Annotated in this window: 60 protein-coding genes and 1 pseudogene (1 of these 61 only partly in view); 26 read left to right on the forward strand and 35 right to left on the reverse strand. The window is 71.6% G+C overall.

What is annotated here, in order from left to right; genetic code table 11:
* Positions 1–852: the 5' portion of a LysR family transcriptional regulator gene (locus tag AB0C59_RS24885; RefSeq protein WP_363008161.1), read on the reverse strand. Its footprint begins 24 nt before the window's first position; 852 of the gene's 876 nt are visible here — the first part of the coding sequence; the start codon lies at positions 850–852; its stop codon lies beyond the left edge, outside the window.
* Positions 853–977: 125 nt separating this feature from the next.
* On the opposite strand from AB0C59_RS24885, the gene AB0C59_RS24890 reads away from it, so the two are divergent.
* Positions 978–1976 (forward strand): NADP-dependent oxidoreductase, encoded by a 999-nt coding sequence (locus AB0C59_RS24890; RefSeq protein WP_363008163.1) that lies wholly within the window; start codon positions 978–980, stop codon positions 1974–1976.
* 361 nt (positions 1977–2337) lie between these two features.
* Positions 2338–3678, forward strand: coding sequence for a fused response regulator/phosphatase (locus AB0C59_RS24895; protein WP_363008165.1), 1341 nt, complete (start codon positions 2338–2340; stop codon positions 3676–3678).
* A 170-nt stretch (positions 3679–3848) separates the two neighbouring features.
* On the opposite strand, the gene AB0C59_RS24900 is transcribed toward AB0C59_RS24895, so the two are convergent.
* The 4 genes from AB0C59_RS24900 to AB0C59_RS24915 form a co-directional block, all read right to left on the reverse strand.
* Positions 3849–4190 (reverse strand): DUF2516 family protein, encoded by a 342-nt coding sequence (locus AB0C59_RS24900; RefSeq protein ID WP_363008167.1) that lies wholly within the window; start codon positions 4188–4190, stop codon positions 3849–3851.
* 131 nt (positions 4191–4321) lie between these two features.
* Positions 4322–4969: a hypothetical protein gene (locus AB0C59_RS24905; protein ID WP_363008169.1), complete on the reverse strand. Its 648-nt coding sequence runs from the start codon at positions 4967–4969 to the stop codon at positions 4322–4324.
* Positions 4970–5085: 116 nt separating this feature from the next.
* Entirely contained in the window at positions 5086–5544 is a 459-nt protein-coding gene (locus AB0C59_RS24910) for a helix-turn-helix transcriptional regulator (protein WP_363008171.1), read from the reverse strand.
* A 240-nt stretch (positions 5545–5784) separates the two neighbouring features.
* Entirely contained in the window at positions 5785–6903 is a 1119-nt protein-coding gene (locus tag AB0C59_RS24915; RefSeq protein WP_363008173.1) for an NAD(P)/FAD-dependent oxidoreductase, read from the reverse strand.
* Between the two features lie 53 nt (positions 6904–6956).
* On the opposite strand from AB0C59_RS24915, the gene AB0C59_RS24920 reads away from it, so the two are divergent.
* A complete protein-coding gene (locus AB0C59_RS24920) occupies positions 6957–7649 on the forward strand; it encodes a TetR/AcrR family transcriptional regulator C-terminal domain-containing protein (RefSeq protein WP_363008175.1) in 693 nt (230 codons plus the stop codon).
* Between the two features lie 407 nt (positions 7650–8056).
* Here AB0C59_RS24920 and AB0C59_RS24925 read toward each other — a convergent pair whose 3' ends face one another.
* On the reverse strand, positions 8057–9355 hold the full coding sequence (locus AB0C59_RS24925) for an MFS transporter (RefSeq protein WP_363008177.1): 1299 nt from the start codon (positions 9353–9355) through the stop codon (positions 8057–8059).
* A 152-nt stretch (positions 9356–9507) separates the two neighbouring features.
* Here AB0C59_RS24925 and AB0C59_RS24930 point away from each other — a divergent pair, with 152 nt between their 5' ends.
* A complete protein-coding gene (locus AB0C59_RS24930) occupies positions 9508–10137 on the forward strand; it encodes a histidine phosphatase family protein (protein WP_363008179.1) in 630 nt (209 codons plus the stop codon).
* A gap of 72 nt (positions 10138–10209) precedes the next feature.
* Here AB0C59_RS24930 and AB0C59_RS24935 read toward each other — a convergent pair whose 3' ends face one another.
* Positions 10210–10947 carry a class I SAM-dependent methyltransferase gene (locus tag AB0C59_RS24935; RefSeq protein WP_363008181.1) on the reverse strand — a complete coding sequence of 246 codons (738 nt, stop codon included), beginning with the start codon at positions 10945–10947 and terminating at the stop codon, positions 10210–10212.
* A 292-nt stretch (positions 10948–11239) separates the two neighbouring features.
* Here AB0C59_RS24935 and AB0C59_RS24940 point away from each other — a divergent pair, with 292 nt between their 5' ends.
* The gene (locus AB0C59_RS24940; protein WP_363008183.1) at positions 11240–11479 is read left to right on the forward strand and encodes a hypothetical protein; all 240 of its coding nucleotides are present in this window, start codon (positions 11240–11242) and stop codon (positions 11477–11479) included.
* 98 nt (positions 11480–11577) lie between these two features.
* Complete coding sequence (locus AB0C59_RS24945) at positions 11578–12612, forward strand: hypothetical protein (protein WP_363008185.1); 1035 nt, start codon at positions 11578–11580, stop codon at positions 12610–12612.
* A 147-nt stretch (positions 12613–12759) separates the two neighbouring features.
* Here AB0C59_RS24945 and AB0C59_RS24950 read toward each other — a convergent pair whose 3' ends face one another.
* Positions 12760–14025 (reverse strand): GNAT family N-acetyltransferase, encoded by a 1266-nt coding sequence (locus AB0C59_RS24950; RefSeq protein WP_363008187.1) that lies wholly within the window; start codon positions 14023–14025, stop codon positions 12760–12762.
* A 166-nt stretch (positions 14026–14191) separates the two neighbouring features.
* Entirely contained in the window at positions 14192–14776 is a 585-nt protein-coding gene (locus tag AB0C59_RS24955; RefSeq protein WP_363008189.1) for an AmfC protein, read from the reverse strand.
* A 226-nt stretch (positions 14777–15002) separates the two neighbouring features.
* Here AB0C59_RS24955 and dtd point away from each other — a divergent pair, with 226 nt between their 5' ends.
* A complete protein-coding gene (gene dtd, locus AB0C59_RS24960) occupies positions 15003–15428 on the forward strand; it encodes a D-aminoacyl-tRNA deacylase (protein WP_363008191.1) in 426 nt (141 codons plus the stop codon).
* 23 nt (positions 15429–15451) lie between these two features.
* On the opposite strand, the gene AB0C59_RS24965 is transcribed toward dtd, so the two are convergent.
* The 7 genes and pseudogenes from AB0C59_RS24965 to AB0C59_RS24995 all read right to left on the reverse strand — a co-directional run bounded on the left by AB0C59_RS24965 (position 15452) and on the right by AB0C59_RS24995 (position 19011).
* Positions 15452–16417, reverse strand: a complete 966-nt coding sequence (locus AB0C59_RS24965; protein WP_363008193.1) for a folate-binding protein — start codon at positions 16415–16417, stop codon at positions 15452–15454.
* 10 nt (positions 16418–16427) lie between these two features.
* Entirely contained in the window at positions 16428–16865 is a 438-nt protein-coding gene (locus AB0C59_RS24970; protein WP_363008195.1) for a Fur family transcriptional regulator, read from the reverse strand.
* A gap of 138 nt (positions 16866–17003) precedes the next feature.
* A complete protein-coding gene (locus AB0C59_RS24975) occupies positions 17004–17579 on the reverse strand; it encodes an FABP family protein (RefSeq protein WP_363008197.1) in 576 nt (191 codons plus the stop codon).
* 29 nt (positions 17580–17608) lie between these two features.
* A complete protein-coding gene (locus tag AB0C59_RS24980; protein ID WP_363008296.1) occupies positions 17609–17740 on the reverse strand; it encodes a hypothetical protein in 132 nt (43 codons plus the stop codon).
* Between the two features lie 81 nt (positions 17741–17821).
* On the reverse strand, positions 17822–18085 hold the full coding sequence (locus tag AB0C59_RS24985) for a DUF397 domain-containing protein (protein WP_363008288.1): 264 nt from the start codon (positions 18083–18085) through the stop codon (positions 17822–17824).
* 21 nt (positions 18086–18106) lie between these two features.
* Positions 18107–18187, reverse strand: a pseudogene (locus tag AB0C59_RS24990) (DUF397 domain-containing protein); the annotation flags it as partial.
* Positions 18169–19011: a helix-turn-helix transcriptional regulator gene (locus AB0C59_RS24995; protein ID WP_363008199.1), complete on the reverse strand. Its 843-nt coding sequence runs from the start codon at positions 19009–19011 to the stop codon at positions 18169–18171. The gene AB0C59_RS24995 and the pseudogene AB0C59_RS24990, both read right to left, overlap by 19 nt.
* Positions 19012–19167: 156 nt before the next feature.
* Here AB0C59_RS24995 and AB0C59_RS25000 point away from each other — a divergent pair, with 156 nt between their 5' ends.
* Positions 19168–19557: a hypothetical protein gene (locus AB0C59_RS25000; RefSeq protein WP_363008201.1), complete on the forward strand. Its 390-nt coding sequence runs from the start codon at positions 19168–19170 to the stop codon at positions 19555–19557.
* Positions 19554–19787, forward strand: a complete 234-nt coding sequence (locus tag AB0C59_RS25005) for a hypothetical protein (RefSeq protein ID WP_363008203.1) — start codon at positions 19554–19556, stop codon at positions 19785–19787. Before AB0C59_RS25000 ends, AB0C59_RS25005 begins: the two co-directional genes overlap by 4 nt.
* An 84-nt stretch (positions 19788–19871) precedes the next feature.
* Here the strand turns inward: AB0C59_RS25005 and AB0C59_RS25010 are convergent, their stop codons facing one another.
* Genes AB0C59_RS25010 through AB0C59_RS25020 form a run of 3 tightly spaced genes read right to left on the reverse strand, consistent with a single transcriptional unit; the run spans position 19872 to position 22332 of the window.
* Positions 19872–20729: a hypothetical protein gene (locus tag AB0C59_RS25010; RefSeq protein ID WP_363008205.1), complete on the reverse strand. Its 858-nt coding sequence runs from the start codon at positions 20727–20729 to the stop codon at positions 19872–19874.
* On the reverse strand, positions 20726–21571 hold the full coding sequence (locus AB0C59_RS25015) for a hypothetical protein (protein WP_363008290.1): 846 nt from the start codon (positions 21569–21571) through the stop codon (positions 20726–20728). The genes AB0C59_RS25010 and AB0C59_RS25015 overlap by 4 nt, the downstream gene beginning before the upstream one ends.
* A gap of 5 nt (positions 21572–21576) precedes the next feature.
* Positions 21577–22332 (reverse strand): hypothetical protein, encoded by a 756-nt coding sequence (locus AB0C59_RS25020; RefSeq protein ID WP_363008207.1) that lies wholly within the window; start codon positions 22330–22332, stop codon positions 21577–21579.
* Positions 22333–22448: 116 nt separating this feature from the next.
* On the opposite strand from AB0C59_RS25020, the gene AB0C59_RS25025 reads away from it, so the two are divergent.
* Positions 22449–22811, forward strand: a complete 363-nt coding sequence (locus AB0C59_RS25025; protein ID WP_363008209.1) for a DsrE family protein — start codon at positions 22449–22451, stop codon at positions 22809–22811.
* Between the two features lie 22 nt (positions 22812–22833).
* Here the strand turns inward: AB0C59_RS25025 and AB0C59_RS25030 are convergent, their stop codons facing one another.
* The 7 genes from AB0C59_RS25030 to AB0C59_RS25060 form a co-directional block, all read right to left on the reverse strand.
* Positions 22834–23091 carry a DUF3099 domain-containing protein gene (locus tag AB0C59_RS25030; protein ID WP_363008211.1) on the reverse strand — a complete coding sequence of 86 codons (258 nt, stop codon included), beginning with the start codon at positions 23089–23091 and terminating at the stop codon, positions 22834–22836.
* Positions 23092–23228: 137 nt separating this feature from the next.
* A complete protein-coding gene (locus AB0C59_RS25035) occupies positions 23229–23516 on the reverse strand; it encodes a DUF1416 domain-containing protein (protein ID WP_363008213.1) in 288 nt (95 codons plus the stop codon).
* 44 nt (positions 23517–23560) lie between these two features.
* Entirely contained in the window at positions 23561–24400 is an 840-nt protein-coding gene (locus AB0C59_RS25040) for a sulfurtransferase (protein ID WP_363008215.1), read from the reverse strand.
* Between the two features lie 476 nt (positions 24401–24876).
* Entirely contained in the window at positions 24877–25614 is a 738-nt protein-coding gene (locus tag AB0C59_RS25045; protein ID WP_363008217.1) for a DUF2993 domain-containing protein, read from the reverse strand.
* A 110-nt stretch (positions 25615–25724) separates the two neighbouring features.
* Positions 25725–26816 (reverse strand): hypothetical protein, encoded by a 1092-nt coding sequence (locus tag AB0C59_RS25050; RefSeq protein ID WP_363008219.1) that lies wholly within the window; start codon positions 26814–26816, stop codon positions 25725–25727.
* Between the two features lie 8 nt (positions 26817–26824).
* On the reverse strand, positions 26825–27079 hold the full coding sequence (locus AB0C59_RS25055; RefSeq protein WP_363008221.1) for a MoaD/ThiS family protein: 255 nt from the start codon (positions 27077–27079) through the stop codon (positions 26825–26827).
* A gap of 48 nt (positions 27080–27127) precedes the next feature.
* Entirely contained in the window at positions 27128–28096 is a 969-nt protein-coding gene (locus tag AB0C59_RS25060) for an alpha/beta fold hydrolase (RefSeq protein ID WP_363008223.1), read from the reverse strand.
* 246 nt (positions 28097–28342) lie between these two features.
* Between AB0C59_RS25060 and AB0C59_RS25065 the strand changes: the two genes are divergently transcribed.
* The 14 genes from AB0C59_RS25065 (at position 28343) to pstB (ending at position 43884) form a co-directional block, all read left to right on the forward strand.
* Complete coding sequence (locus tag AB0C59_RS25065) at positions 28343–29131, forward strand: response regulator transcription factor (protein WP_363008225.1); 789 nt, start codon at positions 28343–28345, stop codon at positions 29129–29131.
* 89 nt (positions 29132–29220) lie between these two features.
* Entirely contained in the window at positions 29221–30243 is a 1023-nt protein-coding gene (locus AB0C59_RS25070; RefSeq protein ID WP_363008227.1) for a LacI family DNA-binding transcriptional regulator, read from the forward strand.
* Between the two features lie 356 nt (positions 30244–30599).
* Positions 30600–31607: a trypsin-like peptidase domain-containing protein gene (locus AB0C59_RS25075; RefSeq protein WP_363008229.1), complete on the forward strand. Its 1008-nt coding sequence runs from the start codon at positions 30600–30602 to the stop codon at positions 31605–31607.
* Positions 31608–31648: 41 nt separating this feature from the next.
* The gene (locus AB0C59_RS25080; protein WP_363008231.1) at positions 31649–32029 is read left to right on the forward strand and encodes a hypothetical protein; all 381 of its coding nucleotides are present in this window, start codon (positions 31649–31651) and stop codon (positions 32027–32029) included.
* A gap of 96 nt (positions 32030–32125) precedes the next feature.
* Entirely contained in the window at positions 32126–32857 is a 732-nt protein-coding gene (locus AB0C59_RS25085; RefSeq protein WP_363008233.1) for a response regulator transcription factor, read from the forward strand.
* Entirely contained in the window at positions 32857–34323 is a 1467-nt protein-coding gene (locus tag AB0C59_RS25090; RefSeq protein WP_363008292.1) for a HAMP domain-containing sensor histidine kinase, read from the forward strand. Before AB0C59_RS25085 ends, AB0C59_RS25090 begins: the two co-directional genes overlap by 1 nt.
* A 99-nt stretch (positions 34324–34422) precedes the next feature.
* Positions 34423–35370: a mycothiol synthase gene (mshD, locus tag AB0C59_RS25095; RefSeq protein WP_363008235.1), complete on the forward strand. Its 948-nt coding sequence runs from the start codon at positions 34423–34425 to the stop codon at positions 35368–35370.
* A gap of 99 nt (positions 35371–35469) precedes the next feature.
* Entirely contained in the window at positions 35470–37893 is a 2424-nt protein-coding gene (locus tag AB0C59_RS25100) for an RNA degradosome polyphosphate kinase (RefSeq protein ID WP_363008237.1), read from the forward strand.
* The gene (locus tag AB0C59_RS25105; protein WP_363008239.1) at positions 37874–39046 is read left to right on the forward strand and encodes a CHAD domain-containing protein; all 1173 of its coding nucleotides are present in this window, start codon (positions 37874–37876) and stop codon (positions 39044–39046) included. The genes AB0C59_RS25100 and AB0C59_RS25105 overlap by 20 nt, the downstream gene beginning before the upstream one ends.
* A 37-nt stretch (positions 39047–39083) precedes the next feature.
* The gene (locus AB0C59_RS25110; protein ID WP_363008244.1) at positions 39084–39500 is read left to right on the forward strand and encodes an NUDIX hydrolase; all 417 of its coding nucleotides are present in this window, start codon (positions 39084–39086) and stop codon (positions 39498–39500) included.
* 262 nt (positions 39501–39762) lie between these two features.
* Entirely contained in the window at positions 39763–40899 is a 1137-nt protein-coding gene (gene pstS / locus AB0C59_RS25115; RefSeq protein ID WP_363008246.1) for a phosphate ABC transporter substrate-binding protein PstS, read from the forward strand.
* Between the two features lie 103 nt (positions 40900–41002).
* Positions 41003–42010, forward strand: coding sequence for a phosphate ABC transporter permease subunit PstC (gene pstC / locus AB0C59_RS25120; protein WP_363008248.1), 1008 nt, complete (start codon positions 41003–41005; stop codon positions 42008–42010).
* Positions 42007–43068 carry a phosphate ABC transporter permease PstA gene (pstA, locus tag AB0C59_RS25125; RefSeq protein WP_363008250.1) on the forward strand — a complete coding sequence of 354 codons (1062 nt, stop codon included), beginning with the start codon at positions 42007–42009 and terminating at the stop codon, positions 43066–43068. Before pstC ends, pstA begins: the two co-directional genes overlap by 4 nt.
* Positions 43069–43107: 39 nt before the next feature.
* Positions 43108–43884 (forward strand): phosphate ABC transporter ATP-binding protein PstB, encoded by a 777-nt coding sequence (pstB, locus tag AB0C59_RS25130; protein ID WP_363008252.1) that lies wholly within the window; start codon positions 43108–43110, stop codon positions 43882–43884.
* Positions 43885–44104: 220 nt separating this feature from the next.
* On the opposite strand, the gene AB0C59_RS25135 is transcribed toward pstB, so the two are convergent.
* Both AB0C59_RS25135 and AB0C59_RS25140 read right to left on the reverse strand, forming a co-directional pair.
* Entirely contained in the window at positions 44105–45103 is a 999-nt protein-coding gene (locus AB0C59_RS25135) for an inorganic phosphate transporter (RefSeq protein WP_363008254.1), read from the reverse strand.
* Between the two features lie 7 nt (positions 45104–45110).
* Positions 45111–45731: a DUF47 family protein gene (locus AB0C59_RS25140; protein ID WP_363008256.1), complete on the reverse strand. Its 621-nt coding sequence runs from the start codon at positions 45729–45731 to the stop codon at positions 45111–45113.
* 282 nt (positions 45732–46013) lie between these two features.
* Between AB0C59_RS25140 and AB0C59_RS25145 the strand changes: the two genes are divergently transcribed.
* Positions 46014–46367 carry a metal-sensitive transcriptional regulator gene (locus AB0C59_RS25145; RefSeq protein ID WP_363008258.1) on the forward strand — a complete coding sequence of 118 codons (354 nt, stop codon included), beginning with the start codon at positions 46014–46016 and terminating at the stop codon, positions 46365–46367.
* A 65-nt stretch (positions 46368–46432) separates the two neighbouring features.
* Here the strand turns inward: AB0C59_RS25145 and AB0C59_RS25150 are convergent, their stop codons facing one another.
* A complete protein-coding gene (locus AB0C59_RS25150; RefSeq protein ID WP_363008260.1) occupies positions 46433–46609 on the reverse strand; it encodes a hypothetical protein in 177 nt (58 codons plus the stop codon).
* 150 nt (positions 46610–46759) lie between these two features.
* On the reverse strand, positions 46760–47599 hold the full coding sequence (locus AB0C59_RS25155) for a hypothetical protein (protein ID WP_363008262.1): 840 nt from the start codon (positions 47597–47599) through the stop codon (positions 46760–46762).
* Positions 47600–48028: 429 nt separating this feature from the next.
* Here AB0C59_RS25155 and AB0C59_RS25160 point away from each other — a divergent pair, with 429 nt between their 5' ends.
* Positions 48029–49597 (forward strand): FAD-binding oxidoreductase, encoded by a 1569-nt coding sequence (locus AB0C59_RS25160; protein ID WP_363008264.1) that lies wholly within the window; start codon positions 48029–48031, stop codon positions 49595–49597.
* A gap of 37 nt (positions 49598–49634) precedes the next feature.
* Here the strand turns inward: AB0C59_RS25160 and AB0C59_RS25165 are convergent, their stop codons facing one another.
* From AB0C59_RS25165 to AB0C59_RS25185, 5 genes are all read right to left on the reverse strand, one after another.
* Positions 49635–50333, reverse strand: coding sequence for a phosphatase PAP2 family protein (locus AB0C59_RS25165; protein WP_363008293.1), 699 nt, complete (start codon positions 50331–50333; stop codon positions 49635–49637).
* A gap of 231 nt (positions 50334–50564) precedes the next feature.
* Positions 50565–51566, reverse strand: a complete 1002-nt coding sequence (locus tag AB0C59_RS25170) for a bifunctional lytic transglycosylase/C40 family peptidase (protein ID WP_363008266.1) — start codon at positions 51564–51566, stop codon at positions 50565–50567.
* A gap of 134 nt (positions 51567–51700) precedes the next feature.
* Positions 51701–52456, reverse strand: coding sequence for a trypsin-like peptidase domain-containing protein (locus AB0C59_RS25175; protein ID WP_363008268.1), 756 nt, complete (start codon positions 52454–52456; stop codon positions 51701–51703).
* A gap of 134 nt (positions 52457–52590) precedes the next feature.
* On the reverse strand, positions 52591–52974 hold the full coding sequence (locus AB0C59_RS25180) for a hypothetical protein (RefSeq protein ID WP_363008270.1): 384 nt from the start codon (positions 52972–52974) through the stop codon (positions 52591–52593).
* Positions 52971–53279 carry an SRPBCC domain-containing protein gene (locus tag AB0C59_RS25185; RefSeq protein ID WP_363008272.1) on the reverse strand — a complete coding sequence of 103 codons (309 nt, stop codon included), beginning with the start codon at positions 53277–53279 and terminating at the stop codon, positions 52971–52973. The genes AB0C59_RS25180 and AB0C59_RS25185 overlap by 4 nt, the downstream gene beginning before the upstream one ends.
* Between the last annotated feature and the right edge of the window lie 738 nt (positions 53280–54017).

A 54017-nucleotide genomic window follows, 5' to 3' on the forward strand; every position in this document is an offset into this window, starting at 1 on the left:
GGCCTCGGCCGCCCGCCGGAGGTTCCTGATCATCGGATTCGGGTCGCCCTTGCGGCTGACCAGGACGACCTGGCTGGGGGGAGCACCCTCGATCGGGACGGTGACGAGGTGGGGACGCAGTGAGCTACGCCGATCACCGACCGGTAGCACGGCGATCGCCTCGCCACTCGCGACGAGTTCGAGCTTGTCGTCGTAGCTCTCGATCGGCGGCAGGCCGGTACCGAGGAACCGGTAGGACGTCCAGTCCGCGGTCTCGAACGCGCACGGCGCCGCCTCCTCGCCGGCCAGTTCTTCCGCGGTCACCGACGCGCGGTCGGCCAGGGGATGGTCGCGTGGGACCACGAGCATCCGGGGCTCCTCGTACAGCGGGGTGGTGAACACGTCGTCGCCGACGAGCGGCAGCGGGGCCCGCGCGATCAGGGCGTCGACGCGCTTGTCGGACAGTTCCCCGACGTCGCGGCAGCTCAGATGCCGGGTGGTGATCTCGGCGTCCGGGTGACGGCGGCGCAGTTCCCGTACGGCGGCAGTGATCACCAGGTCTTCCACGTAGCCGATGGTGATGCGTTCGGTCTCGACCGTCTCCCGCACGACCAGCTCGGCCTGCCGGGCGGCCTCCAGCAGGGCCTGGGCCCGGGGGAGGAACATCTGGCCGGCCGGAGTGAGCCGGGTGCCCCGGGGTGTGCGGTCCAGCAAACGTGCGCCGAGATACTTCTCGAGACGTTGGATCTGGCGGCTCAGCGCCGGCTGGGCCACGTGCAGGTCGGCGGCTGCCCGGCCGAAGTGCTGGTGCGCCGCCACCACGGTGAAGTAGCGCACCAGCCGCAGTTCCAGGTCCTGTCCGAGATCGTTCACCCTTCGAGCGTACGCATCGTCATGCCGTTTCAGCATGATCGGGTTGTCGAACCGGTCTTGGACGGCCCTGCGGTCCCGGGCCTTGACTGAAGGAGCAACGTTTCCCCGAGAAAGCGACAGGCGCGATGAAGGCGATCCAGTTCCACGAAACGGGCGGGCCCGACGTTCTGCGGTACGACGAGGTGCCGGTTCCCGAGATCGGCCCGGGCGAGGTGCTCGTCCGGGTGCACGCGGCGGGCGTCAACCCGCCGGACTGGTACCTGCGTGAGGGGATGAAGGTCATGCCGGCCGAGATGAGGCCGGTGCTGGAGTTCCCCCTGGTCCCCGGAACGGACATGTCGGGCGTGGTCCAGGCCGTCGCACCGGACGTGCCGGGGTTCGCCGTCGGTGACGAGGTCTTCGGCATGCTGCGGTTCCCCGGATTCGACGGCCGGACGTACGCCGAGTACGTGGCCGCACCGGCTTCCGACCTGGCGCACAAGCCGGCCGGTATCGACCACGTGCAGGCGGCCGGGGCGCCGATGGCCGTGCTCACGGCCTGGCAGTTCCTGGTCGATCTCGGCCACGACGTGCCGTCTCCTTTCACGGGCCAGGTGCACCAGCCGGTGCCGATCACGCCGGGGATGACCGTGCTGGTCAACGGGGCGGCCGGTGGGGTGGGCCACTTCGCGGTGCAGCTGGCGAAGTGGAAGGGGGCACATGTCATCGCGGTGGCCTCGGGTCGGCACGAGCGGTTCCTGCGCAAGCTCGGCGCCGACGAGTTCATCGACTACACCACGACGCGGGCCGCGGACGTGGTCAGCGGCGTCGACCTGGTGATCGACACCGTCGGTGGACCGGACAGCTCACGCTTCCTGACCGTGCTCAAGCGCGGAGGCACCATGCTTCCGGTGTTCTTCGCCCAGTACGACCCGGAGGAGACGGCGCGTCTGGGCGTCACGGTCTCGAACATCCAGGTGCGTTCCAACGGCACCCAGCTCGCCGAGATCGGGCGCCTGTTCGATGAGGGCACGCTCCAGGTCGGGGTGGACAGCACCTACCCGCTGCCCGAAGCGGTCAGCGCACACACGCGGGCCGCGCAGGGCCACATCCAGGGCAAGATCGTGCTGACGGTGGTCTCGTGATCGCCGAGTTCACCGGGACGCTGGACGACGCCTCATAGGCACCAGGCCAGAACCCGTGCCAGGCCCGGGCGGGGCGGCGCGGGCCCGGGTGGCGCAGGGCGCGACGCTCGCGTGACCGGTGCCACGTGACGGTGCGCACGCGGGACGGGGCGGCGGTCCGGGGGCCCACGTGACGTTCGTCATCCCGGGCGGAGTCCGCCCCGCCCAACTGCGTTACGGATGCGGCATATGACATCGGCAGGTTGCCCCGTACCGCCGCACAGGCATTCCGCTGCCCCCGCGCCACCCGCTATGGTCCCCGTCGGTGGGTCGAGGTCCCTTGCCCCGCCATGCCCTCGGGGGGAGGGAAGGAACGAAGACGATGCCCGTACCCGTACCGCGGCCGAGGGCGATCCCGGCTGCGGAGTGTGGTCAGGCTCGAACCGAGTCCCCGCCCGCACCGCAGACCGCCCTGACACAGTCCGCCCGCAACAAGACGAACAAGACCCCGTCGGACACGCTCACCCTGCTGGTGATCGAGGACGACCCGACGGCCTCGCCGATCGTGCCCGAGCTGCTCGACGCGGCGGGTCGCCCCATCAGGCTGCGCACCGCACGCAACCTGACGGAGGCCGAGCGGCTGCTCACCGACGACGTCCACTGCATCCTGCTGGACCTCGCGCTGCCCGCCCCCGGCCGGGCCACCGCGCAGGACGACGAGCTCGCCGTGCTGCGGCACGTGCTGCGGATCGCGCCCCGCCACGCCGTTCTCGCGCTCACCGCCTCCGGTGACGCCGAGCGCGGCACCGAGGCCGTACGCGTCGGCGCCCAGGACTACCTCTTCCGTGAGGAGCTGGACGGACGACTGCTGAGCCGCGCGATCCGGTACGCGGTCGAGCGCAAGCGTTCCGACACGGCCGAGCGACGGCTGACCGAGTCCCGGCTGCGCGCCCAGGAGAACGCCCGGCTGGAACGGGGCCTGCTGCCCAACCCGCTGCTGGACGGCTCCTCGCTGCGCTTCGCGGCCCAGTACCGCCCGGGGCGCTCCCGCGCACTGCTCGGCGGAGACTTCTACGACACGGTCCGCACCCCCGACGGCACCGTGCACGCGATGATCGGCGACGTCTGCGGCCATGGCCCGGACGAGGCCGCGCTCGGCGTGGAGCTGCGCATCGCCTGGCGCGCCCTGACCCTGGCGGGCCTGTGCGGTGACGAGCTGCTCTCCACGCTGCAGCAGGTCCTGGAGCACGAGCGGGCCAACGACGAGATCTTCGCGACGCTGTGCACCGTGGACATCGCGGCGGACGGACGGCGGGCCGGGCTGTGCCTGGCCGGCCATCCGGCCCCGCTGGTAGCCCGCCGCGGACTCCCCCGCTCCCCCGGGCTCGCCCGCACGGCGGGGGCCCCGCCCCTGGCGGAACTGCTGCCGCACGACAACAACGGCCCGGCGCTGGGTCTGCTGCCGAACGCCCGCTGGCCGCGCACCCAGGTGGAGCTGGGCCCCGCGTGGAGCCTGATGCTCTACACGGACGGCCTCATCGAGGGCCACATCGGCGAGGGCCGGGAGCGTCTGGGTCAGGACGGCATGGTGCAGCTGGTCCGGCGCCGGCTGGCCGAAGGCCTGACCGGCGAGGAACTGCTGCGCGCGACGGTCAGCGAGGTGCGCGACCTCAACGGCGGTGAGCTGGCGGACGACGTCGCGGTCGTCCTCCTGGACCGCTGAGGCACGCGCTCCGGGACCCCTGAGCCGCGCGTCCGGAGCGGGACGCGCGGTCCGCCGCCCCAGTGCGCGGCCGCGTTTCCCGCGGGGCCGCCCGGCTCACCCGCAGTCGCCCGTCGCCGTCGCCGTCGTCATCGCCCGGCGCGGTGGTCGTGGTGCGCCGGGCGCGACCGTCATCGGCCGCCGTTGTAGGGGCCGTACGGCCCGTCGCTGCTGCTGCCCCGGCGGCGACGGCCGAAGCCGCCACCCGACACCTGCTTGAGGGCGGGCCTGACGTCCACGAAGAAGACGATGCTGGCGACCAGGCCCGCGAGCTGCAGGAAGAGCATCGGCACCAGCAGGTTCACCGCGACCGCGATGCCCAGGATGATCAGCCAGAACCCCTTGTTCTGCTTGTCCGCCGCCCGGTACGCGTCGTCCCGGTACAGCACGGCCATGGCCAGCGCCACCACGGCCAGCACCAGCATGGCCAGGTAGAGCAGCGACATGACGCCGCCGAATGCCGTCATCAGCACGAAGCCCACCACCTGGATCTAGTCCTCTGTACGGTCACCGTACCCGCCCGTGGTCACCGTCTATCCGTAACAACGGGCCGGACACCCCAAGAGTGCCCGGCCCGTCCCCTTCGTGCGCCGTCAGGCGTTTCTCACTTGGCCGGCGGCGTGGTGCGCTTGGCCGCGGGCTTCTTGGGAGCCGGGGCCTTCTTCGCCACGGGCTTCCTGGCCGGGGCCGACTCGGCCCTGGCCTCGGACGGCTTCGGCTCGTCGCTGACCACGACGGGCTCGGCCTTGCCCTCGACGGCGACGGCGAACTCCTCGATCTCCTCCGCGGCCTCGCCGCGCCAGGTCTTCACGGCCTGCTCGCCGTGCTCGGCGACCTTCTCGTAGGTCTCGCGGGCCTTGACCACGTACTCGGCGGCGACACCCACGCCCCGCAGGGCCAGGTCCTGAGCGCTCTCACCGAACTTCTTGATGTCGGCGTCGAGGTTGCTGCCGAACTTCTTCAGGTCCGAGTCGAGTCCGTTGATGAACTCGTTGACCTTCGTCTGAAGAGTCACCTGCGTCTCCTTGACGCGGGCCCCGGCCTCCTTGGCGCGGGCGGTGGCCTTCTCCTGGACGGCCTTCGGGTCGGTGTTGCGCACGGCGTCGATACGGGCCGGGGCCTCGGCGCGCAGCTGCTCCACCAGACCGGGCACCTTCCGGGCCTGCTGAAGGGCCAGGTCAGCCGTGCCGGCGGCGAAGTAGAGCGGGGTCGGGTCGCTGAGGGTCTTGCGCAGATCGTCGGTCATGGCCATGGGAAACGGTCCTCCCGGTTCGGCTTTCGGGTGAGGGTTTTGGTTGGTGCGCCTGCTCTTGTCGGTCACGCCGCGCGGTGCGCTCGGCCCGGTCGTCCGGTCATCCCGGCTCCCGGTCAGCCGGCGCTCCGCCGCGGACCGGCATCGCCGTCGCCGTCTCCGGCCGTGCGGGGGCCGGGGTTCGCGGTGTCCTGCACGTCATCCGCCTGCTGAGCCCCTGCGATCTCGAAGCCGTTCTCCTTGCGGAACGACTCGTAGACCTGGAGCAGGACCTGCTTCTGACCCTCGTTGAGCGTGGGATCGGCGAGGATGACGGCACGCGTCTCCACCTCGTCCCGGTCCCGCTCGGCGTCGAGGATGCCGGCACGCACGTACAGCGTCTCGGCGGAGATGCGCAGCGCCTTGGCGACCTGCTGCAGCACCTCCGCGCTCGGCTTGCGCAGCCCGCGCTCGATCTGGCTCAGATACGGATTGGACACCCCGGCGGCGTCGGCGAGCTGCCTGAGCGAGAGCTGGGCGTTGCGCCGCTGCTCGCGCAGGTACTCACCGAGATTGCCGACGTTGAGCGATGCCATGGCTCCACCGTGCCACCCTTCGCTAACTTTTGCAAGCACCTCGCTTGCAAAAGTGCGTCTCCGTGGAGTTCGACGGCGACCCCGGGCTCTTCGGAGGATCGGACCAGTGGCGGTAGCGATTGAGGGTCGCGTTCGGTGCTGACGTCCGTGCGTTCGCCTGACGGTGGTTCCGCCGGAAGGGACGGCGGCCCCCGTGAAGCAGTGGCGAGCCGTTGGTGCCGGCGTCCTCGCGCTCGGCGGTCAGGACGGCTGGACCTGGTCGAAGAGTGCGAGGGCTTCGGCGGGGTCCGGGCTCACGAGGCGTTCCAGACCGGCCGTCGTGATCTTCGCCCACCTGCCGGCCCGTGCCCACATCTGCTCCTCGAAGGCGCGGACGACCTCGTCCAGATCCTCAGGGCCGGTGGCGATGGACTCGGCGAGTTCGGCGCCTTCCAACATCGCGAGGTTCGCGCCCGCCCCCAAGGGGGGCATCAGGTGGGCGGCGTCGCCGAGCAGCGTCACCCCGGGGACGTGGGTCCAGGTGTGGGACACGGGCAGTACGTAAAGCGGGCGGTGGACGAAGGCGGTGCCGTGGCGGAGGAGTTCGAGGACGGGAGCGGCCCAGCCGTCGAACAGGGCCAGCAGGCTCGATCGCACGGCCTCGACGTCGGCCAGGTCCAGCTTCGTGTGCCAGTCCAGCGGCGCGCGGAACTGGGCGTACACCTTGACGTGGCCGCCGCTGTTGCGCTGGGCGACGAGAGCTCGGTTCTCGCCGTACACAGCCATGGAACCGTCGCCGACCAGTCGGGCGAGGTCGGGGTGGCGGGTGTCGACGTCGTCAAGGGAGGTCTCGACATGGGTGACGCCGGTGTAGTGCGGTGTCACCGACGAGACTGCCGGGCGGGTCCGGGACCAGGCACCATCCGCGCCGACCACGAGGTCGAACGCCTCCTGCCGCCCGTCCGCGAAGTGGACCAGTACGCCGTCCCGGGTCCCCGGCACCACCTGCGTTACGCCCTGACCCCACTGGACGTCGAGAGGGCCGAGCAGCAGGTCGCGGAGTTGTCCGCGGTCGATCTCGGGATTGGCCCGGTCATCCGGACGGGGTTGCCAGTCGCGCAGGACGGTCCCTGCCGTGTCCAGGATGCGCATGGCCTGCCCCTCCGGACGGGACAGCGCCTGGAACTCCGCCAGCAGCCCCGCCTTGTCCAGAGCGAGCTGGCCCAGCCCTTCCTGCAGGTCCAGCGTGCCGCCCGGGGGGCGGGTGTCGGGGGCGGGATCGCGTTCGAGGACGGTGACGGGGTGGTCATGGCGGTGCAGGACGCGGGCGAAGGTGAGGCCGGCAGGACCGCTCCCGACCACTGCGATGCGATGTCTCATGTCGATACACTGTATTGCTCGCATACAGTGTATCGCAACGGTACGGTGAGAGCATGACTGTCTGGGACCGGCCGGAGCCGCCGACTCGCCCCGTGCCGCTCGACCGGGAGCGGATTGTCGCCGCCGCCATCGCGCTGGCCGACGAGGGCGGGCTGGAGGCGGTGTCGGTGCGCAAGGTCGCGGCTCGTCTGGACGCCGGCCCGATGCGGCTGTACAGGTACATCTCCACCAAGGAGGAGCTGTTCGACCTGATGGTGGATGAGGTCCAGGCCGAGATCCTCCCCGAGGAGCAGCCCGGTGACTGGCGGGAGGCGCTGCGCGTCCTCGCCCAGCGCACCAGGCAAGCCGCCCTCCGTCACGAATGGCTGGCCGACCTGCTCGGCGGTCGCCCGACCCTGGGCCCGAACGGCCTCGCCGTGACCGAGACCACGCTGGCCGCGTTCGACGGCCTCGCCGACGTCGACACCGTCATGCGCGCCGTGGAGACCGTCAGCGCCTACTTCATCGGCGCGATCAGGCGCGAGATCGCAAACCTGCGGGCTGAGCGCACCACGGGCCTGTCCAAGTACGACTGGCAGCGCGTCCACGGCCCGCATGTGACGCGCATGTTGGCCACGGGCCGCTTCCCGGCACTGTCCAAGGCCGTGTACGACGGCACGGACGTGGACGCCCACACATCCTTCGCAATCGGCCTGGACTGGGTCCTCGACGCCGTGGCCGCCAAACTCACCGGGCCGTCGGCGTGACGCTCAGCTCTCGCAGAAGGTGAGCGAGGGGGCAGCAAGGGAACCGAGATCTGGTCGGGTCAGCTCGGCATCCACGAACTCGCTCGCGCCGTGATCCGCTGCTTCGACGAGGTCGCACAGGCCTACGGCGGGAGCGGCTACCGAGGCAAGTGGGGTGAACACTTCCCCCGAACCGAACGCGAAGCCCTCAGACGTCTCTGGCACGGTCGACGGTGGTGAGGGTCCGCCGGTGGGGCGGCTGGGAAGATCGCTGTCCGATGGGCGGAGCGCGGTGAAGAGGAGTTCCTGTCCACCTGCGTCGCGACAACAAGTGCCTGGCCGCACAAGCCCGCCGCCATCGTCTTCCACGCCTCCGAGGGCCGCTCCTGGCGCCTTTCGCTCTCCGCCGACGGCACCCTTCGATCGGCTCAGCGCCTGGGACCCGGGTGCGTAGGACGTGGCGACGCGGCGCGTCGTCGTGGCGGGCTCAGGCGACGAAGGGTCGGTGAGGCCAGTGCGGTGAGCGCGGCGGCGCAGCCGAGGGCGGCGCACAGGGCGAGTGCGGTTCTGGCGCCGGCCGTGTTCGTGAGTCGGCCCAGCACGTTGTTCGCCACCACCAGGGCCGCGCTCTGGACGAGTGTCAGCAGCGACTGGACTCGGGCCAGGTGGGTGTCGGGGGCACCGGCCAGGATCAGCGGGCCCAGGTGGCACGCGAACATGCCCGACCCCGCGCCGGTGACCGCCGCGGCGGCGACGGCCGCCATGGCGGTCGGGGACGTCGCGAGTCCGGCGAGTCCCGCCGCCGCGAGCGCCAGGCCCAGGCTCGCGCCCACGCCGATCCGGCGCAGGGGCCCCCGGCGGGCGGCGAGCAGCGTCGCCAGGAGGATCCCGGCCCCTTGCCCCGCGGCGACCAGGCCCGCCGTCCCCGGCCCCCAGCCGGCCGCTCGGGCCAGCAGCGGGCCGAGCAGGGAGGCCGCGGGCAGCAGCCCCGCCGCGGCCGCCGCCGTCAGCAGCAGCGCGGCGCGCAGGACGGGATCCGTCGCCGCGAGCCGCACCCCGCCCGCGATGCCGGCGAACAGGCTCTCCCGGTGAGCGGCGGCGGGAGGCCGCCGTGCCGTCGCGGTCGTCGGGCGCACCCGCAGCAGGACGGCCAGGACGACGGCGAAGCTCCCCGCGTCCACCAGGGCCGCTCCGCTCAGGCCCGCCGTCGCGACCAGCACCGCTCCCAACGGGGCGCCGAGCAGGCCGGCGATCTGGCCGCCGGCCTGCCCCAGTGCCAGGGCCCGGGGCAGCTGGTCCTCGGGCACCAGACGGCGCGGCATGGATCCGATCGCCGGCAGGTAGAAGGCGTCGACGGTCCCGACCACGGCCGCGCACCCGAGCAGCAGCCATGGCGGTGTCCCCCAGTGCCGAGCCGCCACGGCCAGGGCGAGGACGGCCACGAGCATCGTGAGGTCGCCGGTGATCATCACGCGCCAGGCGCCGACGCGGTCACCCACGGCCCCGCCCAGCAGCAGGAGCACGGTGCGCGGCAGGGTGATCGCGGTCAGGACCAGCGCCGCCGCCTGACCGCCGTGGGCGCCGGCCGCCCAGCCCAGGGCGAAGGAGAGGGCCGCGTCCCCGGCCGCGGAGGCCCGGGTCCCCGCGAGCCAGTACAGGTAGGGGCGGGGGAGGACGGGGCGTGAGGAGGGGAGGGTCGTGGACTCGGTGGTGCCCGGTGATGCCATGGCCGCCGACCGTAGGGCCCTCACGTTGGTGGAAGGCCAGTGACGGACCGTCAGCGACCGGCCGCGCGCTCGTCCCGGGGAACCGGGGCGAGGAGCACGGCGTCATCCGTCGTGTACACGCTCAGGGATCACATCGACGGAAGTCGGGGGACATGACGGACACCGCCGCTCGCTACCTCTATCTCGCCCGCCATGCCGAGGCCTCGGCGGACGAGACGACCCTGACCGACAGGGGGCGGCGTCAGGCCGAGCTGCTCGGCGAGCGGCTCCGGGACGTCCCGCTGTCGGCGATCCACCACGGCCCGCTGCCCCGGGCGGAGCAGACGGCCCGGCTGATCGGCGCGCGACGCGGTGCCGCCGACGTCCCCCTGCGCCGGTCGGAGGCGGCCGGCGACTACGTCCCGTACGTCCCGGCGAGGGAGGAACTACCGGCGGACGCAGCCGACTCGCTACTCGCCTTCCTCGCCCAGGCCTCGCCGGAGGAGCGCGCACGCGGTCCGGTGCTGGCCCGTCAGGCACTCGCCCTGTTCACGGGCCCGGTCGAGGGCGACGAGCCTCGCCACGAACTGGTCGTCACCCACAACTTCCTCGTCGGCTGGCTGGTCCGCGCCGCGCTCGACGCGCCCGACTGGCGCTGGATGGGCCTCAACCACGGCAACGCGGCGCTGACGGTCATCCGGTACGCACCCGGGAGGCCGTCCTGCGTGCTCTGCTTCAACGACGTGCGCCACCTGCCCCCGGAACTGCGCTGGACCGGCTTCCCGCCCGAGCTCCACATCTGATCGGCAGGGGCCGGCCGGGTCGGCGGGCGACGCCCGGACCCCGAGCGGCGAGGGGCCTTCGCGCACCGGGATTCAGGGGCGCCTGGCGACGAAGACGAGTTCGCGGCCCGGGCGGTCGGGGGCCTCCCGTACGTCCTCCAGCGCGTAGCCCCGCGCGGCCAAGTCGGTCTCGATCTGCTGCCGTTCGCGGAAGCGCAGCGTGGAGTCCGAGGTCAGGGTTCGTCCGTCCGAGGCGAACACGTACGTCCAGCGGAAGGTCACCAGCGGCTCGCTCACGTCGAGCACCTCGACCCAGCTCTCCACGCTCTCCACCGCGCCGCCCCGTGGGATCCGTGTCACGCGGTACGAGGCCTCGCGGGTCCACTCCTCCCAGGCGCGCCGGGCGGGGTCCCGGGTCTCGAACACCAGGCGGCCGCCCGGCCGTAGCGCCGCGTGGGCGCCCCGCAGGGTCGCCGCCCAGTCCCGCGGGTCGGTGATGGCCTGGGCGACGTTCGCGGTCATGGTCGCCAGGTCGACCCGCAGCGGCGGGAGGGTCGTCGCGTCGCCGTGGATCCAGCGCACGCGCCCGCCGCCCGGCTTGCCGCGGGCGACGTCGAGGGAGGCCCGGGCCGGTTCGACGCCGACGACCCCGACGCCGCGATCGGCCAGCAGCAGCGCGAAGACGCCGGTTCCGCAGCCGATGTCCAGCACCTCGCGCGCGCCGAACTCCTCGACGGCTATGCGGACGTACACGTCGAGGTCGTCGCGAACGGGGTCGAGCCGGTCCTGTATCGCGGCCAGGCGCGGCACGCCGAAGCACTCGTCGGACACGCGAACAAGCCTACGTGGAAAGAGATTTGGGCGACACGATCGTGCGGCGAACGGTGGTGGCCCCGTGACCGTTGGTGACCGGTTCTATGTGATCGCAAACGGTGAACGGCCGCCCTAGACTGAGCGCCACAACATCGACCCACAAGCAGAACCGGGGAGTTCGAGACATAGTGATCATCAGGCGCACTTGGACGCGGCTGGTGCCGGTGTCGCCCGGTGTGGTGGCGCTCGTGACGACGGCGAGCGGATGCACCGGCGGGGCCGGGACGGGGGCGAACGACAGCGGGACAGCATGGACGATGACCTGGTCGTGCGGACCAAGGGCGGGCAGCGCACCCGCGCGCCGATCGTGATGACGGGATCCGCCACGTGGCCCGCCTGCCCCGACCAGGACACCGGCAAGGTCGTCGCGAAGGGGACGTCCGAGAAGGTCTGCCCGGCCTTCGTCATCCCGGCCGGGCAGAAGCCCGCCGCGGTGGAGGTCATGCGCGGGTTCTACAAGAAGCCCCTGGAACGGCCGGTCCCCTCCTGACCGCGCGGCACGTCCGCACCGCCTCACCCTTCCCGTCCGGGCCTGAACGACGCCCGCTCCCCCTCTCGTTGCCGGCACCGCTTTGAGGAGAACACCCCGTGATACGCACCACCGCGCGCGCCGCCGTGCGCGCCCGCAGAACCGCCCTGCTCGCGCTCGGGGCCGGCGCGGCCCTCACCCTGAGCGCCTGCGGTCCCCTCCCGGGCACCGACAGCGCGGCCGACGGCACCGAGACGGGCAAGGGCCCCGCCCCCAGGGGGGTGATCACGCAGGCGGCCGCCAAGACCGTGGTCGACACCTACGAGAAGGCCAACAACCGGGCCAACACGGCGCGGAGCGAGAAGATCGAGGCCACCGTCGAGGCCGGGCAGCGCTACGAGATGGACCGCTCGGACTACAAGCTGTACCCGACCTGGACGGCCAAGGAGAAGAAGGGGTTCGGCGGCAGCTTCGTCTACGGCAAGCGCGCCTACTACATCCCGCGCGCCGGCACCGCCTCCTGGTTCGCGGTCACGGCCACGGCCAGCACCGACCACGCCTACGACGCGCTGCTGTTCTTCGACAAGGTCGACGGCGCCTACAAGCTGACGATGTCGTTCTACACGCCCAAGAAGCAGCCGCTTCCCAAGATCGCCGTGGACAGGTACGGCTTCGCGCAGGTCGCCGACCAGTCGCGGAAGGTGGGCGCTCTGTCCCCGTCCGAACTGGGTTCCGTCTACGAGGACTTCTACGAGTCGGGCGGCACGAAGAAGGCGGCGAGGGCGTTCGTGGCCAACGACTTCACCAAGGAGTCGGTCAAGGTCCACGCCGAGCGCGAGAACGGCAACCTGAAGAACTACGTCGACCAGAACTTCTTCGGCAAGCCCGCGGCGCACCCCGCCGGCTACGCGCTGCAGGTCGCGGGCGGTGGCGTGCTCGCCGGCTTCCCGACCGCCCACACCAAGGAGAAGCTGCTCAAGCCGAAGTACATGAGCGGATTCGACATCAACCCCAGCCCCGAGGAAGCCGTCTTCAACCCGGGCCCGCACAAGGTGATGACGAACGAGTTCCAGGGCGCGGGCCTGGCGAAGATGACCCCGAACGGCAAGCCCGAGGTCGTCGAACTGCAGTACCGGTTCACGAACTCCCACTGACTAATCGGTACAACCCGCTTCCTACGGCGGTGAGTTCAGGGACAGGTGGTTATCGGGCGGCTTCGAGTGGAGATGAGTAGGAGAACTCGGCCGCCCGGGCTCCCGTCCGGAGGGGAGCTGGGAGCCCGGTCGGCCGGGACGGGCATCTCAGAAGCCGTCCGGGCACCAGGGCCGCCTGGACGTGCGCAGCAGGGCGTCGGCAGTCCGTGCGGCGCCCTCCCGCTGCTCCCGCAGGCGCCCGAGCGCCGCGAGCCGCACCGCGGACTCGTCTCCCAGCCACAGGGTCGCCAACTCGGCCACGGGGAGCGTGAGATCGGGGTCCCGGTGGGTCGGGGCGCAGTGGGCGCCGTCCGGTCCGGCCTCCAGCAGGTAGCGGCCGCCGGCCAGCCCGTCCTCGTCCACGACGTCGAGGACGAGGGCACCGGCGTTGTCGTACGTGCGCGCCTGGAGTGCCTCCACGACGTCCAGGATCCGTACCCACAGCCAGTCCGCGTGGGTGGTCAGGCGGGCGGCGCGCGGGTCGGGGAGCAGGTGCGGCAGCAGGTCGTCCGGGGCCCGGTGGCCCGACTTCACGGTGATGACCCAGTCCAGTGAGCACAGGTGGTGCCACAGGGCGCGTTCGGCCGCCGGGTCGGTGGCGATCAGGTCCCTGACGGTCGCCGAGTTCCCGGGGCGCTTGTCGTCGCCCCATTCGCCGCCGGTGCTGTAGGTGGCGAGGCCGTCGATCTCGCCGGACGGGGAGCGGTGGACCGCGAAGAACGGCTCCTTCCAGGGTGCCGCCTGGATTCCCCGTTCCGCGCCCGTGTTCACCCGCCACCAGCGGTCGGGGCGGTCGACCACCCCGTGCTGGGTGTGGCGCAGGCGGTCGTGGAGTGCGGGGCCGAACTCCCTTACGTCGGCGGCGTCCACCAGGTCGACACGGCTGCCGTCGTCGGGGGCGGCGGGGCGGTTGCGGTCGAGTCCGGTGCGGGGGACGTCGATGGTCCACTCGGCGGTGTGGGCGGCGGGGCCGAAACCGTAGCGGCCGTAGATGGGGTACTCGGCGGAGATCAGGGTGGCCACGGTGTCGCCGCGTTCCTTGGCCGCGGCCAGGCCCTCGGCCATCATGCGGTTGAGGAGGCCTCGGCGGCGGTGGGTGGGGGTGACGGTGACGTTGGTGACGGCGTTCGCGCGGACCGGCTTGCCGCCGACGGCGGTGAGTTCCTGGGGGACGGAGCGGAAGGTGCCCACGCAGCGGGGGCCGTCGAAGGCTCCCAGTGCCTGGGGCGGGGTGATGCGGGCGGCCATGCGGGCGACGTCCTCGTCGGTGGGGGTGCCGGGGCGGAGGAAGCCGGTCCACAGGGCTCGGGTCCATTCTCTGAGCTCTGTGGGGGTGATCGGGTGTACGTCTATGTCGGCGGGGGTGGGGTGCATGGGGTCACGTTAGGGTCGCGTGTGGGGGGCGTCGCCCGAATTTCCCTGGGCGACGCGTCGGGCTTGCTCCTCGGGGGCTGCGCCCCCGAACCCCCGCATCGGCCTGAACGGCCTCGTCCTCAAACGCCGGAGGGGCTAATTGTGGCTCGGTGAGTCGAGGGGGGCGTTACCTCAGGAGGTCTTCTACCTGGGCCTCTCCCTCTCGGTATCTGCGGGCGATCTCCGCGCTGCAGTCGTCCGCCGTGCGTTGGAGTTGCTGGCGGCGGCCGGAGACCTGGCGTTCGTAGCGGACCAGGCGGCCCATGCCGTCGCCCAACTCGTCGTCCGTGCGGGCCTGGAGGTCGGAGAGTTCCACCTCGTCCAGCATCTCGGCGGCCAGCCTGCGGTACTCCTCGCTCCGGGGCGTGCCGACCGTGACGTGGCGGGCGGAGGAGCGGTGGCGGGCGGGGGCGTCCGTGAGGATCTCCGGGAGCCGCTTGACGATGCCCTCCGGCACCTGGCCGCCGCGCCGGGCCAGCTCCGCCCGCAGGATGTCGATGCGGCCCTGGATCAGCCGCCGCACATAGCTGAGGTCGGCTTCGTCGCGCTGCGCGTCGCGGCGCAGCGCCCGCAGTTCGGTGAGCCGCAGCGCGGGCAGGTCGTGCTCGGGCAGGGCCTCCGGCGACGGGCTGTCGGTGCGCTGCACGGGCGTCCTGCGCTCCCCGGAGCCTCCCGTACGGGTGGGCTGCCCGGAGGCACTCGCTGTGCTCATCTCCATACCGTCCCCTACCGTCCCCTCGACCGGCGCGGCGACCCCTCGGATGCACCGCAACACACGCATCGTGCCACCGGCATGCCCCGCGTGTGACCGAGTGCCCCCGATCTGCCCCGGATGGAGGGGTTACGAGGCGATAAGAATGCCCTAGGACGAGCCGACGGAACCGGTCCCGGGCAGGCGGGGCGCAGGGTGCGGTGGGCGGCACGGCATGATGGCGGGCATGCGTGCTGTGGTGCAGAGAGTGGACGGCGCGAGCGTCGTCGTGGAAGGCGAGACGGTCGGCGAGATCAGCGGCGAGGGGCTGTGCGTGCTCGTCGGGGTCACCCATGAGGACACCAAGGAGAAGGCGGCCCAGCTGGCCCGCAAGCTCTGGTCGCTGCGCATGCTGCACGACGAGAAGTCGTGCTCCGACATCGCCGCGCCGCTGCTGGTGATCAGCCAGTTCACGCTCTACGGCGACGCGCGCAAGGGCCGCCGGCCCACCTGGAACGCCGCCGCCCCCGGGGATGTCGCCGAGCCGCTCGTGGACGAGGTGGTCTCCCAGCTGCGGGCGCTGGGCGCGACGGTGGCGACGGGCCGGTTCGGGGCGACCATGCGGGTGTCGCTGACGAACGACGGCCCGTTCACCGTGCTCCTGGAGATCTGAGCGGCTCCCCCGGCGGCCTACGCCTACGGCTCGACGATCACTTCCTGGGCCGCCGCCGTCGAGTCGGCGAGCAGCCGGGCGTCGAGCGGGACGTTGCGCTTGACCAGGGCGAGGGCCACCGGGCCCAGCTCGTGGTGGCGCACCGAGGTCGTCACGAAGCCGATCTTGCGTCCGTCCGGGCCGTCGTCGGCCAGGCGCAGCTCCGTGCCGTGCGGCGGAAGGTGGACCTCGCTGCCGTCGAGGTGGAGGAAGACCAGGCGGCGCGGCGGCTTGCCGAGGTTCTGCACCCGGGCGACGGTCTCCTGGCCCCGGTAGCAGCCCTTCTGGAGGTGCACGGCCGTGCCGATCCAGCCCAGCTCGTGCGGGATGGTGCGGTGGTCGGTCTCGAAGCCGAGGCGGGGGCGGTGGTGCTCGACGCGCAGCGCCTCGTAGGCCAGCAGGCCGGCCGCCGGGCCCTGGCCGGTGGCGTACGACTCCAGGTCGGCGCGCGGCAGGAAGAGGTCTCGTCCGTGCGGCGTCTCACGCACCACGGCGCCCTCGGGGGCCTCGGCGATCGAGCCGGCGGGCAGGTGCACGACGGCGGTGTCGTCCGTGCGGTCGGTGACCTCGACGCGGTAGAAGAACCTCATCGAGTCCAGGTAGGCGATGAGCGCGTCCTGCGAGCCGGGCTCGACATGGGCCCAGACGGTCTCTCCGTCGTCCACCAGATACAGCGCGTGTTCGATGTGGCCGTTCGCGGAGAGGATGAGCGCCTCGGCGGCCTGGTGCGGGGGCAGGTCGCTGACGTGCTGGGTGAGCAGCAGGTGCAGCCAGCTCAGCCGGTCCTCGCCGGTGACCGCGAGGACGCCGCGGTGCGAGAGGTCCACGAACCCGGTGCCGTCGGCCAGGGCACGCTGCTCGCGGAACAGATCGCCGTAGTGGGCGGCGACGTCTTCGTCCACACCCTCGCCGGGGACGGCGCCGGGCAGGGACAGCAGAGGACTCTTCATGGGGCCCACCCTACGACCTGGTAGGGGAACTCTTGAGGGAGCAGTTCTCGCACCGGCCGAAGATCGCGAAGTGCTTCATGTCGGTGTCGAACCCGAACGTCTCGCGGAGCTTGGCGGTGAAGTCGGAGGCCACGTCGACGTCGGCCTCGATGACGTCGCCGCAGTCGCGGCACACCAGGTGGATGTGGTGGTGCCGGTCGGCCAGGTGGTACGTCGGGGCGCCGTGCCCGAGGTGGGCGTGGCTGACCAGCCCGAGCTCCTCCAGGAGCTCCAGGGTCCGGTAGACGGTGGAGATGTTGACCCCCGAGGCCGTCTTCCGCACCTCGACGAGGATGTCGTCCGGCGTCGCGTGCTCCAGGGTGTCCACGGCTTCGAGCACGAGTTGCCGCTGCGGGGTCAGCCGGTAGCCGCGCTGCCGCAGGTCGCTCTTCCAGTCGGTGCTCACCACAGGGCAAGTGTAGGGCGGGCGGCCGGGATCCGGGTCGGCCACTTTCCCGCCCCGGGCCACCGGTCGCCCCGGCCGAGGCGGTGCGCGGTGGCGGGGGCGGGGGCGGGGCGGCCTGTCCTGCCGGAAGAGGCGGGCTTCCTACTTGAAGAAGGCGATGCCGTCGTCCGGGAGGTCGTCGGGCAGGGCCTTGGCCCAGCGCTCCACCTCTTCCGGGGTGACGACCTTCTTCAGGTGCGCCGAGAGGTACGGGCGCAGCGGGACCTCGGGGGTCTGCTTCTCGCCGACCCACATCAGGTCGCTGTTCACATAGCCGTACAGCCGCTTGCCACCGGTGTACGGGCCGGAGGCGGCCGTGCGGGCCACCGCGTCCGTCGCCATGTCGATCTGCGGCTTCTTGTCGGCCAGCTCGCCGTACCAGACCTCGACCACGCCGTCGTCGCGGACCATGGTCACCTCGACCTTGCGGTCCGCGTCGATCCGCCAGAAGCCGGACTCCGACTCCAGCGGCCGGACCTTGTTCCCGTCGCCGTCCAGCACCCAGGAGTGGGAGTGGTACTCCAGGAAGTCCCGGCCGTCGTGGGTGAAGGAGACCTCCTGCCCGAAGTTGCACTTCTCGGAGCCGGGGAACTCGTGCACGCCGGCGCCGGCCCACTTGCCGAGCAGGAAGGCGAGCGGGACCAGGTCCTTGTGGAGGTCGGACGGGATCTCGATCATGAGCAGCTCTTCTTCGTGTGCGTCGGGGGTCAGCGCTGGCCCTGGTACAGCTTCTTCACGGTCAGCCCGGCGAAGGCGAGGACGCCGACGCAGACCAGGACCAGCAGGGTTTCGAAGAAGATCTCCACGGGGTGCTCCTTGGTGAGCGAGGGTGGGTACACAGAGCCACCCACCAGTTTAGGGGGCGTGCCCCCGGCCCTCGCGGCGAGGTAGGCCGGTCGGGGCACCGTCCCCGATCCGGCCTAGGCCGTGATCCCCTCGACCTTGACCGCGTCCACGAAAGCCGTCCAGGTGGCCGTCCCGAAGAGGAGGGCGCCCTCGGCGGGGTTCTTGCTGTCGCGGACCGGCACGAGGGAGGGGAGGTTGTGGGCCACCTCGACGCAGTTTCCGCCGTCCTGATTGCTGTGGCTGCTCTTGTGCCAGTCGGCCGTGCGGAGGAGGTCGTCGGAGACCTCGATGCAGTTGCCGCCGTCCGGGTTGCTGTAGCTGCTCTTGCGCCAGTCGATGGTGCGGAGGAGGTCGTCGGAGACCTCCAGGCAGTCGCCGCCGTCCTGATTGCTGTAGCTGCTCTTGCGCCAGGTGATGCTGCTCAGGTCGATGGATCGCATGGTGCTTCCTCCAGCAGACTTTCGATGAACTGACGCGATTTGTTGGGCGATAGAGCCAAATCGCGGAGCCGATCGTACCTGAGCTGGAGTCGTTCCACGGTTGCTGTTTCCTCGACCAGTTCACCCGAATATGCATTCTCAACCCATGCCACCGTCCGGCCATCGGAGCCGTACAGAAACATGGTGTCGGTGTTCGGCAAACCATGGAGTCCGGCGGACAACGGCAGCACCTGGATCACGACGTTGGGGTGGTTCACCATGGCCAGCAGATGGCTAAGCTGCGTACGCCAATCACCCGGGCTCTCCAGTGGGGTCCGCAGCGTCGCCTCGGAGATGATCGCGCGGAACTCGGGACAGTCCTCCCGCAGCAGCGTCTCACGGCGCCCCATCCGAGCCTCGACCTGGACTTCCAGCGTGTCCCCGCTGAGTTCGCCGTGCATGAGCAACTCTCGTGCGTACTCACGCGTTTGCAGCAGCCCGGGAATGATGCTCTGCGAGTACTGCCACATGCGCACCGCCTTGGCCTCAAGCCCCATGTAGCGCTGGTACCGCTCCTTGAACTGCGTGGGATCCCGCCGCGCCACCTCCCACAGCACCAGCAACAACCCCTGTGTGCCGTAGTGCTGGTCGAGCGCTTGGACCACCTCGGGGCCGCCCAGCGTGTGCCCCTTCTCCATTTTGCCGAAAAGGGACGCGTCCCAGCCCAGTCGGTCGGCCAGCTCCTTCAGCGTCACCCCCTTCTTGGCCCGCAGAGCGCATAGTTCCTCCGCGAACCGCTTCCTCGGGTTCTGGCTTCGGCCCGTGACCACACGCCTCTGCGGCATCGCACCCTCCCTGACGGCTGACCGGACTTATGGAATTTGCGGCGCCGCGATGGAAGTACCGCTCGTCCTCGGCGTGCCCACCCCGTCCCCGGGCCATGCTCGTAGCAACCTCACTACGCAGAGTAGTACAACTGCCGCATTTCGTATAGATGTTGGATGAAAGGAGCGAATGCCGTGGAGCCTGGGAGTCTCGTCTACGACACCGCCGCCGACAAGGTGGGCGAGTACCGGGACAGGGCGGGGCCGTACGTGATGCTGCGCCCCGTGGGCGGGGGCCGGGAGTGGCAGGCCGATCCGGCGGCGTTGCGGCCCGCGACCGACCGGGAGCGGCTGAGCGCGGAGGTGCGGGCGGCGAACGGCCGCACCCGGACCCTGCCACCGGACCTCCACGACCTCAGCCGGCCGCCCGTCCCCGTGCCCGGCTGCGCCGAGTGCGCCGCGATCGGTGAGCGCGGGGAAGCCGCCCGGGCCGCCTTCGACGGCAGCTCGGTGACGGACGCGAACGTGCTGCTGCGCAAGCACCAGCGGCAGGAGCACATGTCGTGACGCGGCGCGTCTTCCGCTATGTGCCGTACGCCATCGCGCAGGACGAGCACGCCGCGCCGGAGTACGCGGCGCGGTGCGTGTCGGGGGACGAGGCGGACTGCGCGGCCGAGTCGGGGGTGTGCGGGCATCCGGCGGACGTCGAGGAGTGGCTGCGCAGGCACACCCAGGAGACCCGGCACACCCGCTACCGCCGGACCTTCACGGACTACGCGGTCCTCGCCCCCGTGTAGCGCGGGCCGCCGGCCACTCGGTGCCGACGCGCACGCCCGGGCGGCTCCCGCCCGGGCGCCTCGGCGAAGGCTCCGGCGAAGGCCCTAACCGAGCAGTTCGCTCTGCAGGGCGACCGTCTGATGGAACGGCAGCGCCGGTGTGGCCCCCGCACGGGACTGCACGACGAACGCGAGGGTGTCCCCCGCGGACAGGTACGCCACGCGGACCTGTTCCTGTCCGTACGGCTTGAACTCCTCGTACGCCAGGCGGCCCACCTTGCCGCCGACCCGGGCCGGGGAGCCGTTGTCCAGCGTGAGGGCCGCGACGCCGTTCACGAGGTAGCGCGGGTATCCGTTGTGCACCAGCGTGCTGTACAGCAGCCGGTTCACGACCTCCGCCGTGTCGAACTGGAGCAGGTAGATCCGCGTGTGCGTACCGTCCCCGGTGGTCCAGCCGCGCGCGGCGACGTGCCGCAGGCCGTAGTCGGTCATCAGCTGCCCGACCTCGGCGCGTTCGCCGCCCTTGGTCGGGAACTCGGCGAGGAAGGTGCCCGTCGGCAGCCAGCCGTCCGTGCCCCGCAGCGCGGTGTCCGCCTTCGCGCCCGCGGGCGCGGGCAGGACCAGGGCCCGCTGGTCGGCGTAGTGCGCCCCCGCGACGTTCTCCGCGGCGAACGGCCCCGGGCTGCCGGACGGCAGCGGCGGCTTGGTCAGCACCGGGTAGTCCCAGCGGCCGTCGGAGGCGGTGGCGAGGCCGGGCAGGTCGGTGCGCTCCATCCGCGTGATCCCGAACGCGGTCGCCCCGCCGGTCGCCGCGAAGACGGCGACGACCGCGGTCCAGCGCAGGACGGCGCGCAGGACCCGGCGGTCCTTCCTCGGCGCGGGGGGCTCCGGGGGTGCCGGGAGCGTCGTCGCGGCCTGGTCGGCCTGCGGCTGCCCCGTCTCCGTCTCCGTCTGGTCGCTCATACGGCCTCTCCCTGGTCCACCATGTGGCTGAGCTGGGTGCGGAGCAGTTCCGCGGCACCCTTGGTGTCCAGCGGTCTGGCCGCGGACGCCGAGGCGGTGACGAGCACGTCGCCCTGGTACGCGGTGCAGAACATCGTGTCGAACTTCCGGCTCTCCGCCTTCGGCGACAGGAAGCAGTGCGCGTTCTTGTAGCCCTGGATCTCGGGACCCTTGCGGAAGAAGTCCAGGGACCCCAGGAAGGCGCTCCGGGAGTCCGACTCCTTCCGCACCTCCGCGGCGCTCTCCAGTCGCAGCAGGGTGATGTTCATCGTGAACGCGTTGCGGTCGAGCCCCGCCACCCCCTCGGTCTCGCCGCTCAGGTAGCTGCGCAGCGCCAGGCCCTTGATCCGCCGCTTGTCGACCTGCTGTTCGAGGCGCAGCCGCTGGGTGCGCGGCAGGTCCTCCAGGCTCGCCTTGGCCAGGTCGGTAGCCTGGCGCCCGCTCAGGACGGCGTCGGAGCCGAACTGTTCGATGTCAGGGCCGCGGGTGAGGCCGTCGGTGCCGTACGGGACGAGCATGCCCGCGAGGCCCTTCCCGCCCGCCTTGGGGTCGCCGCTCTCCTTCGCCGCCGCGGGGGTCTCCCAGACGGGCGCTCCCGGGTCGTGGTCGGCGCCGTGCACGACGACGGCGGTGCAGACGACCCCGGCGGCCAGGACCAGGCCCAGCGACGCGGCGCCCAGGACGGCGGCACGGCGGCCACGGCGGGACGCCTTCGGGGGCTCTTGGAGTTCGTGGGGTTCGTGGGTCTCCTGGGGCTCCGGCTGGACGGACGGGTTCTCTTCCGGCGCGGCGTGCGCGCTCATGTCACTCACAGCCGCTCCATCTGCCGCTTCGCCACGTCCCTGATCGCCGCCTGAGGGATCGGCTTCGTGTCGTAGATCCAGGCCTCCATGACGATGTCCCCGCGCCAGGCGTGCGCCTCCGCGTAGTACAGGCCGCCGTCCTGCCGTGTGTGGACGTACGCCATGCCGTCCCCCGTGCCGGGCACGGACACGCTCCGGGTGTCGCCCTTGGACTCCGCCCACTGGTTGGCGTCGGTCGTGACGTCCACCGCCTCGATCTGCTCCTCCTGTCGGTACTGCACCAGCCGGACGTCGACGAAGCGGCTGTCGCCCTCCCGCCAGGAGGTGGCGGCGGCCCGGCGGAACTCCATGCCGAGCTGCTCCCAGAACGCGCCCGCCGGCCGGTCGAAGTTGTCCGCGTACGCGTCGAGGGGCAGCCAGCCGTCCTTGCTCCCCTCGTACGCCTCGCTGCGCGCGCCCCGCGGCCGCGGGAGCAGCAGGTCGCGCAGGTCGCCGTCCCGCTTGACCCGGCGGTCCGCCACGGCCGAGAGCGGCTCGGGAGCCCTGCCCTTCGCCTGCGCCAGAACGGGCTGCGAGAGCGAGGGGAGCGCGGTCGGCTTCCGGTCGGCCTGGACGACGTAGCCGACGCAGGTGCCGGCGACGACACCGGTCACGGCGGCCACCGCGATCAGCAGCGGCGTGCGTCCGGACCGGCGCGCGGGCGCCCCGCCCGGGGCGGGCGCGTCCACGCCGGGCGCGTCCGCGGCTTCCCTGACTTCCAAGGTGGTTCCCCCATGCGTCGTGATCGGCGGACGCCTCGTCCGCGCGCACAGGAGACCCCCGGACAACACAGCTGGTTGCCTCCGGAGTTGGTCACGATTCGGACTACCATGCGGCCATGGCGAAAAAGCTCGTGATCAAGGTGACGGCCGGGGCGGACGCCCCCGAGCGCTGCTCACAGGCGTTCACCGTGGCGGCGGTGGCCGTCGCCTCCGGGGTCGACGTCTCGCTGTGGCTGACCGGGGAGTCGTCCTGGTTCGCTCTGCCGGGCCGGGCCGCCGAGTTCGAGCTGCCGCACGCGGCGCCGCTGCCCGATCTGCTCGACTCGATCCTGGCCGGCGGCAGCCTCACCCTGTGCACGCAGTGCGCGGCTCGCCGGGACATCACGGAGAAGGACGTCATCGAGGGCGTGCGGATCGCGGGCGCGCAGGTGTTCGTCCAGGAGGCGCTCGCCGACGGCACCCAGGCGCTCGTGTACTGAACCCGCGCGCCTCGGCACGCGTTCAGTGGCGCTTCTTGCCGTCCAGTTCGTCCCACCACTCGTCGGACTTCGGGTCCCCGGACGGGTCGTCCCACCAGCGGTCCTCGGGGCCGCGCCGGTTCGCGACGATCGCGGCGACCGGCGGGATGACCATGGCCACCACGCACAGGCCCACGGCCGCGGGCACCGACCACAGGCGCACGACCGCCCACGCCAGGACGAACAGGCCGATGCAGGTGCCCATCATGGCGAAGTAGACGTGGCGCCGCCGCGCGTACATGACTCCAGAGTAGGTCCGGGCACGCCGATCCGGACACGCCGAAGGGCCGCACCCAGGCGTCCAACCCGGTGGGTGCGGCCCTTCGAGGCCGATACGGCTCAGGTACGGCCAGGTACGGCCCCGCTACGGCCCAGGGCTCAGACGGCGATCGCCACCTCCGCGAGGCCGCCCGTCTCGGCGACGACCGTGCGGTCCGCGCTGCCGCCCGGCACCAGCGCGCGCACCGTCCAGGTGCCCTCGGCCGCGTAGAACCGGAACTGTCCGGTCGCCGAGGTCGGGACCTCGGCGGTGAACTCGCCGGTCGAGTCCAGCAGGCGCACGTATCCGACGACGGGCTCGCCGTCGCGCGTCACCTGGCCCTGGATCGTGGTCTCACCGGGCTTGATCGTCGAGGCGTCGGGGCCGCCGGCCTTCGCTCCACACATGGCGCTTCCTTCGGTTGGGTGGCTGGGTAGGTCGGGGTCCGGGGCTACTTCGCGGCGCCGAGCTCGATCGGCACGCCGACGAGGGAGCCGTACTCGGTCCAGGAGCCGTCGTAGTTCTTGACGTTCGGGACCTGGAGCAGCTCGTGCAGGACGAACCAGGTCAGCGCGGAGCGCTCACCGATGCGGCAGTACGCGATGGTGTCCTTGGCCAGGTCGACGTTCTCCTGCGCGTACAGCTCCTTCAGTTCGTCGTCCGACTTGAAGGTGCCGTCGTCGTTGGCGTTCTTCGACCACGGGATGTTGCGGGCGCTGGGCACGTGGCCGGGGCGCTGCGACTGCTCCTGCGGCAGGTGCGCCGGGGCGAGGAGCTTGCCGGAGAACTCGTCGGGCGATCGCACGTCGACCAGGTTCTGCGTGCCGATCGCGGCCACGACGTCGTCGCGGAAGGCGCGGATGGCCTTGTTCTGCGGCTTGGCCCTGTACGAGGTGGCGGCGCGGTCGGCCACCTCCTCGACCAGCTCGCGGGCGTCCAGCTCCCACTTCTTGCGGCCGCCGTCGAGGAGCTTGACGTTCTCGTGGCCGTACAGCTTGAAGTACCAGTAGGCGTAGGAGGCGAACCAGTTGTTGTTGCCGCCGTAGAGGATCACCAGCGTGTCGTTGGCGATGCCCTTGGAGGACAGGAGGTTCTCGAAGCCCGCCTGGTCGATGAAGTCGCGGCGGACCGGGTCCTGGAGGTCCTTGGTCCAGTCGATCCGGATCGCGTTCTTGATGTGGTTCTTCTCGTAGGCCGAGGTGTCCTCGTCGACCTCGACAATGGCGATGCCGGGGTTGTCCAGGTTCTCCTGCAGCCAGTCGGCGTCTACCAGGACGTCGCTGCGACTCATGCTCTTTCTCCTCCGGGGCGGTTGCGGCGGGGTGACCAGTCAGAAGGGGTGCACATCATGCACATACACGGCATTTGCGGAGGCGTACTCGGCGCACGGACGGCCCTGTGTCGCCCCGGGCCGCGAGAGTGATCGCGGGGGCGGGGGCCGAAGTCGGGATACGGGAGTCCGCTCTCCCGCTCAGGAAGTGCGACAGAGCATGGCGGCGACGCGGCACAGGTCCACTGCCCGCCGCTTCGTGAGATCCGCCTGTCGCTGCATGGGTCGATCGTAGGGACGGACCGCGGGGCGTGTCACCGGGGTGTCGCATGTTGAGACGCGATCGTCCGCAATACGGGAAGATGAGGGCGCGCGGCACCGCGCGGGTGGGGCCTCCGCGCCCGTTTCGAGCGCTCTATCTGCGGTGCGGACGGCGATGTCTCGCCCCTCGGACGCCGGGGGCCCTGGGCGCTTCGTACGGCCCGGCGCCCGGGCGGTCAGCCGGCCAGTTTGACGTGGGTGCCCGTCACGGTGATCTCGACGCCGTCCTTGGCGGCCTGCACCTTGGCGAGCTTGATGTCGCCGGGCAGCCGGTCGATGACCTGGCGGAAGTCCGTGATCGCCCGGATCCGGTGCTCGGCCGGCGCGACACCGCCGAACCTGGGCAGCGTGTCGGCGTGCACCTTGACCGAGTTGTTCACGACGCTCACCGAGCTGAGCACGTCGACCGGCTGCGGCAGCTTGTGGCCGAAGAGCCGCACCTCGACCGCGACCTTGATCTTGCCGTCGCCGCCGTCCGAGAGGCCAACTACCTTGGCGGTGACACCGAGGCCGACGTCGGTCGGCTCGGGCTTGGCCGTCCTGAGCAGTTCCCCGTAGGAGATGAGCGCGGTGCCCGTGGCACTGGACGCGGTGGCGGAGCTGTAGTCCCCGGAGAAGGACACGCCCTTCATGTCCGCGCTCAGGTCGGCTATCCGTATCTTCGCGGCGCCGTCGGCGGTGGCCGCGTCGTAGTCCTTGATGCCGACCTGGACGTCGTCCAGCTCGCCGCCGGCCATCTGGGTGAGGAAGGGGAAGCCCTTGATGGACACGTCGGGGGTCGCGGCCAGGTTCTCGCTGGTCCTCAGCTTGTCGGCCGCCTCGTTCTCCGCGAAGTGGACGGCGACGCGGTCCACGACGACGAACAGGATGCCGAGTACCACGGCGGTGATCAGCAGGATCCGTAGTGCGCGCATGTGCGGTGTTCCCCCCGGTGAGACGGCGCGGTGCGTTGGCTCCACGCCACAGTAACCCCGCTCCCACGGCCGGAACGGGGGTTGTGGATCATCTGTGACGGGCCGCGCACTCAGCCCAGGACGTTGCCCAGCGCCCACACCACCGGGGCCGCCGCCGCGAGGGGCAGGGCCACACCCGCGGTGAAGTGGACGAACCGGGAGGGGTAGTCGTAGCTCGCGACCCGGTGGCCGACGAGCGCGCAGGCCGCCGCGCCCGCGCCGATCAGCGCCCCGTGCGCGCCCATGTCCGTCAGACCGCCGACACCGAAGCCCGCGCCGGTCCCCGCGAGCAGGGACACGACCACCGAGAGCGGCGTCGGCAGCGGCAGCGCCCGTACGAGGACCGCGGCCGCCGCCGCGACGGCACCCACCGACACCGCGTGCGGGGCCGCCCCGAGGAAGCCGGTCGCGACGATCGCCAGCGCCGAGGAGGCGACCGTCGCCATCAGGCCGTGCATGCGCTCGTCCGGCGAGGCGTGCGAGCGGAGCTGGAGGACCAGGCAGAGCAGCACCCACACGCCGAGGGTGCCGAGGATCGCGGCGGGCGCGTGCGACCTGCCCGCCACGAGCAGCGCGCCGTCCGCGACGACGGCGCCCAGGAACGCCAGCGCGATGCCCTGCCGGGCGGGCCACATCCCGTTCAGCCGGAACCAGCCCGCCGCCGTCACCCCCTGGAGGACCACCAGCGGGACGACCAGGGCGTAGACGCCGAGCGCCGCGGCGCCCGCCAGCAGCAGCCCGAGGGCCGCGGTGAGCGCGGCGGGCTGGAGCCCGGGCTCGATGATCGGGGAGCGGCCCTCCAGGCGGGCGCGCTGGTTGGCGGGCAGGCTGCTCGGGTCCACGGCCGGGGCGGGCGGGGCGGACGTCGAGGTGCCGGTGCCGGAGCGGCCGGCCGGGGCGGTCATGGCCGCGTAGCCCGCGTCCGGCGGCAGCGACGGCCCGGTCCCGTACGCCGGGACGCCCCACTGCTGCTGGTCCGGATACTGCTGCGGATCCGGGTAGGGGTGCTGCTGCTGGTACTGCTGCTGGTCCGGATACTGCTGGTGCTGTTGGGGGTACTGCTGCTGGTCCGGGTACTGCTGATGCTGGTGCGGGTACGGCTGCCGACCCTGCTGCCCATAGGGGTCGTAGGCGTCGTAGCCCTCGTACGGCTGGTTGCTCATCGCTTCGCTCATCCTCCTGCGAACGGCGGGAGCACCTCGACCGTGCCACCCTCGGCCAGTCGTACCGTCTCGTGCTCGCGGGTCCCTACGGGGTCACCGTCGACGAGGAAGGAGCAGCGCAGCAGGACCCGGGCGAGTTCGCCGGGGTGGCGCTCGCGGGCCGTCGCGAGGGCCTGCGCGAGGGTGTCCGCGTCGTACGCCTCCTCGGCGGTACCGGCCGCGGCCTTCGCGGCGGCCCAGTAGCGCACCGTGCCCTTCGCCATCCGCCTCTGCCTCTGCTTCCTCACTCGATCGTGGTGAACACGGTCAGGCTAGCCCGCCCGCGCGGCCACCCACGCCCCGATCCGGGCCAGGAGCTCGTCACCGCTGGCGTTCTCGGCGTGGCCCATGCCGGGCTCCAGCCACAGTTCGGCGTGGCCCGCGGCGGCGTCGGCCAGCATCCGCGGGTGGTCCAGGGGGAAGTAACCGTCACGGTCGCCGTGCACGATCAGCAGCGGGGTCGGGGCGATCAGGGGGACCGACTCCACCGGGGAGGCCGGGACCGGGTCCCAGTCCCGGTGGTGGACCCGGGTGCGCAGCCCGTAGCGGCTCAGCAGCCGGCCCTCGGGCCGGGTCACCAGCCAGTGCAGCCGCCGCATGGGGGCCGTCCCCCGGTAGTACCAGCGGGCGGGGGCGCTGACGGCCACCACCGCGTCCGTGCGCGCGCCCTCCGGGGGCCGTGCCGCGTGCCGCAGCACCACGGAGCCGCCCATCGAGAAGCCCACGGTGGCCACGCGCCGATGGCCGAGCTCACGCGCCCAGCGCACCGCCGCCGCGAGATCGCGCACCTCCTGGTCGCCGACCGTCGAGCGCCCGCCCGACGCGCCGTGCCCGCGGAAGGAGAACGTCACCACCGCCCCGAACCGGGCGAGGGCCTCCGCCACCCGGCGGACCTGGGGCTTGTCCAGATCGCCGGTGAAGCCGTGCGCGATCACGATCGCGAGGTCGCCGTGAGCGTCACCGGGCAGGGGCCCCGGGTCGTACGCGGCGTGGATCGCCACCCCGTCGTCCGTGCGCAGGAAGGTACGTGTCGTCCGCGCCGGCTGCGCCGCCCGCGCCGACGTCCGGGCGAACGCCCCCGGAGACGTCCCCGAAACCGTCCGCGAGGACACCTCCGAACATGTCCGCGAACGCGCCCGCCACGAGCCCCGCCACAGCGCCCGTGGCAGCCCCCGACGCACCGTCTCAGCATGCGGACGAACCATGGATGGTGCCGTATGACCTGCCGGGCCCGTGCTCATGTGGGCTATTCTGCTGTGCAGAGGACTCGGGCAGCGTAGCCCCCGGGTCCTTTCGTGCTTTCGGAACCGTTGTATACGACGCGGGAAACCGCAGGTGTACGGGGCCGCCGCGGGCGCAGCGGGTCCCGGGGCGCGGGATTCGCACCGTACGAAGCAGTGCCCCCGTCGCTGGGACCGAGGAGGAACTGACGTTATGGGCGAGCGAACCGTGCACGACCGTGTGACGAACTCCGCAGGGGGGTCGCGATGAGCTCCCTGCTGCTGCTGACCAACGCCCTCCAGCCCTCCACGGAGGTGCTGCCCGCCCTCGGTCTGCTCCTGCACAGTGTGCGCGTGGCCCCGGCCGAGGGCCCCGCCCTCGTGGACACGCCGGGCGCCGACGTCATCCTGGTCGACGGCCGCCGCGACCTCCCCCAGGTACGCAGCCTGTGCCAGCTGCTCCGGTCCACCGGGCCCGGCTGCCCGCTGATCCTCGTCGTCACCGAGGGCGGCCTCGCCGCCGTGACCGCCGACTGGGGCATCGACGACGTCCTCCTGGACACCGCGGGCCCGGCCGAGGTGGAGGCCCGGCTGCGGCTGGCGATGGGCCGCCAGCAGATCGTCGGCGACGACTCCCCGATGGAGATCCGCAACGGCGACCTGTCGGTGGACGAGGCGACGTACAGCGCCAAACTCAAGGGACGCGTGCTCGATCTCACGTTCAAGGAGTTCGAGCTCCTGAAGTACCTCGCCCAGCACCCGGGCCGCGTCTTCACCCGCGCCCAGCTGCTCCAGGAGGTCTGGGGCTACGACTACTTCGGCGGCACGCGCACGGTCGACGTGCACGTGCGGCGCCTGCGCGCCAAGCTGGGCCCCGAGCACGAGTCGCTCATCGGCACCGTCCGCAACGTCGGCTACCGCTTCGTGACGCCGGAGAAGCCGGAGCGCTCCGCGGACGACGCGAAGGGGTCGGCGGGAGGCCGGGGGAAGGGCAAGGACGCGGGCGACGGCGCACGGGTCGCGGCCCCCGCGGCCGAGGTGACCGCCGAGGCGTGAGCGCCCCAGGTCACGGCCCGGACATGGATACAGCACAGTTACGCGAAAGTGCCCTGCCCAGCAGGGGTCCATCCGCGTAGACTCCGCGCGTGGCCAAGGTGACTCGGGACGACGTGGCACGACTGGCGGGTACCTCCACCGCCGTCGTCAGCTACGTCATCAACAACGGACCCCGGCCGGTCGCCCCGGCCACGCGCGAGCGTGTACTCGCCGCGATCAAGGAGCTGGGGTACCGGCCCGACCGGGTCGCCCAAGCCATGGCGTCGCGGCGCACGGACCTCATAGGCATGATCGTGCCGGACGCGCGGCAGCCGTTCTTCGGGGAGATGACGCACGCGGTCGAGCAGGCCGCCGCCGAGCGCGGAAAAATGGTGCTGGTCGGCAACACCGACTACGTCGCCGAGCGCGAGGTCCACTATCTGCGGGCGTTCCTCGGCATGCGCGTCTCGGGACTGATCCTGGTCAGCCACGCGCTCAACGACAACGCGGCCGCCGAGATCGACGCGTGGGACGCGCGGGTGGTGCTGCTGCACGAGCGGCCCGAGGCGCTCGACGACGTCGCGGTCGTCACCGACGACCTCGGCGGCGCCCAGCTCGCCGTGCGGCACCTCCTCGAACACGGGCACGAGTACGTCGCCTGTCTGGGCGGCACCGCCGAGACCCCCGCGGTCGGCGACCCGGTCTCCGACCATGTCGAGGGCTGGAAGCGGGCCATGCAGGAGGCCCAGATCCCGACGGAGGGCCGGCTCTTCGAGGCGGCGTACAACCGCTACGACGCGTACCGGGTGGGGCTCGACCTGCTGTCCGGGCCGAACCGGCCGCCCGCGATCTTCTGCTCCACCGACGACCAGGCGATCGGGGTGCTGCGCGCGGCGCGGGAGCTGCGCATCGACGTGCCCGGGGAGCTGGCGGTGGCCGGCTTCGACGACGTCAAGGAGGCGGCGCTCACGGATCCGCCGCTGACCACGGTGTCGACGGACCGGTCCGGGATGGCTCGGGCGGCGGTGGACCTCGTGCTCGACGACGGGTTGCGGGTGGCGGGGTCGCGACGGGAGCGGTTGCGGCAGTTTCCTTCGCGGCTGGTGGTACGGCGGTCTTGCGGGTGCGGGTAGCTGGGGCGAGGGTCTTGCGCAGTTCCCCGCGCCCCTGATCGCTTGGCCGTCGGCCGGATTGCGGGTGCGGCGGCGTGGGTGGTTTTGCGCAGTTCCCCGCGCCCCTGATGCGCCTGGGCGTCGGCCGGATTGCGGGTGCGGGGCCGTCGTGGGGTTCGCGCAGTTCCCCGCGCCCCTGATTTCCCTGGTCGTCGGTTGGATTGCGGGTGTGGCGGCGGCGTGTCCCTGTGTGGGTCAGACAGGTGTTCGATATTTGTCCCGGCCGCGGGTGGCTTTATATCGGGCATACGCGGTTCTGTCGGGCTTCTCAGGCACGGCTCATTCAGCTCTCATGATCGCGGGACACCCTTTCTTACATGACCGAGAGCTTCCGCAGCAGCGGCGAGTACGAGCACCAGGCCCCCGCCCCCGTGAACCCGGAGTGGCCGCCCCCGCCGGCGTACCAGCCGACGTACGGCGCCGCCCACGCGGCCCCCGCGCCCCGGCGCGCCAAGGGTCCGCTCGCCCTGCTCGCCGCCGTGGCGATCGTGGCCGCGGCCATCGGCGGCGGCACGGCCTACGGCATCCAGGAGCTGACCGGCGCCAAGGACACGGTCGCCTCCAGCTCCACCAGCACCGCCGTGGTCCCCTCCAGCAAGAAGGGCACGGTGGCCGGGGTGGCCTCCGCGGTCAGCCCGAGCATCGTGGAGATCAGCGCCTCCTCCGAGTCCGGCCAGTCCACGGGCTCCGGGGTGGTCGTCACCAGCGGCGGCCAGATCCTCACCAACAACCACGTCGTCGCCGGCGCCTCCTCGATCAAGGCGACGACGAGCAGCGGCAAGACCTACACCGCGCGCGTGGTCGGGACCGACAGCAAGAAGGACCTGGCCCTGATCGAGCTGGAGGGCGCCTCCGGCCTCAAGGCCGCGACGCTCGGCAACTCCGACGGCATCCAGGTCGGCGACGAGGTCGTGGCGATCGGCTCCCCCGAGGGCCTGTCCGGCACGGTCACCAGCGGGATCGTCTCCGCGCTCGACCGCGATGTCACCGTCTCCACCGAGGAGAACCAGGGCCAGGGCCAGGGCCAGGGCGAGAGCGGCGGACGGTGGCCGTTCGAGTTCGGCGGACGCCAGTTCAACGGCGACACCGGCTCGTCCACCACGACCTACAAGGCCATCCAGACGGACGCCTCGCTCAACCCGGGCAACTCCGGCGGCGCCCTGATCGACATGAACGGAAACATCATCGGCATCAACTCGGCGATGTACTCCTCCACTTCCGACTCGACCTCGTCGAACGCCGGAAGCGTGGGCCTCGGCTTCGCCATCCCGATCAACACCGTCAAGTCCGACCTCGCGACACTGCGCTCCGGCTCCCAGAGCTGAGCGACGCCCGACCGGGCGACACGACAGGCAAGGAGTGCGACATGATCAAGCAGATCGAGACGATCGAGACGATCCAGCAGGACGAGCACGTCGAGCACCTCGAGCTGATCGAGGAGCGGGAGCGGACCGCACGAGCCGCGCGGGACCAGCGCGTCCGGCGGATCGAGCGGGTCCTGCACGAGAGCACCGCCCCCGTCGGCCCCGCCGGCGTCGCCCTGGCCCTCGCCGTGGCCCACGAACTGCACGGACCGGCCGCGCAGGCGCCCGGCGCCTACGAGATCCGGGCACTCCAGACCCGCCGGGCCCTGGCGCCCCGCGCCCCCGAGGTCCCCTGCCCGCAGATGATGGGCCTGCGTGTCAGCGCCGCGCGCACCCACCGCCGCAAGGTCCCGCTGAACCGCCTCACCGCGGTGCTCGGCTGATCCGCCCGCCGATCCGACTGCCACTCAGGGAAACGTGCGACGCTGAAGGCGTTCAGTCCAGCCTCCGCCCCTTCGCATCTCAAGGAACCCCCGCGCATGAGCCCCGCTGAAGGCGACCGTGAAACCCAGCGCATCCTGATCGTGGACGACGAGCCCGCGGTGCGCGAAGCACTCCAGCGCAGCCTCGCCTTCGAGGGCTACGAGACCGAGGTCGCCGTGGACGGCGCCGACGCGCTGGAGAAGGCGCTCGCGTACCAGCCCGACCTGGTGGTCCTGGACATCCAGATGCCCCGTATGGACGGCCTCACCGCCGCCCGCCGCATGCGCGGCGCGGGAACCACCACCCCCATCCTGATGCTGACGGCGCGCGACACGGTCGGGGACCGGGTCACCGGTCTCGACGCCGGAGCCGACGACTACCTGGTCAAGCCGTTCGAACTGGACGAGCTGTTCGCCCGCATCCGGGCCCTGCTGCGCCGCAGCTCCTACGCCGCCACCGCGGTCGGAATCCCGGAGACCGAGGCACTCACCTTCGCCGACCTCCGCATGGACCTCACCACCCGCGAGGTCACCCGGGGCGGCAGGACCGTCGAGCTGACCCGCACCGAGTTCACCCTCCTCGAGATGTTCATGGCCCACCCGCGCCAGGTGCTGACCCGTGAGCAGATCCTGAAGGCCGTGTGGGGCTTCGACTTCGAGCCGTCGTCGAACTCCCTCGACGTCTACGTGATGTACCTGCGCCGCAAGACGGAGGCGAACGCCGAGCCGCGCCTCGTGCACACGGTCCGCGGAGTGGGCTACGTGCTCCGGCAGGGCGGCGCCGAGTGATCATCAGACGCTTCCGCTCCCTCCCGCTGCGCTCCCGGCTCGCCCTGCTGGTCGCCGCGGCGGTGGCGTTCGGGGTGGCCGCGGTGTCGGTGAGCTGCTGGTTCGTCGTGCAGGGCAAGCTGTACGACCAGGTCGACAACAGCCTGTCGAACGGCAGCGGGCGGGTACGGGCCGGCGGTCTGGCGAGCGTGCTCAGCAACTGCACGACCACCCCCTCCCCCTCCGTGCAGGACGAGCGGGGCCCGCAGAAACCCACCTACTACACCCAGGTGATCAACTCGACCGGCGAGGTGTGCGTCTACCCGACCTCGGCCGGTCTGATCAAGGTCACGAGCAGCGACACCGAGGTCACCAAGAACCCGACCCACGGCATGCTCCGCTTCGGCGTCGACAGCAAGGGCAAGCCGGTGCGGGTGCTGACCACGCCGCTGATCACGGGCGACGGCCCGAACGGCGCCCAGCTCATCCCCGACGCCGCCCTGATGACGGCGTACCCCCTCACCGACACCGACAAGACGCTCAAGGACCTGGCGGTGGTCCTGCTCACCGTCTCCGCCTTCGGTGTCATGGGCGCCGGGGCGGTCGGTCTCGCCGTGGCCCGCGCCGGCCTGCGGCCCGTCGACAAGCTGACGGAGACGATCGAGCACATCGCCCGCACCGAGGACCTGACCACCCGCATCCCCGTCGAGGAGCACAGCGAGGACGAGATCGCCCGGCTGTCGCGCTCCTTCAACTCGATGACCTCGGCCCTGGCCAGCTCCCGCGACCTCCAGCAGCAGCTCATCGCGGACGCCGGCCACGAACTGCGCACCCCGCTGACCTCCCTGCGCACGAACATCGAACTCCTCAGCCGCAGCGAGGAGGTGGGCCGGCCCCTGCCCCCGGAGGACCGCAGGGCCCTGCTCGCCTCGGTGAAGGCGCAGATGACGGAACTGGCCTCGCTCATCGGCGACCTCCAGGAGCTGTCCCGGCCGGAGAAGGGCCAGCACACCGGCAGGGCGCAGGTGGTGGAGTGGCAGGACATCGTGGAGACCGCGCTGAGCCGGGCCCGGCTGCGCGGCCCGGAACTGTCGATCATGGCGGACCTCAAGCCGTGGTACGTACGGGCGGAGCCGTCCACGCTGGAACGGGCGATGGTGAACATCCTCGACAACGCGGTGAAGTTCAGCCCCGAGGGCGGCACGATCGAGGTCGACCTGACCGACGGCGTCCTCACCGTCCGCGACCACGGTCCCGGCATCGCGGCCGAGGAACTCCCCCACGTCTTCGACCGCTTCTGGCGCTCCCCGAGCGCCAGGGCGCTGCCCGGCTCCGGCCTCGGCCTGTCGATCGTGGCCCGCACGGTGCAGCAGGCGGGCGGCGAGGTGTCCCTGACCCCGGCGCTCGGCGGCGGCACGGTGGCGACCGTCCGCCTGCCGGGCGCGGCGACGCCACCCCCGGGGGACCCGACACCCGTACTCGCCTGAGACCTCCCCGCCGGCCCGCCGGCATCCGACGGGCGTCTTCAGGGGCCGGGCGAGGCGGTGTCAACCTCTCTCCCCCGTCCTCCCTTTACCCTCGTAACCATGACCAGCGACGACATCGCCCCGGCAGCCCTGACCCGTTCCATCGAGACCGTCACCGCGCTCACCCCCGACCAGGCCGAGGCTGTCCTCGCGCTGCTGGCCGAGGCCGCCCGCGTCGACGGGCAGCAGGCCGTGTCCGAGCAGGGGCGGCTCCAGCTGCGCGGCGGCGAGCGCGAGGGGGTCACCCATCTGCTGCTGAGCATCGGCGACACGCTCGCCGGGTACGCGCAGCTGGAGGACACCGACCCGGTGGAGGCGCCGGCCGCCGAGCTGGTCGTGCACCCCTCGCTGCGCGGCAACGGCCACGGCCGGGCCCTCGGCTCCGCGCTCCTGGCCGCCTCCGGCAAGCGGCTGCGCGTCTGGGCGCACGGCGGCCACGCGGCCGCCCGGCACCTCGCCCAGGTCCTCGGCCTCACCCTCTTCCGCGAACTGCGCCAGCTCCGCCGCCCCTTGACCGACCTCGACCTGCCCGAGCCGCAGCTGCCCGACGGGGTCACCGTGCGCGCCTTCGTGCCCGGCCAGGACGACACGGCCTGGCTCGCGGTGAACGCGGAGGCGTTCGCCCACCACCCCGAGCAGGGCTCCCTCACCCAGCGCGACCTGGACGACCGCAAGGCCGAGCCCTGGTTCGACCCGCAGGGGTTCTTCCTCGCCGAGCGCGCGGGCGGGGCCGGCGACGACGGGGCGGCCCTCATCGGCTTCCACTGGACGAAGGTCCACGCGCAGGACCAGCTCGGCGAGGTGTACGTGCTCGGTGTGCGCCCGCAGACGCAGGGCTCGGGCCTGGGCCGGGCCCTCACCACGATCGGCCTGCGCCACCTGGCGGCCCAGGGGCTGCCCACCGCCATGCTGTACGTGGACGCGGACAACAAGGCCGCGCTCACCGTGTACGAGCGCCTCGGCTTCCTCACGCACGAGACCGACCTGATGTACCGCACGGAGACGTGAGGTGGACGGGGCCCGTGGACGTCCGCGAGCCCCTTCCCGCTATCCCGCACGTCATGTCGCCGTAACCATTGATTCAGACGACCTTGCGACGCTCGGGCCATGCATGCCGCCGTGCCAGAGCCCTCACCGCCCCCGGACCCCGGGGCGGGCGGTCCTTCCGACGCGCCCGAGACCCGGTCCGCGCGGAAGAATGGGTTCATGAGCCAGCGAAACGCCAAGGCAGCGGCCCACCCGTCCCCCAGCTCCCGCCGTGGCACCTCCCACGACACCGCGCGCGGCGCCGCCCCCGACACGGAGCCCGGCCGCGCGCACACCCCGAGCACGCAAAGTCACCAGCCCTCCGTGGGCTCCATAGCGGCGCACCGCCCGCACACCGTGGCCGCGACGGTCTCCGAGCTGGAACCGGACCTCGACGCCGACCTCGACGCGTACCTGGACGACCCGGAGAACGCCCAGCTGCCGCAGGGGCGCTTCCTGGACCGGGAACGCAGCTGGCTCCAGTTCAACGAACGCGTGCTCGAACTGGCCGAGGACCCGAACACCCCCCTCCTGGAGCGCGCCAAGTTCCTGGCGATCTTCGCCAGCAACCTGGACGAGTTCTTCATGGTCCGGGTGGCGGGCCTGAAGCGCCGCATCGCCACCGGGGTCGCCACCCGCTCCGCCTCCGGCATGCAGCCCCGCGAGGTGCTGGAGATGATCTGGGCCCGCTCCCGGGAGCTCATGGCCCGGCACGCCGCCTGCTTCCACGAGGACGTGGCCCCCGCGCTCGGGGAGGAGGGCATCCACCTGGTCCGCTGGAGCGAACTGGCCGAGAAGGAGCAGGCCCGCCTCTTCACCCTGTTCCGCCACCAGATCTTCCCGGTGCTCACCCCGCTGGCCGTGGACCCCGCGCACCCCTTCCCGTACATCTCGGGCCTGTCCCTGAACCTCGCGGTCGTCGTCCGCAACCCGGTCTCCGGCCACCGCCACTTCGCGCGCGTCAAGGTCCCTCCGCTGCTCTCCCGCTTCCTGGAGGCCTCCCCGCAGCGCTATGTCCCCATCGAGGACGTCATCGCCGCGCACCTGGAGGAGCTGTTCCCGGGCATGGAGGTGCTGGAGCACCACACCTTCCGGATCACCCGCAACGAGGACCTGGAGGTCGAGGAGGACGACACCGAGAACCTGCTCCAGGCCCTGGAGAAGGAGCTCATGCGGCGCCGCTTCGGGCCGCCGGTGCGCCTGGAGGTCGAGGAGTCCATCGACCGCTACGTCCTCGATCTGCTCGTACGCGAGCTGAAGATCTCCGAGGCCGAGGTGTACCCGCTGCCCGGCCCGCTGGACCTCACCGGACTGTTCGGCATCGCGAACCTGGACCGCCCGGAGCTGAAGTACCCGAAGTTCGTCGCCGGCACCCACCGCGACCTCTCGGAGGTCGAGTCGGCGTCCGCGCCCGACATCTTCGCGGCGCTGCGGGAACGGGACGTGCTGCTGCACCACCCCTACGACTCGTTCTCCACCTCGGTGCAGGCGTTCCTGGAGCAGGCCGCTGCCGACCCTGACGTGCTCGCCATCAAGCAGACGCTGTACCGCACCTCGGAGACCTCCCCGATCGTCGACGCGCTGATCGACGCGGCCGAGTCCGGCAAGCAGGTCCTCGTCCTGGTCGAGATCAAGGCGCGCTTCGACGAGCAGGCGAACATCAAGTGGGCCCGCAAGCTGGAGGAGGCGGGCTGCCATGTGGTGTACGGGCTGGTCGGGCTGAAGACCCACTGCAAGCTGTCGCTGGTCGTCCGCCAGGAGGGCGAGACGCTCCGCCGCTACAGCCACGTCGGCACCGGCAACTACCACCCCAAGACGGCCCGCCTCTACGAGGACCTCGGACTGCTCACCGCGGACCCGCAGGTCGGCGCCGACCTGTCCGACCTGTTCAACCGGCTGTCGGGCTACTCACGCCGCGAGACCTACCGCAGGCTGCTGGTCGCCCCCAAGTCCCTGCGCGACGGCCTGATCTCACGGATCGACAAGGAGATCCAGCACCACCAGGCGGGCCGGCCCGCGTACGTCCGCATCAAGGTCAACTCGATGGTGGACGAGGCGATCATCGACGCCCTCTACCGCGCCTCCCAGGCGGGCGTCCCGGTGGACGTGTGGGTGCGCGGCATCTGCGCGCTGCGCCCCGGCGTCGGCGGCCTCTCGGAGAACATACGCGTACGGTCCATCCTCGGCCGCTTCCTGGAGCACTCGCGCGTCTTCGCCTTCGGCAACGGCGGCGAGGCCGAAGTGTGGATCGGCAGCGCCGACATGATGCACCGCAACCTCGACCGCCGTATCGAGGCGCTCGTCAGGGTGACCGACCCGGCCCACCGGGCGGCGCTCGACCGGCTCCTCGAGACCGGAATGTCCGACACCACCTCCTCCTGGCACCTGGGCCCCGACGGTGAGTGGAACCGGCACGCCACCGACGGTGACGGCCAGCCCCTGCGGAACATCCAGGAGATGCTCATCGACGCGCGGAGGCGCCGGCGTGGCTCAGCAGCACCTTGATCCCCCCATCGACCCCGCGGCCTCGCTTCCGGCCCCTCCCCCGCCCGTGCTCGGGCGGGGTGAGCGCCCTGAGCGGCCGGGCGCACCCGGCGGCGAGGACCTCGCGGACTACCTGCGCGCCCAGGCGACGGAGTTCCTCCGCTCGCTGCGGCAGCACCGCGAGAACGGCGTCGGCGGGAGCGCCGCCGTGCGAGGGGAGTCGAAGGCGGGGGACGCGGGACACGGCGGCCCCGACGACGCGGGCGACGCGGCCCTGGCCCTGCGCCGCTCGGCCCGCCGCATCAGCGGCACCCTGCACACCTTCCGGCCCCTGCTGGACATGGAGTGGTCCGAGGGCATCCGCCCCGAACTGGCCTGGCTCTCCGGCACCCTGGCCCGCGAGCACGCGTACGCGGCCCGGCTGGAGCGGCTCCTGACGGCCCTGCACCGGCTGTCGGGTTCCGCGGTGCCGCCGGCGCGGCAGGCGGCACCGGCGGACGGCGCCGGGTCCGGGCCGCACGCCCGGGCCGCCGCCGTCCAGGAGCGCGGCCCGTTGACCGTCGGCGCGGCGAAGGCGGGCGCCCTGCTGGAGCGCCAGCTGACCCTGGCCCGGACCCGGGCCCACTCCGCGGCGCTGCAGGCCCTCGGGTCGAGCCGCTTCCACGCGGTGGCGGACGGGGTCGCGGTCCTGGCCAGCGAGGTGCCGCTCACGCCCGCCGCCGCGAGCGCCGATCTGCGCCCGCTGGCCGCGGCGGCCGAGGAACGGCTGTGCGACGCGGTGTCCACGCTGCCCCTGATGACCGCGGGCCTTGCGTACAACGCCCAGGCCCTGATCCACGGACTGTCCCCCGACCCGGCCCCGCATCCGCAGGACGGCCCCTGGCACCAGGTCCGGCTGCTGCTGCGGCTGCACCGCTACGCCCGCGAGGTGCTGCGGCACGGCGAGCAGGATGCCTCGGACGCGCGGCTGCCCGCGGCGGGCGCGGCCCTGAACCGGCACCGGGACGCCTCCGAGGCGGCCGCCGCGGCCGCGTCGGCGGCCCGCACCCCGCGGATCGCGCCGGCGACGGCGTACGCGCTCGGCGTGCTGCACGCCGACCAGCGCCACGAGGTGGAGGCGGCCCGCTTCGCCTTCCAGCAGGCATGGCAGAAACGGACGGTGGGGGCGCCGTAGGCCCACCCGCCGGGGAGTCAAGGAGCCGGAGCACCCGATGACGACCGACGACACCATTCACGCGGGGGGCTGTGTCCTGTGGCGTCGCTCCCCCCTCGACGGCCGGGCGGAGATCTGCCTGGTCCATCGGCCGAAGTACGACGACTGGTCCCACCCCAAGGGCAAGCTCAAGCGCGGTGAGGAGCCGCTGGTGGGCGCCCTGCGGGAGGTGCTGGAGGAGACCGGCTACCGGGCCGTGCCCGGCGCCCCGCTGCCCACGGTCCGCTACACGGCGAACGGCCGGCCCAAGCAGGTCCACTACTGGGCGGCCGAGGCGACGGAGGGCTTCTTCGCCCCGAACCGCGAGGTCGACCGGATCCTGTGGCTGCCACCCGCCATGGCGAGAAACCGACTGACGCAGGCACGGGACCGGGACCTGGTCGACGCGCTCCTCGCCGCCCTGCATCTGACGTGAACGGCGGGCGTCCGTCGCGCTGCGTGAGGGGGACGTCGCGTCCGCCAGCCGGGACCACCCTGTGTCCTCGATGTAAGCGTTCCGTGACCTAACCACACCGTCCTCAGGGGTTCACCCCCCGTTCACTTACGTCCATCGGCCGCTTCATCTGATCTGCCTAATTTCGGGCTTACCTGATCCAGGACGCGGACGACACGCATCCGGATCTACTACCTCGCACGCCGCCGATCAGGCCGGCGGCTCCTGGAAGGAACTCCCGAAAGTGAAGCTTCAGCGCATGAACCGGCGGGCCCTCACCCTCGGTGCTCTCGCCGTCTCCGGCGCCCTGGCCCTCACGGCGTGCGGCTCCGACGACACGGGCAGCAAGAGCGGTGGCAGCAGCAGCGCCCCGTCGGCGTCCAACGCCAGCGCGATCAAGTGCGACGACGCCAAGGGCCAGCTCCAGGCGTCCGGCTCCTCCGCGCAGAAGAACGCGATCGACGCCTGGGTCAAGCAGTTCGCCGCCGCCTGCAAGAACGTGCAGCTCAACTACAACCCGACCGGTTCGGGCGCCGGCGTCACCGCGTTCCTCGGTGGCCAGACCGCGTTCGCCGGCTCGGACTCCGCGCTGAAGCCGGAGGAAGTCGCCCAGTCCAGCAAGGTCTGCTCCGGCGGCGGCAAGGCCATCGACCTGCCCATGGTCGGCGGCCCCATCGCGGTCGGCTTCAACGTCCCCGGCGTGGACAGCCTGGTCCTGGACCCGGCCACGATCGCCAAGATCTTCAACGGCAAGATCGCGAAGTGGAACGACCCGGCGATCGCCGCCCTGAACAAGGGCGCCAAGCTGCCCGACCTCAAGATCCAGGCGTTCCACCGCTCGGACGAGTCCGGCACCACGGACAACTTCACCAAGTACCTCATCGCCACCGCCAAGAGCGACTGGCCCTACGAGGGCGGCAAGGCCTGGCAGGCCAAGGGCGGCCAGTCGGCGCAGGGCTCCGCGGGCCTGGCCCAGCAGGTCAAGCAGACCGCCGGTGCCATCTCCTACTTCGAGCTGTCCTACGCCGCCGACGGCATCAAGACCGTCGACCTGAAGACCGGCGCCGCCACCCCGGCCAAGGCCACCGTCGAGAACGCCACCAAGGCCATCTCGGGCGCCACGGTCACCGGCACCGGCAAGGACATGGCCCTCAAGCTGAACTACAAGCCGACCGAGGACGGCGCCTACCCGCTGACCCTCGTCACCTACGAGATCGTCTGCGACAAGGGCAACAAGGCCGACACCCTCCCGGCCGTCAAGTCCTTCCTCACCTACATCGCGTCCCAGGACGGCCAGAACCTGCTGACCGACGCCAAGTACGCGCCGATCCCCGCCGAGATCAACTCCAAGGTTCGCGAGACCATCTCGAGCCTGAGCTGACTGTGAGCGCGGCCCGCCCCCACCTCGGGGGCGGGCCGCGCCGTCCGGTGCACCGCCGCCTGGAGCCGCCACCCTCGTACGGCTCCGCAGACCGGAGATCCTCATGGACATATCGACACAGAAGACAGAAGCACCACCCCCCGCCACGCAGACTTCCGCGGCCGCGCGGCAGCGCACGCGCCGCGGCGCCACCCGCCCCGGGGACCGCATCTTCCTCGGCCTCTCCCGCGGGTCCGGCATCTTCCTGCTGGTGATCATGGCCGCCATCGCGGTCTTCCTCACCATCCGCGCGGCCTCCGCGATCAGCGCGGACCACGGGAACTTCCTGACCACCTTCGAGTGGAACACCAACCTGACGCCGCCGGTCTTCGGCATCGCGGTCCTCGCCTTCGGCACGGTCGTCTCCTCGGTCATCGCCATGGCCCTCGCGGTCCCGGTCGCGGTGGGCATCGCGCTGTTCCTGACGCACTACGCGCCCCGCAGGATGGCCGGCCTCATCGCGTACGTCATCGACCTGCTCGCCGCCGTGCCGTCGATCGTCTACGGCCTGTGGGGCGCCCTGGTCCTCGTACCGCACATGCAGGGCCTGTTCGCCTGGCTGGACAAGTACTTCGGCTGGACCGGCATCTTCCAGTGGCAGGGCGGCGCCCCGCGCTCGCTGCTCACCGTGGGCGTCCTGCTCGCGATCATGATCCTTCCGATCATCACCAACGTCAGCCGCGAGGTCTTCCGGCAGGTCCCCCAGATGCACGAGGAGGCGGCCCTCGCCCTCGGCGCCACGCGCTGGGAGGTCATCCGGATGTCGGTGCTGCCCTTCGGCCGCTCGGGTGTGATCTCCGCGTCGATGCTCGGCCTCGGCCGCGCGCTCGGCGAGACGATGGCCGTCGCCACGGTCCTCTCCCCGACGTTCGACATCCAGGCCAGCATCCTGGACCCGGGCGGCGGCACCTTCGCCCAGAACATCGCCAGCAAGTTCGGTGAGGCCACCGACCAGGGCCGTGACGCGCTCATCGCCTCCGGCCTGGTCCTCTTCGTCATCACCCTGCTGGTCAACGGCGGCGCGCGCATGATCATCGCCCGCCGCAAGGAGTACTCGGGGGCCAACGCATGAGCACCGCAGCCGTCACCGACAAGCGCCCCGGCACCCTGCGCGGCGCCAGCCTCCCCGCGTGGACGCCGTGGGCCATCGCCGCGGGCTCCCTCGCCCTCGGCGCGGGCATCGGCACGGCCACCGGAGGCAGCACCATCCAGTCGGGTCTGATCGCCGCCCTGCTGTTCATCCTCGGCACCTTCGGCATCGCCGCCCGCGTCGAGGGCCGCCGCCAGGCCAAGGACCGCGTCGCCACCAGCCTCGTCTGGGTCGCCTTCCTGCTCGCCGTCATCCCGCTGGCCTCCCTCATCTGGGAGACCGTCAAGCGCGGCGTGAAGGTCTTCGACTTCTACTTCCTGTCGCACTCGATGGGCGTGGTCGCCGACACCGAGACCGGCGGCGGCATCTACCACGCCATCCTCGGCACCCTGGAGCAGGTGGGCCTCGCCAGCGTCATCGCCGTCCCGGTCGGTGTGCTCACGGCGGTCTACCTGGTCGAGTACGGACAGGGCCGGCTCTCCCGCGCCATCACCTTCTTCGTCGACGTCATGACGGGCATCCCGTCGATCGTCGCGGGCCTGTTCGTCCTCAGCTTCTGGATCCTCATCCTCGACATGGGCTACTCCGGCTTCGCCGGCTCCCTCGCCCTGGCGATCCTGATGATGCCCGTGGTCGTCCGCTCCACGGAGGAGATGCTCAAGCTCGTCCCGAACGAGCTGCGCGAGGCCTCCCTCGCCCTGGGCATCCCGAAGTGGCGCACCATCCTCAAGGTGGTCCTGCCGACCTCGATCGGCGGCATCACCACGGGTGTGATGCTCGCGATCGCCCGTATCACCGGCGAGACGGCGCCCGTGCTGCTGCTGGTGTGGGGCACGAGCTTCATCAACAGCAACCCGTTCCAGGACCCGCAGGCCTCGCTGCCGCTGTACATCTACCAGCAGTACGCGAACAGCGCCGGTTCCGGCGCCGCCTACGACCGGGCCTGGGCGGCGGCACTCGCGCTCATCGCCTTCGTGATGATCCTCAACATGGTGGCCCGCGGCATCGCCCGCTGGAAGGCCCCGAAGACCGGTCGCTGACGCGGCCCCACAGCGACTGACGGAAGTGAAGAAGTAGTCATGGCCAAGCGAATCGACGTAAGCGGACTCACCGCCTACTACGGATCCCACAAGGCGATCGAGGACATCTCGATGACCGTCGAGCCGCGTTCGGTGACGGCGTTCATCGGACCCTCCGGATGCGGCAAGTCGACGTTCCTGCGCACCCTCAACCGTATGCACGAGGTCACCACGGGTGGCCGGGTCGAGGGCAAGGTTCTCCTGGACGACGAGGACCTGTACGGCGCCGGGGTCGACCCGGTCTCCGTCCGCCGCGAGGTGGGCATGGTCTTCCAGCGCCCGAACCCCTTCCCCACGATGTCGATCTTCGACAACGTGGCGGCGGGACTGCGTCTGAACGGCAGCTACAAGAAGTCCGAGCTGAGCGACATCGTGGAGCGCTCACTCAAGGGCGCGAACCTCTGGAACGAGGTCAAGGACCGTCTCAGCAAGCCTGGCTCCGGCCTGTCCGGCGGCCAGCAGCAGCGCCTGTGCATCGCCCGCGCCATCGCGGTCGAGCCCAAGGTCCTGCTGATGGACGAGCCCTGCTCCGCGCTGGACCCGATCTCCACCCTCGCCATCGAGGACCTGATCGGTGAGCTGAAGGAGCGCTTCACGATCGTCATCGTGACGCACAACATGCAGCAGGCCGCACGTGTCTCGGACCGTACGGCGTTCTTCAACCTCGCGGCCGTGGGTCAGCCCGGGCGGCTGATCGAGATCGACGACACGGAGCGGATCTTCTCCAACCCGTCGGTCCAGGCGACCGAGGACTACATCTCGGGCCGCTTCGGCTGAGCCGGCGGTTCCGTAAGGACCCCTCGCGGTGCTGCATGGCGGTGCCACCGCGAGGACGAGGAGGGCCCGCCCCCGGAGCCGGGGGCGGGCCCTTTCGTTTCATCCCACAGGGAGCCACTGTCGTCTGCGGGCCGGTGGCCGGATCTCGCGCAGTTCCCCGCGCCCCTGGAAGGGGCGCGGGGAACTGCGCGAGGAACCACGGCAGCGCCGCAGGTGGCTGCTACAGGAACGCCAGGTTGATGACCCAGAAGCCCGCGGCAGCGACCGCCGCCGCGGCCGGCATCGTGATGAACCAGCCCAGAACGATGTTCTTCGCGACACCCCACCGCACGGCGTTGACCCGCTTCGTGGCCCCCACCCCCATGATCGCCGAGGTGATGACGTGCGTCGTGGAGATCGGCGCCTTGAACAGGAACGCCGTCGCGAACATGATCGACGCGCCGGTCGTCTCCGCCGCGAACCCCTGCGGCGGATCCAGCTCGATGATCTTGCGGCCGAGGGTCCGCATGATGCGCCAGCCCCCCGCGTACGTCCCCAGCGACAGCATCGCCGCCGAGACGAGCTTCACCCACACCGGGATCGGGTCGCCGTAGTGCTCGACGTCGGCGATGACCAGGGCCATCACCACGACGCCCATGGTCTTCTGCGCGTCCTGGAGGCCGTGGCCGAGCGCCATGCCGGCCGCCGACACCGTCTGCGCTATACGGAAGCCGCGCTTGGCCTTGTGCGGGTTGGCCCGGCGGAAGATCCACATGATCGCCGCCATCACCAGGTAGCCGACGACCAGTCCCACCACCGGGGACAGGAACATCGGCGTGACGACCTTGTCCAGGACCCCGGACCAGTACACCTTCGTACCGCCCGCGAGTGCGGCCCCCACGAGGCCGCCGAACAGCGCGTGCGACGAGGAGGAGGGCAGGCCGAAGTACCAGGTGACGAGGTTCCAGACGATCGCGCCGAGCAGTGCCGCGAAGAGGATGCCCATCCCCCTGCCGCCCTGCGGCGTCTGGATGAGGCCCTCACTGACGGTCTTCGCCACCCCGCTGCCGAGGAAGGCACCGGCGAGGTTCATCACCGCGGCCATGGCCAGCGCCGCCCGAGGCGTCAGGGCGCGGGTCGAGACCGACGTGGCGATGGCGTTCGCCGAGTCGTGGAAGCCGTTCGTGTACGCGAAGAACAGCGCGACCGCAATGGTCAGGATCAGAGCGAAGGTGTCCATGGACGCCTCAGGACTCCTTGACCGCGATGGTCTCCACGGTGTTGGCCACGTGCTCGAACGCGTCCGCGGCCTCCTCCAGCACGTCCACGATCTGTTTGAGCTTGAGCACCTCGATCGCGTCGTACTTGCCGTTGAAGAGATGCGCGAGAAGCTTGCGGTGGATCTGGTCCGCCTGGTTCTCCAGACGGTTCACCTCGATCCAGTACTCCGTGAGGTTCTCCAGCGTGCGCAGGTTCGGCATGGCCTCGGCCGTGAGCTCCGCGGCCCGCGCCAGCACCTCGATCTGCTGCTCGACGCCCTTGGGCAGTTCCTCGACGTTGTAGAGGACGACCAGGTCGACGGCCTCCTCCATGAAGTCCATGATGTCGTCGAGACACGACGCGAGGGAGTAGATGTCCTCGCGGTCGAAGGGCGTGATGAAGGAGGAGTTCAGCTGGTGGAAGATCGCGTGCGTGGCGTCGTCACCGGCGTGTTCCGCGGCCCGCATACGCTCTGCGATCTCGGCCCGGGCGGAGGAGTCCGCCCCGAGCAGTTCCATCAGGAGCTTCGAGCCCGTGACGATGTTGTCCGCGGACGCGGCGAACATGTCGTAGAAGCTCGTCTCCCTGGGGGTCAGACGAAAGCGCACGTGGGGTCCTCGGGATGCTTCGGTTTCGGTCAGGCTGATGCTAAGCGCATCATCCGGCCACGGCTAAGGGGCCGTCCTCCAGTGTCGCCCATCGGGCACGGTGGTCGTCACGGGGGCCGCACAGGGGCGGCCAAGGTTCTGGCCACAGGCCGTATACCCAGCAAAGTTCAGTACCATATACCCACCAGGGGTATACGTCCGTATCGTGATACGGACTGATCGGGACTCGCGTGCCGTCTGGCCGGATTCATATCCCCGGGCGGCCCTCGACAGGAGGACACCATGACGACCGGGACCGGCGCCTCGGCGCCCTCCGAGGACACCGAGGCCGTGGTGACCGCTCACGACCGCGGCGTCCACGGGTACCACCACCAGAAGGACGAGCACCTCAAGCGGCTGCGCCGGATCGAGGGCCAGATCCGGGGGCTCCAGCGCATGGTCGACGAGGACGTCTACTGCATCGACATACTCACGCAGGTGTCCGCCTCCACGAAGGCCCTCCAGTCCTTCGCCCTCCAGCTCCTGGAGGAGCATCTGCGCCACTGCGTGGCGGACGCGGCGCTCAGGGGCGGGGCGGAGATCGACGCGAAGGTCGAGGAGGCGACGAAGGCGATCGGGCGCCTGCTGCGCACCTGACCGCGCCGCGCGGGACGGCGGACGTGACGTTTTCCACGAGGAACCACGGGGGCCGCCCGCGACGGTCACTCCTCGGAGTCGTCCCGCTCCTCGGCCACCCTCAGCACCTCGTCGATGCTCTGCAGGCTGAGCCGGTCCTCGTCCGCGGCCGACGCCGCGATCATCAGGTCGCCGCACAGCTCGATCTCGGCGAGGGCCACGTGATCCTGTACTGCCGTACCGCCGGCCGGAGCCACGCGCATCACCTCTTTCTGCCGTCGTCGGCTTCCTAGAGTAGGGAGCGCCCCCACCGCGCGCATGGCACGGACGGACCATTTCCGGCCCCCACCCGCGCCACTTTCAAGACCGCGCTCCGGCGCTCGCGGCGCACATCACCCCGCTCGCCTCCCCGCTCACTCCTCCTCGATCCTCCCGGCGTAGATGTCCCCGGGCTCCGGCAGCCGGACGTCGGCCCGGACCCCGAAGTCGTACAGCAGCGTGGTCGAGGACACCGCGACCGCGGCCCTGTGCCGGCCGCCCACGAAACTGAACCGCTGGCTGACCGCGCGCAGGCGCCCCTGGGCGTCCACATAGGCGTCGAAGGGGACCCGCGTCGTGGCGAACCCCTTCGCCGCCGCCCGCAGCGCCCCCTGGACGTCGGCGGACGCTCCGTCGGCCGCGCGGGCGAGGTCCGTGACCCCGCGGTAGTGGCGGACCGGCGTTCCCCCCACCTCGGTCTCCCCGACATACCGCACCTCGCGGACACCGCGCAGCAGTTCGGCCGCCGCGTACGGGTCGGTGGCGCCTCCCGTGACGAGGTTGCCGTCGGTGAGGGTGGCCGTGTCGACCCGGACCCACTTGTCGGCGGGCACCCCCGCGCCGCGGTTCTTCATGAACAAGGCGCCCGGCGCCAGCAGTTCGGTGATGGGCCGGTGCTCCTCGGCGCCCGCGGCGTCTCGTGGCAGCGTCACCGTCAGCCGCCCGAGCCGGTCCCGGTAGTCGTACACCCCTTCACCGCGGATGGTGACCCGGGTACCGCCCGTCGCCATCTCCATCGACGTACGCGCCCGCGAACTGCCTGCGCGCACGAGGGCCGCCGCCGCCTGTCCGAGGGTCCGCAGGGCGCCGGCGCCCGCGCGCCCGTCCTCGGCCGCGGCCCCGCTGCCCGCACACCCGGTGAGCGGCGTCCCGCAGAGCAGCAAACCCGCCGCCAGGACCGCCGCACCGCCCCGGCCATGCCGCCGCACCACCATCACCTGCTACCCCCAGCCGGTCCGTCCCGGTGCCTGCTGTCGCTCCGCTTAACGACCGCCCGGGGGAGCCGTCACGCGCGGGTAGCCTTGTCCGGGTGGAGCGAGAGGACATCTCCGACGCCGGTTCCGCCACCGGTTCGGAGGAACACCGTGCGGCCACCGTCGACCAGGGGCGGTTCTGTGTGGCCCGGTGCAGCTGCGGATGGCGGGGGCCGGCCCGGCGGGCGCGGAGCCTCGCGCGTGACGACGCGACGGGCCATGCGGCGCAGGGCGGGTAGAGGGGTTTCGTAGGGTTCGGGGGCGGGGGGTGTCGCGCGCCGCCGGGTGGGGTCTCTTCACAGGACTGTGGCCAAGCTGTGGGGTTTTCTCGTGCAACCGGGCGGCCCGGTGACTCGTCTCGTCTTCATGGAAGGCGAGGGAGGAACTCACATGCAACGGCGCAGGTTCATCGGCGGGGCGACCGCCGCGGTGGCGACGGCGGTCACCGCCGCGTGCGCGGGCGGCAGGGGCTCGGCAGCGGCGGCGAGCACGGGCACGGCGACGGCCACCGGGACGTCCTTGAAGACGGCCACCGCGGCCGGCAGCCGCGCGGTCGCCGCCAACTGGACCGCCCTGGCCAAGGACCTGGCCGGCACGCTCGTCCGCCCCGGCGACCACGACTGGCTCACCGCCCACCGGCTCTACAACACCCGCTTCGACTCCCTGAAGCCGGCGGCGGTCGCCTACGTGGCCCACGCGGACGACATCCGTACCGTCATGTCGTACGCGAAGGCCCACGGCGTCAAGGTGGCCATACGCAACGGCGGCCACTCCTACGCCGGCTGGTCCTCCGGCGACGGCCGGCTCATCATCGACGTGGGCAAGCTGAACCAGATCCGCGCCGGCTCCGGCGAAGCGGTGATCGGCGCCGGGTCCAAGCTGATCGACGTCTACCGCGCGCTGGCCGCGAAGGGCACGACGATACCCGCGGGCTCCTGCCCCACCGTCGGCATCTCGGGGCTCACCCTCGGCGGCGGTCACGGCGTGGTCTCCCGGGCGTACGGGCTGACCTGCGACAGCCTCACCCAGGCGACCCTGATCACGGCGGACGGCAAGCAGCTCGTCGCGAACGCCTCCCAGAACAAGGACCTCTTCTGGGCCCTGCGCGGCGCGGGCAACGGGAACTTCGGCGTCGTCACCGAGCTGCGGTACCGGACGCACCCGGCGCCCCAGGCGGTCTCCGCCTATCTGACCTGGCCCTGGGCCAAGGCCGCCGACGTCATGAAGGCCTGGCAGGAGTGGGGCCCGACCCAGCCCGACGAGATCTGGTCCTCCTGCCACCTGGAGAACGGCGGCGGCACGCCCACCGTCTCCGTCGCCGCGTTCTCGCTCGGCACCTACGGCGAGCTCCAGAACGCGGTGGACCGCCTGGCCGCGAAGGTCGGCGCGCCCGCGCGCAGCGTCTCGCTCAAGCGGCACTCGTACGAGGGCGCGATGGAGACCTACGCGGGCTGCTCGTCCTTCCCGACCACCGCCCAGTGCCATCTGCCGGGTTCGACGCCCGGCCACTCCCCGCAGGGCAAGCTCGGCCGCGACACGTACGCGGCGCGCTCGGACTTCTTCGACCGCTCGATCCCGGCGGCCGGCATCCAGACGCTCCTGAAGCAGGTCGCGGCGGTGCGCGGCGGTGCGGGCAGCATCGCGTTCACCGCGCTCGGCGGCGCCGTCAACCGGGTCTCGCCGACGGCGACGGCCTTCGTCCACCGCCGCTCGCGCATGCTGGCCCAGTACTACGCGAGCTGGGGCGCGAGCTCGTCCGGTGCGACGGTGCAGTCCTGGCTCACCTCGGCGCACACCGCCATGCGGAGCTACGCCTCCGGGGCCGCGTACCAGAACTACACGGACCCGACCCTGACGAACTGGCGCAAGGCGTACTACGGCGACGCGGCGACCCGCCTCGCGCAGCTCAAGCACCAGTACGACCCGCAGGGCTTCTTCACGTTCCCCCAGTCCCTGTAGGACGCGTCCAGGACGCGTCCTGGGGGGGGTGCTCCGACTACGCCGCCAGGTCCCGCTCGCGGGCCTCCGCTCCCGTCCGCGTCCCGGAGATCACGGTCTCCGGGGCCGCGGTGCGCCGGGCGCGGATCAGCGCTCCGGCGCGCGGAGAGCGCTCGACCGCCTTGGCGAGCGGGGTGAGCAGGGCCGAGGCGAGCGGGGAGAGCAGCAGGGCGACGGCGGTGCCGAGGGCGAAGCCGCCGACGACGTCCGTCGGGTAGTGCGCGCCCGCGTAGACGCGGCAGAAGCCCTCGGCGAGCGCGAGGGCGAGCCCGGCGAGACCGAACCTGCGGTGGGCCACGAACAGGGCGACCGCCATGGCCGTCATCAGCGCGGCGTGCTCGCTGACGAAGGAGAACCCCGGGCCGCCGCCCGTGAGGACGTCGAGGCCCTGATGGTCGGCGGAGGGTCGGGGGCGCCCGACGAAGCCCCGGATCGGCATGCTCACCAGCACCGCGACTCCGGCCGCCAGCGGCGCCCAGGCCAGCGCGGCCACCGAGGACGCGGCGTCCTCACCGCCCCGCCCGCGCACGCTCCACCAGCACCACAGGATCAGCAGGACCATGGCCAGCAGCAGTCCGTACTGGCCGGCGAACGCCATCAACCGGTCGAACCAGTGCGGCGCTTCCTTGGCCAGGCCATTGATGTCGTAGAGCAGATCGACGTCGGGGTTCGACCCGGATACGGCGAGTCCAGCCATCATGCGGCCCCTTCGTCTTCCTGTCCCGCGCCACCCCCGTGGCCGTAGAACCGACGCTCTACTGGACAAGGAACGCACAGGGTCGCGCCCCGCGTTCCACCCTCCACTGAATGATCACGCAGACGTTATCGAAGAGAGACACGTCTGCGCAGCTCAGGGGGTGTACATGACGGAGAGTTACGCGCGGCGTGCGCCCCCTCGCGCGCCGTTCACGCCCCGGGCACGGGAGGTTCACACCGGCGTGGGCAACGCCTTCGCCCCGTCCGCCGTGACCCGTGTGGCCCCGAAGTAGTCCGTGCCGTCGAGCGGGTCGAACCGGATCACGGCGCCCGTCCTGGGCGCGTCGATCATGTAGCCGCCGCCGACGTAGATCCCGACGTGGTGGATGGCGCGGGAGTCGGTCGGGTCCTTCGAGAAGAACACCAGGTCGCCCGGGAGCAGTTCGTCCCGCTTGGGGTGCGGTCCCGCGTTGTACTGGTCGTTGGCGACCCGCGGCAGCCGGATGCCCACACTGGCGTACGCCGCCTGGGTCAGCCCGGAGCAGTCGAAACGGCCGCCCTGATCGGCGGTGCCCTCGCCGCCCCAGAGGTAGGGCGTGCCGAGCTTCTTCTGCGCGAAGTAGATCGCGCCCGCCGCCTGCCTCGACGGGCTGAGCCGCTGGACGGGCGCGGCGAAGCTCTGGGCCAGGGTCGTGATGGTCTTCACGTAGTTCCGGGTCTCCCCGTACGGCGGCACGCCCCCGTACTTGATGACCGCGTAGGCCCCCGCGTTGTAGGCGGCCAGCATGTTCGCCGTCGGGTCGCCCGGCACGTCCTTCACCTCCGCGGCGAGCTTGCAGTCGTAGGAGGCCGCCGAGGGGATCGCGTCGCGCGGGTCCCAGACGTCCGCCACCCCGTCGCCGTTGCCGTCGATGCCGTGGGTCGCCCAGGTGCCGGGGATGAACTGCGCTATCCCCTGCGCCTTCGCCGGGCTCACCGCGTTCGGGTTGAAGCCGCTCTCCTGGTAGAGCTGGGCGGCGAGCAGGGCCGGGTTGATGGCCCGGCACAGATTGCCCCACCGCTGCACGATCGAGGCGTAGGCGGCCGGCACGGCGTTCCTCGCGAGCCCCACGGAACCGTCACCGACGCCGTTCGCCATGTTCCCGGCCACCACGTAGACGCCGACGACCAGCAACGTGACGAAGCTCAGCGCGGCGCCGACGGCCGCGATCGCCCAGACCCACGCCCTACGCATCGTCAACCGCCCCTCGCCGCACGGGAGTCCGCCGGGGGCAAGTGTAGGGGTGGAGGGCGTCGGGGGAACCCGACGAGTCCGGGTGCGGGGGCGCGCGCCCATCGCGCGGGGAGACCGGGGCGCGGACCGGCCTGTTACAGACCCGAGGCCGTGCGGTACAGGGCCGCCGCTTCGCTCCCCAGGACGACGCTGTAGGAGACGTCCGCCGTGGAGCCGCCCTGCTCATGACCGCCGAGGACGCCCACGACCTCGCCGTCCCCGTTCACCCAGGGGCTGCCGCTGGTGCCGCTGGTGAAGGAGGGGCAGCCGATGCGCTGCTGGGTCCTGCTCTCGGTGACGGGCTTGTTGACGCACACCACCGGCGTGTCCTGCGAGTCGGGGTACCCGGTGACGGTCACGGCGGTGGCGCCGGTCCTGCTCCCCGTGACGAACTTGTTCGCGCCGACGATGTCCTCCACCTCGGCGCCGCCGATCGACTGCAGCGTGGCGAAGCCGATGTCGCTGTCCTCGTCCTGGTCGCCGCTCCACGCGTCGCCGACGAAGGTCTTGTCGACCTTCCAGACGCCGTACGGCGCCTTGCCGTCCCTGAACCCGGGCGCGAACCACAACGCGTCACCGCCCACGCAGTGCGCCGCGGTGACGATCAGATCGCCCCGCGCGCTGTGCACCACGGAGGCCGTGCAGAAGTGGCCGTCCTCCAGGGAGCCGCTCCCCGAGAACAGCGCGCCGACCTTGGCGCTCGCCGTGGTGGCCTCCGCCTCGGCGGTCACACCCAGCGGTTCGGGACCGCCGTCGGCGGCCGACACGGACGACGACGTGACGACCAGCAGAACGACGGCACCCAGGAACACGTGCCGGCGGATGCCAGGGAGGCGTGTGATGCGGTTCATCACGTCTTACTCTGGCCCACGAAGGTGAGAAAGTCCCTGCGAGCACCCTGAAATTCTCCTATAAGGTTTCATCACCGCAGGTCAGTGCCGCGGTCGGGACAGCGCGCCGTCCCTCCATCGGCCGCACGGCGCGCCTACGCCGCCCCGTCCGCGCCCTCGTCCGCGCCGCCACCGCCCTCCCCGCCCGTGTACGCCGCCGTCGTCCGCCGCGCCGCCGCACGCGCCGACTCCTCCGGTTCGCCCGCGGCAGCGTTCGCCGCGCCCCAGGCCTCGCTGCTCGACGTCACGAAGCCGTGGCCCGCGTCCGAGGCCAGCCACGCCATGCTCGCCGAGGGATCCACGGTGGCCCCGGACGCCAGGTGACGCGACAGGCCCAGCAGGCCCAGGTCCCAGCCCACGCCCACCGCACCCGGGCCGAACTCCGCCCACCGTTCGTCGCCCACCTGCGCGGTGTGCTCCAGTTCGAAGTGCGTCCCGCCTCCCGCCTCCGGCGTCAGCCGCACCTCGATCCAGCTCACCTCCCGCCGAACTCCCAGGTCGCGAAGAACCCGTTCGGCGGGTCGCACCGCTCGATCGTGCCCCCGGCGTTGCCCTGGAGCTGGTACCGCCCGCCGCCCCGCAGGTCCCCCGAGATCGGCAGGAACCAGCGCGGGATGCGCTCGGAACGCGTACACGCGTCCCACACCTCGGCCGGCGGCGAGCCGAAGGTCCGCGAGAGAGCCACCACCCGCGTCTCGACCTCCTTGAAGACCCCCTTGCCCACGCGCCGCCGCACGGCGTCGATCTCGTACGCCACGTCGACGCCGTCACCCGTCCCGACCATCAACCGTCTCCCTCGCTCTCGCCACCGGCCCCGGCCCCGGCGTCGCGCGGACGCGTGAACCGCCACCACCGATACCACCAGCGCCGCCCCGCGGACGCGCGCCGACCCGCCGGACCATGAACCCGCTGTGCGCCCGGTCATGGCGCGGTCAGCCGTCCGCCATCACCCCGCCATCGACCGGTAACGCGGCCACCCCGGTTCGGTATGGCGGAGGTCAGGATCGCCGCCGCCTCTTGTTTGTCACGTACTCAACAAGCACTGTCGTGCCGGGGCACGCCCCCGGAGGGAGTCGCGGCCTTCACCGGCTGACCTCCGGGCGGGGGGGCGGCGGCGGCGATCGTGGGGAGGCCGCCCGCCGGCACAGGAAAAGAGGAACGGGTCACGGCATCCAGTCGCGGCCCGTTCCGCGCTGCACCGGTAGCCTTGCGCTCGTACGGGTGATATTGGGTGACACTCGGACAGGGTGGTAGTCACGCCTGCGGAGTTGACGCCGGAACCGCACCCCGGGTTCCGCCCAGGCCTCATTGCCCGACGTGACCTGCCGTGATACACAAAGTGACCATACGCCCCCTGACACACCGTCCCACGCTCCCGTGAGGGTCCCGCGCGGGCCGGAGGCAAGCGATCCATACGAAACCCGCCAACCAATGACGTCAAGTCGACATACGACGGCGTGATTGTCGGCGAGAATGACCCTGACCTCTGCGACCGTGGCAGGGGATTCGGAACTACCCACTA

The sequence above is a fragment of the Streptomyces sp. NPDC048664 genome, from assembly GCF_040650555.1.
In the GTDB taxonomy this organism is placed as follows: Bacteria; Actinomycetota; Actinomycetes; order Streptomycetales; family Streptomycetaceae; genus Streptomyces.

Coding starts and splice junctions, on each gene's coding strand:
- AB0C59_RS25010 (WP_363008205.1), bottom strand. CDS start 20,729: ATGAGCGACCAGACGGAGACGGAGACGGGGCAGCCGCAGGCCGACCAG.
- AB0C59_RS24950 (WP_363008187.1), bottom strand. CDS start 14,025: ATGCACCCCACCCCCGCCGACATAGACGTACACCCGATCACCCCCACA.
- AB0C59_RS25025 (WP_363008209.1), top strand. CDS start 22,449: ATGGCGAAAAAGCTCGTGATCAAGGTGACGGCCGGGGCGGACGCCCCC.
- AB0C59_RS25135 (WP_363008254.1), bottom strand. CDS start 45,103: ATGGACACCTTCGCTCTGATCCTGACCATTGCGGTCGCGCTGTTCTTC.
- AB0C59_RS25030 (WP_363008211.1), bottom strand. CDS start 23,091: ATGTACGCGCGGCGGCGCCACGTCTACTTCGCCATGATGGGCACCTGC.
- AB0C59_RS24975 (WP_363008197.1), bottom strand. CDS start 17,579: ATGATCGAGATCCCGTCCGACCTCCACAAGGACCTGGTCCCGCTCGCC.
- AB0C59_RS24940 (WP_363008183.1), top strand. CDS start 11,240: ATGGACGATGACCTGGTCGTGCGGACCAAGGGCGGGCAGCGCACCCGC.
- AB0C59_RS24930 (WP_363008179.1), top strand. CDS start 9,508: ATGACGGACACCGCCGCTCGCTACCTCTATCTCGCCCGCCATGCCGAG.
- AB0C59_RS25035 (WP_363008213.1), bottom strand. CDS start 23,516: ATGTGTGGAGCGAAGGCCGGCGGCCCCGACGCCTCGACGATCAAGCCC.
- AB0C59_RS24995 (WP_363008199.1), bottom strand. CDS start 19,011: ATGCCGCAGAGGCGTGTGGTCACGGGCCGAAGCCAGAACCCGAGGAAG.
- AB0C59_RS24965 (WP_363008193.1), bottom strand. CDS start 16,417: ATGAAGAGTCCTCTGCTGTCCCTGCCCGGCGCCGTCCCCGGCGAGGGT.
- AB0C59_RS25015 (WP_363008290.1), bottom strand. CDS start 21,571: ATGAGCGCGCACGCCGCGCCGGAAGAGAACCCGTCCGTCCAGCCGGAG.
- AB0C59_RS25155 (WP_363008262.1), bottom strand. CDS start 47,599: ATGGTGGTGCGGCGGCATGGCCGGGGCGGTGCGGCGGTCCTGGCGGCG.
- AB0C59_RS25050 (WP_363008219.1), bottom strand. CDS start 26,816: ATGAGCAACCAGCCGTACGAGGGCTACGACGCCTACGACCCCTATGGG.
- dtd (WP_363008191.1), top strand. CDS start 15,003: ATGCGTGCTGTGGTGCAGAGAGTGGACGGCGCGAGCGTCGTCGTGGAA.
- AB0C59_RS24915 (WP_363008173.1), bottom strand. CDS start 6,903: ATGAGACATCGCATCGCAGTGGTCGGGAGCGGTCCTGCCGGCCTCACC.
- AB0C59_RS25185 (WP_363008272.1), bottom strand. CDS start 53,279: ATGGTCGGGACGGGTGACGGCGTCGACGTGGCGTACGAGATCGACGCC.
- AB0C59_RS24905 (WP_363008169.1), bottom strand. CDS start 4,969: ATGGCCATGACCGACGATCTGCGCAAGACCCTCAGCGACCCGACCCCG.
- AB0C59_RS25110 (WP_363008244.1), top strand. CDS start 39,084: ATGACGACCGACGACACCATTCACGCGGGGGGCTGTGTCCTGTGGCGT.
- AB0C59_RS25145 (WP_363008258.1), top strand. CDS start 46,014: ATGACGACCGGGACCGGCGCCTCGGCGCCCTCCGAGGACACCGAGGCC.
- AB0C59_RS25175 (WP_363008268.1), bottom strand. CDS start 52,456: ATGAACCGCATCACACGCCTCCCTGGCATCCGCCGGCACGTGTTCCTG.
- AB0C59_RS25165 (WP_363008293.1), bottom strand. CDS start 50,333: ATGGCTGGACTCGCCGTATCCGGGTCGAACCCCGACGTCGATCTGCTC.
- AB0C59_RS25170 (WP_363008266.1), bottom strand. CDS start 51,566: ATGCGTAGGGCGTGGGTCTGGGCGATCGCGGCCGTCGGCGCCGCGCTG.
- AB0C59_RS24890 (WP_363008163.1), top strand. CDS start 978: ATGAAGGCGATCCAGTTCCACGAAACGGGCGGGCCCGACGTTCTGCGG.
- AB0C59_RS25060 (WP_363008223.1), bottom strand. CDS start 28,096: ATGAGCACGGGCCCGGCAGGTCATACGGCACCATCCATGGTTCGTCCG.
- AB0C59_RS24910 (WP_363008171.1), bottom strand. CDS start 5,544: ATGGCATCGCTCAACGTCGGCAATCTCGGTGAGTACCTGCGCGAGCAG.
- AB0C59_RS25100 (WP_363008237.1), top strand. CDS start 35,470: ATGCATGCCGCCGTGCCAGAGCCCTCACCGCCCCCGGACCCCGGGGCG.
- AB0C59_RS25040 (WP_363008215.1), bottom strand. CDS start 24,400: ATGAGTCGCAGCGACGTCCTGGTAGACGCCGACTGGCTGCAGGAGAAC.
- AB0C59_RS25000 (WP_363008201.1), top strand. CDS start 19,168: ATGAAAGGAGCGAATGCCGTGGAGCCTGGGAGTCTCGTCTACGACACC.
- AB0C59_RS25075 (WP_363008229.1), top strand. CDS start 30,600: ATGACCGAGAGCTTCCGCAGCAGCGGCGAGTACGAGCACCAGGCCCCC.
- AB0C59_RS25065 (WP_363008225.1), top strand. CDS start 28,343: ATGAGCTCCCTGCTGCTGCTGACCAACGCCCTCCAGCCCTCCACGGAG.
- AB0C59_RS24925 (WP_363008177.1), bottom strand. CDS start 9,355: ATGGCATCACCGGGCACCACCGAGTCCACGACCCTCCCCTCCTCACGC.
- AB0C59_RS24895 (WP_363008165.1), top strand. CDS start 2,338: ATGCCCGTACCCGTACCGCGGCCGAGGGCGATCCCGGCTGCGGAGTGT.
- AB0C59_RS25055 (WP_363008221.1), bottom strand. CDS start 27,079: ATGGCGAAGGGCACGGTGCGCTACTGGGCCGCCGCGAAGGCCGCGGCC.
- AB0C59_RS25045 (WP_363008217.1), bottom strand. CDS start 25,614: ATGCGCGCACTACGGATCCTGCTGATCACCGCCGTGGTACTCGGCATC.
- AB0C59_RS25080 (WP_363008231.1), top strand. CDS start 31,649: ATGATCAAGCAGATCGAGACGATCGAGACGATCCAGCAGGACGAGCAC.
- AB0C59_RS25150 (WP_363008260.1), bottom strand. CDS start 46,609: ATGCGCGTGGCTCCGGCCGGCGGTACGGCAGTACAGGATCACGTGGCC.
- AB0C59_RS24955 (WP_363008189.1), bottom strand. CDS start 14,776: ATGAGCACAGCGAGTGCCTCCGGGCAGCCCACCCGTACGGGAGGCTCC.
- pstA (WP_363008250.1), top strand. CDS start 42,007: ATGAGCACCGCAGCCGTCACCGACAAGCGCCCCGGCACCCTGCGCGGC.
- mshD (WP_363008235.1), top strand. CDS start 34,423: ATGACCAGCGACGACATCGCCCCGGCAGCCCTGACCCGTTCCATCGAG.
- AB0C59_RS25085 (WP_363008233.1), top strand. CDS start 32,126: ATGAGCCCCGCTGAAGGCGACCGTGAAACCCAGCGCATCCTGATCGTG.
- pstC (WP_363008248.1), top strand. CDS start 41,003: ATGGACATATCGACACAGAAGACAGAAGCACCACCCCCCGCCACGCAG.
- AB0C59_RS25160 (WP_363008264.1), top strand. CDS start 48,029: ATGCAACGGCGCAGGTTCATCGGCGGGGCGACCGCCGCGGTGGCGACG.
- pstB (WP_363008252.1), top strand. CDS start 43,108: ATGGCCAAGCGAATCGACGTAAGCGGACTCACCGCCTACTACGGATCC.
- AB0C59_RS24920 (WP_363008175.1), top strand. CDS start 6,957: ATGACTGTCTGGGACCGGCCGGAGCCGCCGACTCGCCCCGTGCCGCTC.